General features: G+C 62.4%; 59 protein-coding genes and 1 tRNA gene (1 of these 60 running past the window's edge). 31 read left to right on the forward strand and 29 right to left on the reverse strand.

Going from position 1 to position 55,076, the window contains the following annotated elements; translation table 11 throughout:
• From BUA36_RS24835 to waaA, 8 genes are all read left to right on the forward strand, one after another.
• A partial coding sequence (locus BUA36_RS24835) for a sugar nucleotidyltransferase (protein WP_072787085.1) occupies positions 1-606 on the forward strand: 606 nt, incomplete at its 5' end.
• Positions 603-1,151, forward strand: a complete 549-nt coding sequence (gene rfbC, locus BUA36_RS24840; protein ID WP_072788565.1) for a dTDP-4-dehydrorhamnose 3,5-epimerase — start codon at positions 603-605, stop codon at positions 1,149-1,151. The genes BUA36_RS24835 and rfbC, both read left to right, overlap by 4 nt.
• Complete coding sequence (gene rfbD / locus BUA36_RS24845) at positions 1,148-2,005, forward strand: dTDP-4-dehydrorhamnose reductase (protein WP_072788567.1); 858 nt, start codon at positions 1,148-1,150, stop codon at positions 2,003-2,005. The genes rfbC and rfbD overlap by 4 nt, the downstream gene beginning before the upstream one ends.
• Positions 2,006-2,163: 158 nt before the next feature.
• Positions 2,164-3,258: a glycosyltransferase family 4 protein gene (locus tag BUA36_RS24850; protein WP_072788569.1), complete on the forward strand. Its 1,095-nt coding sequence runs from the start codon at positions 2,164-2,166 to the stop codon at positions 3,256-3,258.
• Positions 3,259-3,328: 70 nt separating this feature from the next.
• On the forward strand, positions 3,329-3,640 hold the full coding sequence (locus BUA36_RS24855) for an H-NS histone family protein (protein ID WP_072788571.1): 312 nt from the start codon (positions 3,329-3,331) through the stop codon (positions 3,638-3,640).
• A 24-nt stretch (positions 3,641-3,664) separates the two neighbouring features.
• Positions 3,665-5,047, forward strand: coding sequence for a phosphomannomutase/phosphoglucomutase (locus tag BUA36_RS24860; RefSeq protein ID WP_072788574.1), 1,383 nt, complete (start codon positions 3,665-3,667; stop codon positions 5,045-5,047).
• Positions 5,048-5,051: 4 nt separating this feature from the next.
• Positions 5,052-6,059 (forward strand): lipopolysaccharide heptosyltransferase I, encoded by a 1,008-nt coding sequence (gene waaC, locus BUA36_RS24865; RefSeq protein WP_072788576.1) that lies wholly within the window; start codon positions 5,052-5,054, stop codon positions 6,057-6,059.
• A 2-nt stretch (positions 6,060-6,061) separates the two neighbouring features.
• A complete protein-coding gene (gene waaA, locus BUA36_RS24870) occupies positions 6,062-7,363 on the forward strand; it encodes a lipid IV(A) 3-deoxy-D-manno-octulosonic acid transferase (RefSeq protein WP_072788578.1) in 1,302 nt (433 codons plus the stop codon).
• Here the strand turns inward: waaA and BUA36_RS24875 are convergent.
• The 9 genes from BUA36_RS24875 to BUA36_RS24915 all read right to left on the reverse strand — a co-directional run bounded on the left by BUA36_RS24875 (position 7,343) and on the right by BUA36_RS24915 (position 16,791).
• Positions 7,343-7,891, reverse strand: coding sequence for a cytochrome b (locus BUA36_RS24875; RefSeq protein ID WP_072788580.1), 549 nt, complete (start codon positions 7,889-7,891; stop codon positions 7,343-7,345). The genes waaA and BUA36_RS24875 overlap by 21 nt on opposite strands.
• Before the next feature lie 26 nt (positions 7,892-7,917).
• On the reverse strand, positions 7,918-8,862 hold the full coding sequence (locus BUA36_RS24880; protein WP_072788870.1) for a M48 family metallopeptidase: 945 nt from the start codon (positions 8,860-8,862) through the stop codon (positions 7,918-7,920).
• Between the two features lie 5 nt (positions 8,863-8,867).
• A complete protein-coding gene (locus BUA36_RS24885) occupies positions 8,868-9,560 on the reverse strand; it encodes a lysophospholipid acyltransferase family protein (RefSeq protein WP_371851500.1) in 693 nt (230 codons plus the stop codon).
• Positions 9,561-9,627: 67 nt separating this feature from the next.
• Positions 9,628-10,194, reverse strand: a complete 567-nt coding sequence (gmhB, locus tag BUA36_RS24890) for a D-glycero-beta-D-manno-heptose 1,7-bisphosphate 7-phosphatase (RefSeq protein WP_072788872.1) — start codon at positions 10,192-10,194, stop codon at positions 9,628-9,630.
• Between the two features lie 15 nt (positions 10,195-10,209).
• Positions 10,210-12,318, reverse strand: coding sequence for a glycine--tRNA ligase subunit beta (gene glyS, locus BUA36_RS24895; RefSeq protein WP_072788584.1), 2,109 nt, complete (start codon positions 12,316-12,318; stop codon positions 10,210-10,212).
• Between the two features lie 14 nt (positions 12,319-12,332).
• Positions 12,333-13,259 carry a glycine--tRNA ligase subunit alpha gene (gene glyQ / locus BUA36_RS24900; RefSeq protein ID WP_072788586.1) on the reverse strand — a complete coding sequence of 309 codons (927 nt, stop codon included), beginning with the start codon at positions 13,257-13,259 and terminating at the stop codon, positions 12,333-12,335.
• 81 nt (positions 13,260-13,340) lie between these two features.
• Entirely contained in the window at positions 13,341-14,909 is a 1,569-nt protein-coding gene (lnt, locus tag BUA36_RS24905; RefSeq protein ID WP_072788588.1) for an apolipoprotein N-acyltransferase, read from the reverse strand.
• Positions 14,909-15,793: a CorC family transporter gene (locus BUA36_RS24910; RefSeq protein WP_072788590.1), complete on the reverse strand. Its 885-nt coding sequence runs from the start codon at positions 15,791-15,793 to the stop codon at positions 14,909-14,911. The genes lnt and BUA36_RS24910 overlap by 1 nt, the downstream gene beginning before the upstream one ends.
• A gap of 83 nt (positions 15,794-15,876) precedes the next feature.
• Entirely contained in the window at positions 15,877-16,791 is a 915-nt protein-coding gene (locus tag BUA36_RS24915; protein WP_084560328.1) for a LysR family transcriptional regulator, read from the reverse strand.
• A 92-nt stretch (positions 16,792-16,883) separates the two neighbouring features.
• On the opposite strand from BUA36_RS24915, the gene BUA36_RS24920 reads away from it, so the two are divergent.
• Complete coding sequence (locus BUA36_RS24920; RefSeq protein ID WP_072788592.1) at positions 16,884-17,834, forward strand: MBL fold metallo-hydrolase; 951 nt, start codon at positions 16,884-16,886, stop codon at positions 17,832-17,834.
• A 13-nt stretch (positions 17,835-17,847) separates the two neighbouring features.
• On the opposite strand, the gene ybeY is transcribed toward BUA36_RS24920, so the two are convergent.
• Together ybeY and BUA36_RS24930 are read right to left on the reverse strand one after the other, a co-directional pair.
• Positions 17,848-18,324 carry an rRNA maturation RNase YbeY gene (gene ybeY, locus BUA36_RS24925; protein WP_072788594.1) on the reverse strand — a complete coding sequence of 159 codons (477 nt, stop codon included), beginning with the start codon at positions 18,322-18,324 and terminating at the stop codon, positions 17,848-17,850.
• A complete protein-coding gene (locus BUA36_RS24930; RefSeq protein ID WP_072788596.1) occupies positions 18,308-19,408 on the reverse strand; it encodes a PhoH family protein in 1,101 nt (366 codons plus the stop codon). Before BUA36_RS24930 ends, ybeY begins: the two co-directional genes overlap by 17 nt.
• 147 nt (positions 19,409-19,555) lie before the next feature.
• Here BUA36_RS24930 and BUA36_RS24935 point away from each other — a divergent pair, with 147 nt between their 5' ends.
• Entirely contained in the window at positions 19,556-19,879 is a 324-nt protein-coding gene (locus BUA36_RS24935; RefSeq protein WP_072788598.1) for a hypothetical protein, read from the forward strand.
• Between the two features lie 273 nt (positions 19,880-20,152).
• Positions 20,153-20,491, forward strand: a complete 339-nt coding sequence (locus BUA36_RS24940; RefSeq protein ID WP_072788600.1) for a hypothetical protein — start codon at positions 20,153-20,155, stop codon at positions 20,489-20,491.
• A 61-nt stretch (positions 20,492-20,552) separates the two neighbouring features.
• Here BUA36_RS24940 and BUA36_RS24945 read toward each other — a convergent pair whose 3' ends face one another.
• Positions 20,553-21,398 (reverse strand): HDOD domain-containing protein, encoded by an 846-nt coding sequence (locus tag BUA36_RS24945; protein ID WP_072788603.1) that lies wholly within the window; start codon positions 21,396-21,398, stop codon positions 20,553-20,555.
• Positions 21,391-21,738 (reverse strand): hypothetical protein, encoded by a 348-nt coding sequence (locus BUA36_RS24950; RefSeq protein ID WP_072788605.1) that lies wholly within the window; start codon positions 21,736-21,738, stop codon positions 21,391-21,393. Before BUA36_RS24950 ends, BUA36_RS24945 begins: the two co-directional genes overlap by 8 nt.
• A gap of 120 nt (positions 21,739-21,858) precedes the next feature.
• Between BUA36_RS24950 and BUA36_RS24955 the strand changes: the two genes are divergently transcribed.
• Positions 21,859-23,439, forward strand: a complete 1,581-nt coding sequence (locus tag BUA36_RS24955) for a sensor histidine kinase (RefSeq protein WP_072788606.1) — start codon at positions 21,859-21,861, stop codon at positions 23,437-23,439.
• Between the two features lie 14 nt (positions 23,440-23,453).
• Positions 23,454-23,843, forward strand: a complete 390-nt coding sequence (locus BUA36_RS24960; protein ID WP_072788607.1) for a DUF3224 domain-containing protein — start codon at positions 23,454-23,456, stop codon at positions 23,841-23,843.
• Positions 23,844-23,922: 79 nt separating this feature from the next.
• Here the strand turns inward: BUA36_RS24960 and BUA36_RS24965 are convergent, their stop codons facing one another.
• Positions 23,923-24,276 carry a PEP-CTERM sorting domain-containing protein gene (locus BUA36_RS24965; RefSeq protein WP_072788608.1) on the reverse strand — a complete coding sequence of 118 codons (354 nt, stop codon included), beginning with the start codon at positions 24,274-24,276 and terminating at the stop codon, positions 23,923-23,925.
• A gap of 255 nt (positions 24,277-24,531) precedes the next feature.
• Between BUA36_RS24965 and BUA36_RS24970 the strand changes: the two genes are divergently transcribed.
• The 6 genes from BUA36_RS24970 to BUA36_RS24995 all read left to right on the forward strand — a co-directional run bounded on the left by BUA36_RS24970 (position 24,532) and on the right by BUA36_RS24995 (position 30,732).
• Positions 24,532-25,380, forward strand: a complete 849-nt coding sequence (locus tag BUA36_RS24970; protein WP_072788610.1) for a ChaN family lipoprotein — start codon at positions 24,532-24,534, stop codon at positions 25,378-25,380.
• Positions 25,377-25,697 (forward strand): thioredoxin family protein, encoded by a 321-nt coding sequence (locus BUA36_RS24975; protein ID WP_072788612.1) that lies wholly within the window; start codon positions 25,377-25,379, stop codon positions 25,695-25,697. The genes BUA36_RS24970 and BUA36_RS24975 overlap by 4 nt, the downstream gene beginning before the upstream one ends.
• A gap of 68 nt (positions 25,698-25,765) precedes the next feature.
• A complete protein-coding gene (locus BUA36_RS24980) occupies positions 25,766-27,040 on the forward strand; it encodes an MFS transporter (protein ID WP_072788614.1) in 1,275 nt (424 codons plus the stop codon).
• A 135-nt stretch (positions 27,041-27,175) separates the two neighbouring features.
• Entirely contained in the window at positions 27,176-28,579 is a 1,404-nt protein-coding gene (locus tag BUA36_RS24985) for an MFS transporter (RefSeq protein ID WP_072788616.1), read from the forward strand.
• Positions 28,579-29,670, forward strand: a complete 1,092-nt coding sequence (locus BUA36_RS24990) for an aldose epimerase family protein (RefSeq protein ID WP_072788618.1) — start codon at positions 28,579-28,581, stop codon at positions 29,668-29,670. Before BUA36_RS24985 ends, BUA36_RS24990 begins: the two co-directional genes overlap by 1 nt.
• Before the next feature lie 69 nt (positions 29,671-29,739).
• The gene (locus tag BUA36_RS24995) at positions 29,740-30,732 is read left to right on the forward strand and encodes a LacI family DNA-binding transcriptional regulator (RefSeq protein ID WP_072788620.1); all 993 of its coding nucleotides are present in this window, start codon (positions 29,740-29,742) and stop codon (positions 30,730-30,732) included.
• Here the strand turns inward: BUA36_RS24995 and BUA36_RS25000 are convergent.
• From BUA36_RS25000 to BUA36_RS25020, 5 genes are read right to left on the reverse strand one after another with little or no spacing between them, the layout of a single operon-like run.
• Positions 30,729-31,640: a dihydrodipicolinate synthase family protein gene (locus tag BUA36_RS25000; protein ID WP_072788623.1), complete on the reverse strand. Its 912-nt coding sequence runs from the start codon at positions 31,638-31,640 to the stop codon at positions 30,729-30,731. The two genes, BUA36_RS24995 and BUA36_RS25000, sit on opposite strands and share 4 nt — an antisense overlap.
• 23 nt (positions 31,641-31,663) lie before the next feature.
• Complete coding sequence (locus tag BUA36_RS25005; protein WP_072788626.1) at positions 31,664-32,926, reverse strand: NAD(P)/FAD-dependent oxidoreductase; 1,263 nt, start codon at positions 32,924-32,926, stop codon at positions 31,664-31,666.
• Complete coding sequence (locus BUA36_RS25010) at positions 32,923-33,186, reverse strand: (2Fe-2S)-binding protein (RefSeq protein WP_072788628.1); 264 nt, start codon at positions 33,184-33,186, stop codon at positions 32,923-32,925. The genes BUA36_RS25005 and BUA36_RS25010 overlap by 4 nt, the downstream gene beginning before the upstream one ends.
• The gene (locus tag BUA36_RS25015; RefSeq protein ID WP_084560329.1) at positions 33,179-34,285 is read right to left on the reverse strand and encodes an NAD(P)/FAD-dependent oxidoreductase; all 1,107 of its coding nucleotides are present in this window, start codon (positions 34,283-34,285) and stop codon (positions 33,179-33,181) included. Before BUA36_RS25015 ends, BUA36_RS25010 begins: the two co-directional genes overlap by 8 nt.
• A complete protein-coding gene (locus tag BUA36_RS25020; RefSeq protein ID WP_072788631.1) occupies positions 34,282-35,214 on the reverse strand; it encodes a 4-hydroxyproline epimerase in 933 nt (310 codons plus the stop codon). The genes BUA36_RS25015 and BUA36_RS25020 overlap by 4 nt, the downstream gene beginning before the upstream one ends.
• Before the next feature lie 124 nt (positions 35,215-35,338).
• Between BUA36_RS25020 and BUA36_RS25025 the strand changes: the two genes are divergently transcribed.
• A complete protein-coding gene (locus BUA36_RS25025; RefSeq protein WP_072788880.1) occupies positions 35,339-36,091 on the forward strand; it encodes an AraC family transcriptional regulator in 753 nt (250 codons plus the stop codon).
• Between the two features lie 71 nt (positions 36,092-36,162).
• On the opposite strand, the gene BUA36_RS25030 is transcribed toward BUA36_RS25025, so the two are convergent.
• Positions 36,163-36,239: transfer RNA gene (locus BUA36_RS25030), tRNA-Met, on the reverse strand.
• A 153-nt stretch (positions 36,240-36,392) separates the two neighbouring features.
• Between BUA36_RS25030 and BUA36_RS25035 the strand changes: the two genes are divergently transcribed.
• Complete coding sequence (locus BUA36_RS25035; RefSeq protein WP_072788633.1) at positions 36,393-36,797, forward strand: VOC family protein; 405 nt, start codon at positions 36,393-36,395, stop codon at positions 36,795-36,797.
• A 15-nt stretch (positions 36,798-36,812) separates the two neighbouring features.
• A complete protein-coding gene (locus tag BUA36_RS25040) occupies positions 36,813-37,295 on the forward strand; it encodes a hypothetical protein (protein WP_229255803.1) in 483 nt (160 codons plus the stop codon).
• Between the two features lie 4 nt (positions 37,296-37,299).
• On the opposite strand, the gene miaA is transcribed toward BUA36_RS25040, so the two are convergent.
• The 3 genes from miaA to BUA36_RS25055 form a co-directional block, all read right to left on the reverse strand.
• Positions 37,300-38,247 carry a tRNA (adenosine(37)-N6)-dimethylallyltransferase MiaA gene (gene miaA, locus BUA36_RS25045; RefSeq protein WP_072788635.1) on the reverse strand — a complete coding sequence of 316 codons (948 nt, stop codon included), beginning with the start codon at positions 38,245-38,247 and terminating at the stop codon, positions 37,300-37,302.
• Between the two features lies 1 nt (position 38,248).
• The gene (mutL, locus tag BUA36_RS25050; protein WP_072788637.1) at positions 38,249-40,210 is read right to left on the reverse strand and encodes a DNA mismatch repair endonuclease MutL; all 1,962 of its coding nucleotides are present in this window, start codon (positions 40,208-40,210) and stop codon (positions 38,249-38,251) included.
• A gap of 92 nt (positions 40,211-40,302) precedes the next feature.
• Positions 40,303-41,214, reverse strand: coding sequence for a peptidylprolyl isomerase (locus tag BUA36_RS25055; RefSeq protein ID WP_072788639.1), 912 nt, complete (start codon positions 41,212-41,214; stop codon positions 40,303-40,305).
• A gap of 135 nt (positions 41,215-41,349) precedes the next feature.
• Here BUA36_RS25055 and BUA36_RS25060 point away from each other — a divergent pair, with 135 nt between their 5' ends.
• Both BUA36_RS25060 and BUA36_RS25065 read left to right on the forward strand, forming a co-directional pair.
• A complete protein-coding gene (locus tag BUA36_RS25060; RefSeq protein WP_072788641.1) occupies positions 41,350-41,994 on the forward strand; it encodes a VTT domain-containing protein in 645 nt (214 codons plus the stop codon).
• Between the two features lie 137 nt (positions 41,995-42,131).
• Positions 42,132-43,148, forward strand: coding sequence for a carbonic anhydrase (locus BUA36_RS25065; protein WP_072788644.1), 1,017 nt, complete (start codon positions 42,132-42,134; stop codon positions 43,146-43,148).
• Here BUA36_RS25065 and BUA36_RS25070 read toward each other — a convergent pair.
• From BUA36_RS25070 to tsaE, 3 genes are read right to left on the reverse strand one after another with little or no spacing between them, the layout of a single operon-like run.
• A complete protein-coding gene (locus BUA36_RS25070) occupies positions 43,145-43,984 on the reverse strand; it encodes a D-hexose-6-phosphate mutarotase (RefSeq protein ID WP_072788646.1) in 840 nt (279 codons plus the stop codon). The genes BUA36_RS25065 and BUA36_RS25070 overlap by 4 nt on opposite strands.
• A gap of 12 nt (positions 43,985-43,996) precedes the next feature.
• Complete coding sequence (locus tag BUA36_RS25075) at positions 43,997-45,367, reverse strand: N-acetylmuramoyl-L-alanine amidase (RefSeq protein ID WP_072788648.1); 1,371 nt, start codon at positions 45,365-45,367, stop codon at positions 43,997-43,999.
• The gene (gene tsaE / locus BUA36_RS25080) at positions 45,331-45,816 is read right to left on the reverse strand and encodes a tRNA (adenosine(37)-N6)-threonylcarbamoyltransferase complex ATPase subunit type 1 TsaE (RefSeq protein WP_072788651.1); all 486 of its coding nucleotides are present in this window, start codon (positions 45,814-45,816) and stop codon (positions 45,331-45,333) included. Before tsaE ends, BUA36_RS25075 begins: the two co-directional genes overlap by 37 nt.
• A 58-nt stretch (positions 45,817-45,874) precedes the next feature.
• Here tsaE and queG point away from each other — a divergent pair, with 58 nt between their 5' ends.
• Positions 45,875-46,984, forward strand: coding sequence for a tRNA epoxyqueuosine(34) reductase QueG (gene queG / locus BUA36_RS25085; RefSeq protein ID WP_072788653.1), 1,110 nt, complete (start codon positions 45,875-45,877; stop codon positions 46,982-46,984).
• Here the strand turns inward: queG and BUA36_RS25090 are convergent.
• Both BUA36_RS25090 and BUA36_RS25095 read right to left on the reverse strand, forming a co-directional pair.
• Positions 46,981-47,817: a CPBP family intramembrane glutamic endopeptidase gene (locus tag BUA36_RS25090; protein WP_072788655.1), complete on the reverse strand. Its 837-nt coding sequence runs from the start codon at positions 47,815-47,817 to the stop codon at positions 46,981-46,983. The two genes, queG and BUA36_RS25090, sit on opposite strands and share 4 nt — an antisense overlap.
• A complete protein-coding gene (locus tag BUA36_RS25095) occupies positions 47,814-48,296 on the reverse strand; it encodes a MarR family winged helix-turn-helix transcriptional regulator (RefSeq protein WP_072788657.1) in 483 nt (160 codons plus the stop codon). The genes BUA36_RS25090 and BUA36_RS25095 overlap by 4 nt, the downstream gene beginning before the upstream one ends.
• Positions 48,297-48,381: 85 nt before the next feature.
• Between BUA36_RS25095 and BUA36_RS25100 the strand changes: the two genes are divergently transcribed.
• Positions 48,382-49,824: a sensor domain-containing diguanylate cyclase gene (locus BUA36_RS25100; protein ID WP_229255804.1), complete on the forward strand. Its 1,443-nt coding sequence runs from the start codon at positions 48,382-48,384 to the stop codon at positions 49,822-49,824.
• A 43-nt stretch (positions 49,825-49,867) separates the two neighbouring features.
• Positions 49,868-51,625 carry a DUF885 domain-containing protein gene (locus tag BUA36_RS25105; protein ID WP_072788661.1) on the forward strand — a complete coding sequence of 586 codons (1,758 nt, stop codon included), beginning with the start codon at positions 49,868-49,870 and terminating at the stop codon, positions 51,623-51,625.
• Between the two features lie 102 nt (positions 51,626-51,727).
• Here BUA36_RS25105 and BUA36_RS25110 read toward each other — a convergent pair whose 3' ends face one another.
• Positions 51,728-52,615, reverse strand: coding sequence for an NmrA family NAD(P)-binding protein (locus tag BUA36_RS25110; RefSeq protein WP_072788664.1), 888 nt, complete (start codon positions 52,613-52,615; stop codon positions 51,728-51,730).
• A 62-nt stretch (positions 52,616-52,677) separates the two neighbouring features.
• Here BUA36_RS25110 and BUA36_RS25115 point away from each other — a divergent pair, with 62 nt between their 5' ends.
• The 4 genes in view from BUA36_RS25115 to BUA36_RS25130 are tightly spaced (at most 57 nt apart) and all read left to right on the forward strand, a layout consistent with a single transcriptional unit that may run on beyond the window.
• Positions 52,678-53,616 (forward strand): LysR family transcriptional regulator, encoded by a 939-nt coding sequence (locus BUA36_RS25115; protein WP_229255805.1) that lies wholly within the window; start codon positions 52,678-52,680, stop codon positions 53,614-53,616.
• Positions 53,617-53,625: 9 nt separating this feature from the next.
• On the forward strand, positions 53,626-54,123 hold the full coding sequence (locus BUA36_RS25120; RefSeq protein WP_139260688.1) for a hypothetical protein: 498 nt from the start codon (positions 53,626-53,628) through the stop codon (positions 54,121-54,123).
• A gap of 53 nt (positions 54,124-54,176) precedes the next feature.
• Positions 54,177-54,611 carry a GNAT family N-acetyltransferase gene (locus BUA36_RS25125; protein WP_084560331.1) on the forward strand — a complete coding sequence of 145 codons (435 nt, stop codon included), beginning with the start codon at positions 54,177-54,179 and terminating at the stop codon, positions 54,609-54,611.
• A 57-nt stretch (positions 54,612-54,668) separates the two neighbouring features.
• Positions 54,669-55,076, forward strand: the 5' portion of a protein-coding gene (locus BUA36_RS25130; RefSeq protein WP_072788669.1) for a hypothetical protein. 117 nt of this gene lie beyond the right edge of the window; the window shows 408 of its 525 coding nt (coding positions 1-408); its start codon is at positions 54,669-54,671; its stop codon lies off the right edge, out of view.

Below are 55,076 nucleotides of genomic sequence, written 5' to 3' on the forward strand. Positions count from 1 at the left end.
GGCAAGGAGTTTGTAGGCGACTCGCCATCGGCGCTGATCCTGGGTGACAACATCTATTACGGCAACGACCTCGACGCGCTGCTGCGCCACGCCACCGAACAGGCCGATGGCGCCACCGTGTTTGCCTACCATGTGCAAGACCCCGAGCGCTATGGCGTGGTGGAATTCAACGAGCAGCGCACCGCCGTGTCGATCGAGGAAAAGCCGCAGCAGCCTAAATCGAACTACGCGGTGACCGGTTTGTACTTCTACGACAACCAGGTGTGCGACATCGCCGCCAGCATCAAGCCATCCGCGCGCGGCGAGCTGGAAATCACCGACGTCAACAAGGTCTATCTTGAAAAGGGTCAGCTGAACGTGGAAGTCATGGGCCGCGGCATGGCCTGGCTCGATACCGGCACCCACGAATCGCTGCTGGAGGCGGGCCAGTTCATCGCCACCATCGAGAAGCGCCAGGGCCTGAAAGTGGCTTGTCCGGAAGAGATCGCCTACCGCAAGGGCTATATCAACGCCGAACAGCTGCGCAAGCTGGCCGAGCCGCTCAAGAAAAACCAGTATGGCCAGTATCTGTTGCAAATCCTCGAAGACAAGGTGGTTCCGCGATGAATGTGATTAAAACGCCACTGGAAGGCTTGCTGGTGCTGGAACCACGCGTGTTCGGCGACGACCGCGGTTTTTTCTTTGAAAGCTATAACGCGCGCCGCTTTGCCGAGCTGACCGGCGTGGCAGCGGACTTCGTTCAAGACAACCATTCGCGCTCGACCAAGGGCGTGCTGCGCGGTCTGCACTATCAAATCCAGCAGGCGCAGGGCAAGCTGGTGCGCGCAACTGCAGGCGCGGTGTTTGACGTGGCGGTCGACATCCGCAAGAGCTCGCCGACGTTCGGCCAATGGTTTGGCGCCGAGCTGTCGGCCGAGAACAAGCGCCAGATGTGGATACCGGCCGGCTTTGCGCATGGCTTTGTGGTGATCTCCGATTCCGCCGAGTTCCTGTACAAAACCACCGACTACTGGGCGCCTGAACACGAACGCGCGATCCTGTGGAACGACCCGGCCATCGGCATCGACTGGCCAGCGCTGGATGCCGCGCCGCTGCTGTCGGGCAAAGACCAGGCGGCGCTGCTGCTGGCCGACGCGGAGGTGTTCGCATGAAGGTGCTGTTGACGGGTAGTACCGGCCAGGTGGGCTATGAGCTGGTCCGCAGTTTGCAGGGCGTGGGCGAGGTGGTGGCGGTGGACCGTCAGGTCATGGACCTGTCCAACCTGGACCAGGTGCGCGAGGTGATCCGCAGCGTCAAACCCAAGCTCATCGTCAATCCTGCTGCCTACACGGCCGTGGACAAGGCTGAGAGCGAGCCGGAACTGGCGTACCGTATCAACGCGGAAGCGCCGGGCGTCATGGCAGAGGAGGCCAAGGCCCTGGGCGCGGCGCTGGTGCACTATTCCACCGACTATGTGTTTGACGGTGCGCAGCCATTGCCGCGCGTTGAAGACGATCCGGTGGGGCCATTGAATGTCTACGGCGCCAGCAAACTGGCAGGCGAGCAGGCGATTGCCGCAGCCGGTATTCCGCACCTGATTTTCCGCACCAGCTGGGTGTATGGCATGCGCGGCAAGAACTTCCTGCTGACCATGCTGCGCCTGGCCAAGGAGCGGGATGAGCTGCGCGTGGTGGCCGACCAGCACGGCGCGCCAACCTGGAGCCGCACGATTGCCGATGTCACGGCACAAGTGCTGTCGCAGGCGCATGCCGGCGGCCGTGAATGGTGGGTGCAGAATAGTGGCGTTTATCATCTGAGCGCACAGGGTCAGACCACCTGGCATGAATTCACCCAGGCCATCGTTGAGGAAGCGGGCTTGAACTGCAAGGTCTTGCCGATTACCACGGCCGACTATCCGACGCCAGCCCGGCGTCCGCAGTATTCCGTGATGTCGTCAGAGCGCCTGATGGCACGTTTCTGCCACTTGCCGGACTGGAAAGAAGCGCTGCAGCTCTGCATGCGATGAGTTGTATCGATTGGTAAGCATACTCAACCGGGTAAGTTGCTACTGGTATGATGCCGGCGGGCCGCAAAGCGCGGACCGCCGCACGCGATACGGTACAATGCCCTGTTGGTATGCAGACAATGCCTCGTGTTGCGATACAACGCAGAACTTAAAATAATATGTTTTCCTTCTTACTGAGCTTTATCGCTTCCGCGCTGCTTACCCTGTTGGTGATTAAAGAAGCGAGATTGCACGGTCCGGCGCTGGACTCCAATTTCGATGGCGTGCAAAAAGTGCATGTCCATAATGTGGCGCGGATTGGCGGTCTATCGATTTTCCTGGCGGTGGCGCTCAGTTCCGCTATTTCCATCTGGCGGGTGCCCGTCCTGAGCCAATGGCTGCTATCGCTGCTGGCCTGTTCGGCCGTGGCTTTTATCGGCGGTATTGTCGAAGATTACACGGGCCGCGTGAGCGCCTTGCGCCGCCTGTTATTGACCATGGCGGCCGCCACGCTTGGCTATTTTCTGCTGGACGCCCGGATTGACCGGCTGGACTGGGCATTTTCCGCCTGGACCCTGCCGTATATGTGGGTCACCTTGCCATTGACAGTGCTGGCGGTGGCCGGCATCGCCAATGCGGTGAATATTATCGATGGTTTTAACGGCCTGGCCAGCGTGGTGTGTATTTGCATGCTGCTGTCGCTGGGTTATGTGGCGCTGCAGGTCAATGATATGTTTGTGCTGATTGCGGCGCTGATGGTGGCCGGCGCCACGGCCGGCTTCCTGATCTGGAATTATCCGGTCGGCCTGATTTTCCTGGGCGATGGCGGCGCCTATTTCATAGGGTTTATGCTCGGCGAGCTGGCCTTGTTGCTGGTCATGCGCAATCCGCAGGTATCGACCTGGTATGCCGCCTTGCTGCTGATTTATCCCGCTTTTGAGACGCTGTTTTCGGTCTATCGCCGGATGTTTGTGCGGGGTAAATCGCCTGCCATGCCAGACGGTATTCATTTGCACAGCCTGATTTTCCGCCGCGTGGTGCAATGGGCTGTCGGCCGCAAGGAAGCGCGGGCGCTGATCCGCCGTAATTCGCTGACCTCGCCCTATCTGTGGCTGTTTTCGCTGATGGCCGTAATCCCGGCGACGGTATTCTGGCGCCATACCTGGGTATTAATGGTGTCCTGCATCCTGTTCATCGGCAGTTATATCTGGATTTACGTGCGTATCGTCCGATTTAAAGCGCCGCGCTGGATGATACGTCACAAGAAACACTGAATCATTTAACAATGATGTAAACTATTCCCGCTGTGGTTTTAACTCTCATCACATAAAAAGGGAAATAAAAATGGATCTGTCGAATCTGTCGTCGGGCGAATTGCGCAAACTGCAGGAGCAATTGCAGCAGGAATTGAAAAAGCGCGAAAGCCAGGACCTGGCCCGCGCGCGTGAAGAAATTCTGGCCATCGCCAAAAGCGTTGGCGTGTCGGTGCAGGACCTGGTTGGCGGCGCCGCACCACGCGTCAAAACCGGCAAGGTGGCGCCGCAATACCGCAATCCCGCCGATACCAGCCAGGAATGGACCGGCCGTGGCCGCCAGCCCAAGTGGGTCAAGGATTGGGTCGACGCCGGCAATGATGTTGCCGCTCTCAAGCTTTAATACTTTTAACGGGTCTGATTAATAATGGTCTCTCTTTCCAAAACCATCTTCAAAGCCTACGATATTCGCGGCATCATCGATAACACGCTGGATGCGGGCGTCGCCCACCAGATCGGCGCTGCTTTCGGCCGTGCCGCACTGGCCAAAGGCGAGAAAAAAGTCGTAATCGGCCGCGATGGCCGCTTGTCCGGCCCATCGCTGGCCAAGGCCCTGGCGGAAGGCTTGCAGTCCGCCGGCGTGGATGTGATCGACCTGGGCGTGGTGGCCACGCCGATGGTCTATTTCGGCACCAATGTGCTGGGCGCCGCGTCCGGCATCATGGTGACCGGCAGCCACAATCCGCCGGACTACAATGGCTTCAAGATGGTGTTGGCTGGCGAGGCCATTCACGGTGAGGCCATCACCGGCCTGTACGACAGCATCCTGCAACACGACGGTTCGTCGGCGGCGGTAACGGGCGCCTACAGCACCTACGACATCCGCACGCAGTACCTGCAGCGCATCATTGGCGATGTGAAGATCGCCCGTCCGATCAAGATCGCAGTCGATTGCGGCAATGGCGTGGCGGGTGCGTTTGCCGGCGACCTGTACCGCGGCATGGGCTGCGAAGTGATTGAGCTGTTCTGCGAAGTGGACGGCACCTTCCCTAACCACCATCCAGATCCGGCGCACCCGGAAAACCTGCAAGATTTGATCCGCTGCCTGCAAGAGACCGATGCGGAAATCGGCCTGGCGTTTGACGGCGACGGCGACCGTCTGGGCCTGGTGACCAAGGATGGCCAGATCATCTATCCAGACCGGCAGATGATGCTGTTTGCCGGCGATGTCCTGTCGCGTAATCCAGGCGCGGAAATCCTGTACGACGTGAAGTGCACCCGCCACCTGGCGCCGTACATCGAGCAAGCCGGCGGCAAGCCGCTGATGTACAAGACCGGCCACTCGCTGGTGAAAGCCAAACTCAAGGAGACCGGCTCGCCGCTAGGCGGCGAAATGAGCGGTCACATCTTCTTCAAGGACCGCTGGTATGGTTTCGACGATGGCCTGTACGCCGGCGCGCGCATGCTGGAAATCCTGACCAAGGAACAAGATCCGTCGGCGTTGCTGAATGCACTGCCACAGTCCGACAGCACGCCCGAGCTGCACCTGCATCTGAAAGAGGGCGAGAACTTCGCACTGATGGACAAGCTGCGCGCGGATGCTGAATTCCCGGGCCATGAACGCATCATCACCATCGACGGCCTGCGTGTGGAATATGCGGACGGCTTCGGCCTGGCGCGTTCGTCCAACACCACGCCGGTGATTGTGATGCGCTTTGAAGCGGAAACGCCGGCGGCGCTGGAGCGCATCCAGGGCCAGTTCAAGAGCGTGATCCTGGCGGCCAAGCCAGACGCAGAACTGCCGTTCTAAACCCATGGCGACGACGCAAGCGCGCGGCGGCAGGCCGCTGAACATTCTGCTGGTGCGCGTGTCGTCGCTGGGCGATGTGCTGCATAACATGCCCATGGTGGCCGACATCGCCCGCCACTTCCCGGACGCGCATATCGACTGGGTGGTGGAGGAGGGCTTTGTCAGCCTGGTACGCATGAATGCGCGCGTGCGTAAGGTGATTCCGTTTGCGCTGCGCCGCTGGCGCAAGAGCCTTGGCAAGGCGGAGACGCGCGCCGAGATCAAGGATTTCTTCCGTACCCTGCGCCAGCAGGAGTACGACTATGTATTCGATACGCAGGGCCTGCTCAAGACCGGCATCATCATGGGCGCGGCGCGGGTGGCAAAGGGCGGCCGCAAGGTCGGCCTGGCCAACGGCAGCGAAGGCTCGGGCTATGAGGGCATCTCGCGTATCTTCCATCATCTGAGTGTGCCGACCGATCCGCGTACGCACGCGGTGGCGCGCGGCCGCATCGTGGCTGGCGCAGCGCTGGGCTATGCGGTGGATACGCCGGCCGATTTCGGCTTGCCGGCAGTGCCGGACGATACCCCGCGTCCGGAATGGATGCCGGCATCGTATGTGGTGTTGTTCCACGGGACGGCGCGCGACGCCAAGAAGTGGGCGCCGGAAAACTGGATCGCGCTGGGCCGCGAACTGGCGCCAATGCCGGTGCTGCTGCCGTGGGGTTCGCCGAAAGAAAAAGCGGAAGCCGAACATCTGGCGGCCAGCCTGCCGAATGCGCGCGTGCTGCCCAAGCTGTCGATGGCCGATGCCATCATGGTCGCGCGCCGCGCTGACCTGGTGGTGGGCGTGGACACGGGCCTGGTGCACATCGCTGCCGCGTTCGTGCGGCCGACGGTGGAAATCTACGCCGATTCGCCGCGCTGGAAGACCGAAGGCAACTGGTCGCCGCGCATTATCAATCTGGGCGACCAGGGCACGCCGCCATCAGTGGCGGACGTGCTGGCTGCGGCTCGGAGTTTGCTGGGCTAAACATGCGACTGTTTTATTCCGTGATGTGGTGGCTGGCCTTGCCGCTGGTGCTCGCGCGCCTGTGGCTGCGCGGCCGCAAGGAACCTGGCTATCGCCAGCATTGGGGCGAACGCCTCGGCTTGTATCGCCGCATCGACGCATCCGGCCGCGCTGCTGCGCCGGTGCTCTGGGTTCACGCCGTCTCCGTCGGCGAGACGCGTGCGGCGGAGCCGCTGGTGGACGCTTTGCTGGCCGACTATCCGCAAAGCCGCATCATCCTCACCCACATGACGCCAACCGGCCGCGCTACTGGCAAAGCCTTGTTTGCCAAGCATGGCGACCGCCTGCTGCAATCCTATCTGCCGTACGACACCGGCAGCATGGTCTCGCGTTTCATCCGCCACTTCCGGCCGCAGGTCTGCATCCTGATGGAGACCGAAGTCTGGCCCAACCTGATTGCAGTGTGCGGCGCGAAAGGCGTGCCGGTGGTGCTGGCCAACGCCCGGCTGTCGGAACGCTCACTGCGCAAGGCCACGCGCCTTGGCTCGCTGATGCAGAACGCTGCGCGTGGCATTTCGCTGGTCGCCGCGCAGACCGAAGCGGACGCCCAGCGCATCCGTTCGCTGGGCGTGCCGCGCGTGGAAGTCACGGGCAGCATCAAGTTTGATGTGGTGGTGCCGGACACCGCACTGGCCATTGGCGCCGCGCTACGTGCCGCGATCGGCGAACGTCCGGTCCTGCTGTGCGCTTCCACGCGTGAAGGCGAAGAAGAACTGATCCTGCAAGCGTATGTGAGCGCCCGCTCCGCGCTGCCTGCTGCAACGCTGCTGCTGATTGTGCCGCGCCACCCGCAGCGTTTTGACGAAGTAGAAAAAATGATCGCCGCGCGTGGCCTGACCGTCGCGCGCCGCAGCCAGCTGGTGCTGGACGGCAGCGCCATGCCGCACAGCGTCGAGGTGCTGCTGGGCGATTCGATGGGCGAAATGTTCGCTTACTACTCGGCCTGCGAGGTTGCCTTCGTCGGCGGCAGCCTGATGCCGCTGGGTGGCCAGAACCTGATCGAGCCGGCGGCACTGGGCAAGCCTGTGCTGATCGGCCAGCACACCTTCAACTTTGAACTGGTCACGGAAGACGCGCTGGCCGCAGGCGGCGCCCAACGCATCACCGACGCCGCCGACCTGATGTCTACCGCCGCCCGCCTGCTAAGCAACAGCACCCAACGTGCCACGATGGGCGACAATGCCCTGGCCTTCGCCAACCAGCACCGCGGCGCCACGCGCCGTACGCTGGCCTTGCTGCCTACTTTAATCAACCCGACGGCCTAACATCCGCAGCAGGGTGCCGTCCTTGTCGAGCAGGTGGTGTTTGAGTGCGGCTGCGGCGTGCAGGGCGATGAGGATAAGCAGCAGGTAGCCAAGCAGGCCGTGGGCTGCCTGGCCCAGATCAGACCACTGCTGGCTGAACGGGATCGCCTGGCCGTTGGCGTAGCGGCTGGGGAAAATCTCGAACGAGAAGATGCCAAAGCCGTTGCCGCTGGCGCCGGAGTAGATCATGCCGGTAATCGGCAGCACCACGGTCAGGATCAGCAGCACGAGATGCGCTGCCACGGCGGTGTGGTGCTCCACTTTGGACATCGCGCGCACCGGCTGCGGCAGGCCGTTGCGCCAGCGCCAGGTGAGGCGCACCAGAATCACGGCAAACACCAGCAGGCCAAACGATTTGTGGATGTGGTACAGGTGGAAGGATTCGGTCTCCACCATATAGATGCCAACTGCGATCAGGCCGAGTATGCCGAGCGCCACCAGCCAATGCAGCGCTACCGTAACCGCGCTGAATTTTTTGACTGTGTCCATGCCGTCTCCGTTATAAAAATCAGGAATTATGCGAACAGCACCGGCAGCTCCTGCGAACGTTTGCGCAGGAGGTTTTTGGCTTCTTCGTATTCGGGGTAGATCAGGCCGACGGTGTCCCAGAATTGCTGGCTGTGGTTCATCTCGAGGATGTGCGACAGTTCATGCGCCACCACGTAGTCGATCAGCGGCAGCGAGAAGTGGATCAGTTTCCAGTTCAGGCGGATCTTGCGGTCGGCGGTGCAGGAACCCCAGCGCGTGCCTGCCGACGACAGGCCAAACGAGTGGTACTGCACGCCCAGTCGCCCGGCATACAAGTCCAGCCGCTGTTCGAACAGTTCCTTGGCCTGCTGCTGGTACCACGCTTTCACGCGTTCCTTGAGCAGGTTTTCGCTGGCGCCGGGGACGAGTGTCATCCACAGCTCGTGTGTATTCGGATTGTAGATGCTGCGATTGCGGCCACCGACCAGCAGGCGCAAGCTGATGTCCATGCCCAGATACGGCAGCTGGGCGCCGTCGATCCACTCGACAGGCGGTTTCTCCAGACGCGCGGCGCGGCGTTCGCGGCGCTCTTTGAGCTTACTTAAAATCCAGTGCTGCTTGGTGCGGATGGCTTCATCGATCTCCGCGATGTTGACGCGCTTGGGCGCGGTCACGCGCAGGCCTTCGTCGTCGATCATGAAACCGATCGAGCGGCGCGTCGAACGGCGCAATTCGTATTCGAGGATGAATCCACCCACCATCAGCTGACGGCGCGGTGCCTGATCGACTGGTGGGGCAACGAGAGGGCGCCGCTTGACCGTTGCAGGCGCTTCTGGCGGTGCGACGTAAGGTGAGACGGGAAGTGTTTTCTGTGAAGGTGGAACGGACCATACCGGCGTGGTGTAAACCGGCCTGGGAGGCGGCGAGGCCTCCCTTCCGAACAAGTCCGGCTGGTTGGGATCGGGCGACGCCGGTTTGACCAGCGTGGCCAGATCATCTAACCAGCGTTGTAAGCGTGGGGCGAAATGACGCGCATTTCTGATTCGATCCAATTTTCCACCTGTTGCATCATGCCGTCCGGCGTCTGGCCTTCTGGCGAAATCGGCTTACCTATCGATACTGTAACAAGACCAGGGCGTTTGATGAAAGAGTTTTTTGGCCAGCATTCACCAGAATTATGCGCGACCGGCACCACCACCGAGCCGGTTTCAATGGCGAGGCGCGTGCCGCCGCTCTTGTACTTGCCCGCTTTGCCGACCGGGATGCGCGTCCCCTCCGGGAACATGATAATCCACAGGCCTTGCGCCAGGCGGCGCTTGCCGTGGCGGACCACTTCCTGGAAGGCGTTCTTGCCCTGCTTGCGGTCAATCGGGATCATGCGCAGCAGCGCCATCGCCCAGCCGAAGAAGGGAATGTACAGGATCTCTTTCTTGAACACGAACACCAGTGGACGCGGCATGTTCGGCAGCAGGAAGATGGTCTCCCACGCCGACTGGTGCTTGGACAGCACGATGGCCTGTGCATCCGGCAGGTTTTCGCGGCCGCGCACTTCGTAGCGGATGCCGCAGATCACCCGCAGGCACCAGATGATGAACACGTTCCAGCGCGAGGTGATGAAGAAGCGCTGGCGGTAAGGCAGCGGTGCGGCCAGGAAGCAGACGAGGGACCAGAGAACGGTCGACAACACCATGACGATGGTGAAGATCAGGGAACGCAGAAACAGAACGGGATGACCCAATGCAGACTCCAAAAACGGTTTAGCTGACGACGTGCAGTGCCGGCGGGGTGCTGGTTTTCAGCAGATGGGTGACCATCGCTGCCAGATCCGGGAACACCATGGTGCCCGGCGGGAGGCCGCCGGTGACCTGGGTTTTCTCGCCCTTGCCGGTGAGGACCAGATACGGCACGCAGCCGCTCACATAGCCCGCCTGCAGGTCGCGCAGCGAATCGCCGACCACCGGCACGCCTTTCAGGCTGATTTTATAGCGCTGCGAGATTTCTGTGAACATGCCCGGCTTGGGCTTGCGGCAGTCGCAGTTGTCCGCTGCCGCGTGCGGGCAGAAGAACACAGCGTCAATGTCCGCGCCCACTTGCTGCGCCAGATTGTGCATCTTCTGGTGGATCGCATTCAGCACGGTCATGTCGAAGAATTCACGGGCGATGCCCGACTGGTTCGACGCCACGACGACCCGGTAGCCCGCCTGGTTCAGGCGGGCGATGGCTTCCAGCGAGCCGGGAACGGGGATCCACTCCGCAGGCGACTTGATGAAATCCGGCGAGTCGTGGTTGATGACGCCGTCGCGATCAAGAATGATCAGTTTCATGGACGGCGCACCCATTTATGCCGCCAGCTTGGAGATGTCGGCCACGCGGTTCATCATCCCGTGCAGGGACGACAGCAGCGCCAGACGGTTGTTGCGCAGGGCGACATCTTCCGCCATGACCATCACGTCATTGAAGAAGGCGTCGACTTCTTCCTTCAGCTGGGCCAGGGTTTTCAGTGTGCCCGCGAAGTCGCCCTGGTTGAAGGCGGCGTCGATTTCCGGCAGCACGCGCACCACGGCGGCGTTCAGGTTGATCTCGGCGCTGTCCTGCAGCAGCGAGACGTTGACGCCGGTGTTGCCGGCGGCAGCCAGGGCTTCTTCGTTCTTCTTCAGGATGTTGGTGATGCGTTTGTTGGCTGCGGCCAGCGAGGCCGATTCCGGCAGCGCAGCGAAGGCTTGCACGGCTTCCAGGCGCTGCACGATGTCGTCCAGGCGGTCCGGGTTCTGTGCAGCCACGGCTTCGATCTCGTTGACCGAGAAGCCGCGCTCGCGCAGGATGCCGCGCAGGCGGTCCAGCATGAAGGCTGCAACGTCGGCCGATGGGTCTTTGAAGCCGGCGACAGCGGAGAACTGTTTTGCAGCGTCAGCCAGCAGGCCGGAGATCGACAGCGACAGACGCTTTTCGATCAGCATGCGCAGCACGCCCAGCGCGTGGCGGCGCAGTGCGAACGGGTCTTTGTCGCCGGTTGGCTGCAGGCCGATGGCCCAGATGCCGACCAGGGTTTCCAGCTTGTCGGCCAGTGCGACGGCGGTGCCGGTTACGGTCGATGGCAGGGCATCGCCAGCGAAGCGTGGCTGGTAGTGTTCCGATGCGGCCAGCGCGACGTCTTCTGGTTCGCCGTCGTTGCGGGCGTAGTAGGTGCCCATGATGCCTTGCAGCTCAGGGAACTCGCCCACCATGTCGGTCAGCAGGTCGGCTTTCGACAGGCGCGCGGCGCGTTCGGTCAGGGCCACGTCGGTATTCAGCTTGGCGGCGATGGCGCCGGCCAGTGCGGTGACGCGGTCGCTGCGTTCTGCCTGGGTGCCCAGCTTGTTGTGGTAGACCACGTTCTTGAGCAGCGGCAGGCGCGATTCCAGGGTTTTCTTCTTGTCCTGCTCGAAGAAGAATTTGGCGTCGGACAGGCGCGGACGCACCACGCGCTCGTTGCCGCCAACGATGGCGTCTGGCGTGTCGGTGGCGATGTTGGAGACGATCAGGAAGCGCGAACGCAGCTTGCCGCTGGTGTCGGTCAGCGCGAAGTATTTCTGGTTGGTCTGCATGGTCAGGATCAGGCATTCCTGCGGCACGGCCAGGAATTCGTCTTCGAATTTGCATTCGTAGACGACTGGCCATTCAACCAGCGCGGCCACTTCGTCCAGCAGGGCTTCCGGCATCAGCACCTGGTCGGCGCCAGCTTTGGCCAGCAGTTCGGCGCGGATCTGTTCCTTGCGCTCTTCGACGGAGGCCAGCACTTTGCCGTCGGCTTTCAGCGTGGCGGCGTAGGCATCGGCGTTGGCGATGGTGACGGCGCGTTTGCCTGGTGCGGTCAGGAAGCGGTGGCCTTCGGTGACGTTGGAACCGGTCAGGCCCAGCAAGGTCAGTGGCAGTACGGTGTCGCCATGCAGGGCGATCAGCGCGTGGGCTGGACGCACGAACTGCACGGTGGCGCCGTCCGGACGCTGGTAGCTCATGACTTTTGGAATCGGCAGCTTGGCGACCGAGTCTTCCAGTGCGGCTTGCAGGCCACCTTGCAGGGCGCTGCCTGCGGCGGTGTAGGTGTAGAAGAAGCTTTCGGCCTTGCCGTCCTGCGCGCGTTCCAGGTCGGCCACGGTCAGGTCAGGGAAGCCCAGTGCGGCCAGTTTCTTGGCCAGCGGCGGCGTGCCGTTGCCGTTCGCGTCCAGCGCGACCGATACCGGCAGCACTTTTTCGCGGATCGATTTGTCCGGCGATACGGCGCGCACCTTGGTGATGGTGACGGCCAGGCGGCGTGGCGTGGCGTAGGCGGTGGCGACGCTGTCGGCTTCCAGGAAGTCGCGCGATTTCAGGCCGTTGACGATGCCGTCCGCGAAAGCCTTGCCCAGTTTGGCGAGCGCCTTCGGCGGCAGTTCTTCGGTCAGCAGTTCGATGAGCAGAGTTTGAGTCATATCGTTTATATCGTTTATTTTGCAGCTGCGTCGGCGATGGCGGCGGTTTTTGGCGCCATCGGGAAGCCCAGACGCTCACGCGAATCGTAGTAAGCCTGCGCGACCAGGCGCGACAGGGTGCGCACACGGCCGATGTAGGCAGCGCGCTCGGTCACGGAGATGGCGCCGCGCGCATCCAGCAGGTTGAAGCTGTGCGAAGCTTTCATGATCTGCTCATAGGCCGGCAGCGTCAGCTGCGCTTCGATCAGGCGCTTGGCTTCCGATTCGTGGTTGTTAAATTGTGCGAACAGCAGCTCGGTGTTGGAATGCTCGAAGTTGTAGGCCGATTGTTCCACTTCGTTCTGGTGGAACACGTCGCCGTATTTCAGCGTTTTCGTCTCGCCGTTTTCTTCCCAGGTGGTCCACACCAGGTCGTACATGTTTTCCACGCCCTGCAGGTACATGGCCAGGCGTTCGACGCCGTAGGTGATCTCACCCAGCACCGGTTTGCAATCGAGGCCGCCGACTTGCTGGAAGTAGGTGAACTGCGTCACTTCCATGCCATTCAGCCAGACTTCCCAACCCAGGCCCCAGGCGCCCAGCGTCGGCGATTCCCAGTCGTCTTCCACGAAGCGCACGTCATTCTGCTTCAGGTCCAGACCCAGCGCTTCCAGCGAACCCAGATACAGGTCGAGGATATTTTCCGGCGCCGGCTTCATCACCACCTGGTACTGGTAGTAGTGCTGGCCGCGGTTCGGATTCTCGCCATAGCGGCCATCTTTCGGACGGCGCGATGGCTGGACGTAGGCGGCGCGCCAAGGCTCTGGGCCGATCGCGCGCAGGAAGGTACCGGTGTGGAAGGTGCCGGCGCCGACTTCCATGTCGTATGGCTGGAGCAGGGCGCAGCCTTGCTTGTCCCAGTAGGTTTGCAAGGTCAGGATAATTTGTTGAAATGTCAGCATCTTGTAATCGTCGGTGGCATGCCCTGGCGATGGCCGGCGGGCAGGCGGTTGCAGTTTCGCTAAAGCGATGATTTTAGCGGGTTAAGCGGCTTTTGGCTGATTTTTCGAGCGTTTTGCCCAAAACCACGCGCCGCACAGGGACAGTGCCAGCAGGACCAGGAAAAGCTTATTGCCCCACAGGATATATGGGGTGCTGCCGGCCATGCCCTGCACCTTGGCGGCCAGCGTGCCGAAGGTATTCATCGGCAGCTGCTGTACCACCGTGCCTTCGCCATTGATGATGGCGGTGGCGCCGGTATTGGTCGCCCGCAACATGGGGCGGCCGGTTTCCAGCGAGCGCATCTGCGAGATCTGCAAATGCTGCGGAATGGCGATGGTCTCGCCAAACCAGGCCAGGTTGGAGACGTTGAGCAGCATGGTGGCCGGTTTCTGGTCCTGCGCCGGGTGGTTGAGCTGGTCGGCGATCTCTTCGCCAAACAAGTCTTCGTAGCAGATGTTGGGCAGCACGCGCTGGTCCTTGATCGGGAATGCCGGCTGGATTTCGCGGCCGCTGGTCTGGTCGCCGAGCGGAATCGACATCAGGTTGACAAACCAGCGGAAGCCGTAGGGGATGAATTCGCCATACGGCACCAGGTGGTGCTTGTCATAGCGGTAGTAGCGCGAGCCCGTGGACGGAATGCCGATCACGCTGTTGAAGTAGGCGGTCTGGCTGTCGGCCAATGGAATGCCCAGCACCAGGTTGCTGCCGGTGCGGTTCATGAATTGCGCCAGGCCCGCCAGATAGTCCGGCGGCAACTGCTGCGGCAGCATGACGATGGCGGTTTCCGGCGTGGCGATCAGGTCGGCCGGGGCTGCGGTGATGGCGTCCTGGTACAGTTTGATCGTTGACAGCACCTTGGCGCCGTTGAATTTCTCGTCCTGCGGAATATTCCCTTGCAGCAGGCGTACCGAGATCGGCTTGCCTTCCGGGTAGGTCCATTGCAGGAAGCTCAGGCCGACGCCGGCCACGCAGATGGCGATGATGAGGCCCGCCGCGCGCACGCGGGTGCGGTGCAGCAGCAACAGCAGCGCGCCGGCCAGCACCGCAGCCAGCCAGCCCAGGCCGTACATGCCGATGACCGGTGCGAAACCGGCCAGCGGGCTGTGGTTGTGGGCGTAGCCGGACGACAGCCACGGGAAGCCCGTGAACAGCCAGCCGCGCACCCATTCAAACAGCGCCCAGATGGCCGGGAACACCAGCAGATTGGCGGCTGGCAGCGGCAGCGTCCAGCGCTTGCGCAGCCAGGCGGCGGTGGCCATGGCGCCGGCGCCGTACAGGCCCATCGCGGCGCCCAGCAGCAGCACGGCCAGCGCGGCCAGCGGCGCCGGCATGGCGCCGTAGGTATGCATGGAAACGTACAGCCAGTGCACGCCCGCCACGGTCCAGCCGGTCACAAAGGCCCAGCCGATCAGCGCGGCAGCCTTGACGCTGCTGCTGCGCAGGACCTGGTAGAACAGCGTGGCGAGGCCAAGGATTTCCAGCGGCCACCAGCCGAATGGGGCAAAAGCAAACACGCACAGCGCGCCCGCCAGGCCGGTAATGATCATCCGGCCTTGGGTTGAGCGTTGCGGCTTGGGTGGATCGTTGGGATTGGCGCGGCGAAAGCGCATTATGCGTCGTCGCCGGTGGCGGGGGCAGGCGGCAGTTTTTCGACCGTCAACACGTGGATCTGGCGGGCGTCGGCGCGCAGCACTTCAAAGCGCAGGCCTTCGAAATCGAAGGTGTCGCCCTTGTGCGGCATGCGTCCCAGATGCTTGGCAACCAGGCCGCCGATGGTGTCGACGTCATCGTCCGGCAGGGCGGTGTCCAGCTCTTCGTTGAATTGCTCGATCTCGGTCAGCGCCTTGATGCGCCAGCGTGGACCGTGCTGGCCTTCGCGGATCGACAGGATGTTGTCTTCCTCTTCATCGAAATCGTATTCATCTTCGATGTCGCCGACGATCTGCTCCAGCACGTCTTCGATGGTGATGAGGCCGGCAACGCCGCTGTACTCGTCCACCACGATGGCCATGTGGTTGTGGTTGGCGCGGAAGTCGCGCAGCAGCACGTTCAGACGTTTGGATTCCGGGATGAAGATGGCGGGACGCAGCATGTCGCGCACGTCGAACGATTCTTCGGCGTAGTAGCGCAGCAGGTCCTTGGCCAGCAGGATGCCGATAACCTTGTCGCGCTCGCCTTCAATCGCAGGGAAGCGCGAGTGGGCCGTTTGCAGCACCAGCGGCAGCCATTCCTCGATCGGCTTGGAGATGTCGATGACGTCCATCTGCGAGCGTGGAATCATGATGTCGCGGGCGGACAGGTCGGATACCTGGAACACGCCTTCGATCATCGACAAGGCGTCGGCATCGATGAGGTTGCGTTCGTGGGCGTCGTGCAGAACTTCGAGCAGCTCCGATCGGTTTTCGGGCTCGGGGGAGATGAAGGCGGTCAGCCGTTCAAACAGTGACCTATGGGGTTTAGCGTCAGTCTTGACGCTACTAGAGTGCTCTTGCATAGCGGGCGTGAGCCGTTGTTTCGAAGAGGCATAGGATACACCAAATGGGCGACAGGGGCGGCTTTTGTCAAAAAAACACGGACTCAGGTAGACGTATTTTCTCCCAGTAACTGCGCGCGCAGCCAGCGGTGGGCCGGGTCGTTGTCGCTGCGCGGATGCCAGGCAATCGACAGGTCGAACTGGCCGGCATCGAGCGGCAGGTCGATGATGTCGAGCTGACCGGTGTGGCAGGCCAGGAACTCCTGCGGCAGCGAGCAGACCAGGTCGGTGGCCGCCAGGATGGCCGGCACCAGGCCGTACTGGGACACGGACACCGCCACGTCGCGCTGGTAGCCCTGGGCTTCGATCAGCGCGTCCATGAAGCCGCGGAAGCCCCCTTCGTTGGAAACGATCACGTGGCGCAACTGGCAGTAGCCGGCCAGGTCCAGCGGGCCGGTGCCGCGCGGATGGCCTTTGCGCTGGGCCATGCGGTAGCGCGTCTGGGTGATGCGGCGGATGCGCAAGGCGTCCGGCGCAAAGCGCGGGCCACCGGCCAGCAGGTCGATCTCGCCGCGCTCCATCTGGCCGACGATGCGGTTGAGGTCGTGCGGGACGAAGGCCAGCTTCAGGTCTGGACCGCCGGCCTGGTCGATCTGGCGCAGCAGCGACATCATGATCATGGTGATGCTGTTGTCGTTGCCGGCGATGCGGAAGGTGCGCTTGGCGCTGCGCGGGTCGAACGGCGCCGGCGTCTGCGCGACCGCCTGGTTGAGGGCGTCCAGGGCGGCGCGCAAGGGTTGCTGCAAGGTCAGCGCGTAGGGCGTGGCCACCATGCCACGGCCGTTTTCAGCCGGCATCAGCAGTGGATCGCCGAACAGCGTGCGCAGGCGCGCCAGCTGGGCCGACAGCGCGGGCTGGCTCAGGTGCAGGCGCTGGGCGGCACGGCTGACGTTTTTTTCTTCCAGCAGCCGGTCCAGTGACACCAGCAGCGGCAGGTCGGCGCCTCGTATATCCATCATGGTTATACCTTGAATATTAATTATCGATTTTACGTATACATGCTAGCGGGTTTTAATGGCGCTGTGTTCCACATTACTCAAGGACTTCCACCATGAAACGCCTCGTCTCCTTGCTGGCCAGCGCCATGATCTTCTCGGCCCACGCTGCCGCCCCCATGTCCACCACCACTGATAGCGGCGTGTACCGCATGCAGCTGGGCGACTTCCAGGTTTCGGCCTTGTCAGATGGCACGGTAACGCTGCCGATCGACAAGCTGCTGACCGATGTCGCACCAGCGGTGCTGCACAACGCGCTGCAGCACGACAACCTCAAGCCGATGATGGAAATTTCAATTAACGCCTATCTGGTGAACACCGGCGGCAAGCTGGTCCTGATCGATACGGGCGCCGGCGATTCCTTCAAGCCGCCCGTGGTGGCGCGTGCCGGACGGCTGCAGGAACGCCTGCGCAATGCCGGCTACACGCCGGAGCAGGTGGATGCGGTGCTGCTGACGCACATCCATGGCGACCATTCGGGCGGCCTGTCGCTGAACGGCAAGGCGCTGTTCCCGAATGCGCAGGTGTATGTCGATCAGCGGGATGCGGCGTTTTGGCTCGACCAGCGCAACCGCGCCACGGCGGCGACTGGCCAGCAGCACGGTTTCGATGAGGCGCAGGCGATGCTGGGGCCTTACGTCAAGGCAGGCCGCTTCAAGACGTTTGACGGCGCCACCGAGATCGTGCCGGGCGTGCGGGCGCGTCCCGCCTACGGCCACACGCCGGGACACAGCTTGTACGAGGTGGAAAGCCATGGCCAGAAATTGCTGCTGATCGGCGACCTGCTGCATGCGGCGTCAGTGCAATTGCCGCATCCGGATGTCACCATCAAGTTCGATGTGGACAGCAGTCAGGCCCGTGTACAGCGCCGCTCGGCGCTGGCCGATGCGGCCAGGGAAGGTTACTGGATTGGTGCGGCGCATATTTCCTACCCTGGCCTCGGCCACATACAGGCCAATGGCAAGGATAGCTACCGCTGGGTGCCGGCCAACTACAGCGGCTGGTAAATCAAGAGAACCGTCAGGAACGCTCGGAGGCGTAGGGATCGGCGTAGCCCAGTTCGGCGAGGATCTCGGTTTCTATGCCTTCCATCTCTTCCGCTTCCTCATCGTCCATGTGATCGTAGCCTTGTGCGTGCAGCACGCCATGGACGATCAGGTGGGCCGTGTGTTCTTCCACGGTTTTCTTTTGTTCGGCCGCTTCCTTCTCCAGCACATCGGTGCACAGGATGATGTCGGCCTGGGTTGGCGCGTCTTCCGGCAGTTCCTCTTCGCCTTCGTTGTAGGCAAAGGTCAGCACGTTGGTGGCGTAGTCCTTGCCGCGGTATTCGCGGTTCAGCGCCTGGCCTTCTTCGGCAGCGACAAAGCGGATCGTCAGTTCGGCCGGCGCGAACAGCGCGGCCTGTATCCACTTGCGGATTTTGGGACGGGTGATGGTTTCCTGCAGGCGCGGATCTGCGTACTGCACCGACAGCGTCAGTTTATTTTTTGCGGACATTTTTGAGAGCCGTGGCTTTGAGTAAGGGAGCGATTTCCGCTTCGTGGTTGTGGGCGGTTTCGTAGGCGTCAACGATGCGTGCGACCAGCGGGTGGCGCACCACGTCTTCGCTGTTGAAGTGGCTGAAGGCGATGCCGCGCACTTCTTTCAGCACCTGGATCGCGTCCACCAGGCCGCTCTTCTGGTTCTTGTGCAGGTCCACCTGGGTGACGTCGCCCGTGACCACAGCCTTGCTGCCAAAGCCGATACGGGTCAGGAACATCTTCATCTGCTCGACGGTGGTGTTCTGCGCCTCGTCCAGAATCACGAACGCGTGGTTCAGCGTGCGGCCGCGCATATAGGCCAGCGGGGCGATTTCAATTACCTGTTTTTCGAACATCTTCTGCGTGCGGTCGAAGCCCAGCAGGTCGTACAGCGCGTCGTACAGCGGGCGCAGGTACGGGTCCACCTTCTGTGACATATCGCCCGGCAGGAAGCCCAGGCGTTCGCCCGCTTCCACCGCAGGGCGGGTCAGGATGATGCGTTTGACGGCGTCGCGTTCCAGCGCGTCCACCGCGCAGGCGACCGCCAGATAGGTCTTGCCGGTACCCGCCGGTCCGACCCCAAAGCTGATGTCGTGTTCGAGGATGTTGCGCAGGTAGCGGATCTGGTGCGGCGTGCGGCCGCGCAGGTCGGCGCGGCGGGTTTTCAGTACCGGGCTGTTGATGTCGATTTCGACTGCCGGCACGGTTTCCACCTTGCGCGGCTTGGTGGGCAAGGGCGCTGCGCCATCGGCGGCAGGCGCTTCCACGGCGGCCAGGCCGGCGTGCATGCTGGCGCGCTGTTCCACCAGTGCCAGTTGCACTTCTTCGATCGGCACGATCTTGTTGGCGATGGCGTAGAAGTGCTCAAGGATTTCCACCGCGCGTTCGGCGTTGTGGCCGCTGACGATGAACTTCTCGCCGCGGCGGAAAATGGTGACGTCCAGCGCCGCAGAAATCTGGCGCAGGTTCTCGTCGAGCGGGCCGCACAAGTGGGCCAGGCGCGCGTTATCAAGCGGCTCCGGGACGAAGTAGTGCGGCTGGACTGGAGTTTTGGTTTTCAATGGGATATCTGGTGTGAGAAGGCCCGGTGAGGGCACAACTGTTAGTTTATCGTATTTGCCGCCGGCAGTGCCGTTAGGGCTTGATTTTGGCGCTGTTTGCTCTACAGTAGAGATGTAGCCTCTCGGCAATTTCTATGGAGTTGCATCATGGCAGTCAACGTTACTTCCGCAGCGCGTCCCGACCCGGTGCAACATAACCTGCGGGAAACCCGCGCGGCCCGCACCGAGCAGCGCAGCCAGCAGGCGACGGACGCACGCCGTACCGAACAGAATGACCGTGCCGAGAATGGCGATGCCCAGATCCGGCAGCGCGTAAAGCAGAATACCGAAGCCTCGCGCAATGAAGCGCGCGGCAATGACGACGCCGCTGCGGCCCAGCGCCGTGACGCCCAGCAAGCCGATAAAAAGGCCGATACGCAGCGTCGCCAGAACGAGAAAACGCTGGGCCGCCACATCGACACCACCGCCTGATTTTTCCCTCCTCCTCCGCTGTAAAGCTGAACTTGCTTTGTGTAACAGTTTCCTACAAGTTCTTGCGTGCGACACACTCCATCCCCATGTGTTGAAATAGCATTGTTGCTAAGGTTTCTAGCCACTGATTGATGTCGAACAATCTTAGCGCGGTGTGCGCTGGTATCTTGCATGAATGGCAATCAGCTGCAGCAAAACTTTGTTGAAAGAATCTAAGTTTTGCTTAAGTTCGAACCAGCACTATTTGTTCACCCCAACCCAACGAGGAAAATCATGGCACATCATGCTCTCGCTTCCCAGGAAAGCTACAACCCCAACCACCTGCTGGATATCTTGCTTGGCAAGATGCAGCTGAAAAATGATGCCGCACTGTCGCGTCTGCTGGAAGTCGCGCCACCGGTCATCAGCAAAATCCGTCACCACCGTTTGCCCGTCGGCGCTTCGCTGCTGATCCGCATGCATGAAGTGACCGGCATGAGCATCCGCGACCTGCGCGACCTGATGGGCGATCGCCGCACCAAGTACCGCCTGTCCGACGCCCAGGGCCGACCTAAGCCTGAAGACCGTCCAGGCGCAGACAAGGCTACGGCAGGAAGCGCGGCGCATCATTAATGCGCTCCGCGCGCAAGCACCTGCCGCATCGGGCATGACACCCGGTCCGGCAGGCAGCCACTCAGGTTAGCAGCACCATAGAAATTTCTTCATACTGCAACTCCGTTTCGCGGAACAATTGCAGATACACCTCTTCATCGAGGCCCAGTGCAGTCCACGCCACGGTGGACACCGGCGGCACCAGATCGTCCTGCACTTGCGCCAGATCGAGCGCGTGCACGATGGCATCGGCCACGTGAATAATCGCTGCCAGGAAACCAGCGCCCGGCGCTTCCGGGTCGTGATGGCCGCCGATGGCCAGCCGCATCGTATCGGAAAAATTCCAGTGCTCCGCTAACGCCAGGCCGGCGTCGACGTGATCGACGCCCAGCACGGTGCGCTCCGCTTCCAGCAGATAACAGTCATGCTGCTCGCGGTAGGCGATGGTTTCCGAATACTGGTTCGGGAAGCAGGACACCAGCACCAGGCGGCCGATGTCATGCAGCAGCCCGGCGGTAAAAGCGTAGTCCTGGTTGAAGCGCAACTGCCGCGCCAGCACCTTGGCGCAGGCGGCTGTGGCGATCGAGTGGCGCCAGAACGCCTTGTGGTCGAAACCGGGGCAATGGCCTTCGGCAAAGCAGCCGGTAATGGCCGCCGCGGTAATCAGGTTGCGCGTGGTCTGGAAACCCAGGAAGGTAATCGCCTGCTGGATGGTGGTCACCTTGACCTGCAAACCATACAGCGAGGAATTGGCCAGGCGCAGCGTCTTGGCCGTCAGCGCCTGGTCGTGCGAGACTTTTTTGGCCAGCACGGAGATATCCACATCATCCTGGTCGATGCTGTTGAGCAGTTCCATCACCACGACCGGCAACGAAGGCAGGTCGTCCAGCGTGCGGACCACGTCGTCGTAGCTCAGCGTATTACTCATGTTCCGGCGTCTCCTCTACACCCAGGCGATAGTCGGTGATAAAGCGGCGCAAGGTGGCGGTCGCCCAGTCGCTGCCGCTGTCGGCATCGTTCTTGCGGAACAGCTGGGCGATGCGCGCCTCGTGATGCTGCAGCGTCGCGGCGACAATTTCCGGCGTCACTTCGTCCTTGAGGATGGGCAGCACGGCGATGCCATGGCGCGGCATCAGCGCCAGCATGGCTTCGGTCAGCGCCGTGCCTTGCGGCAGCAGCACATTGCCCTGCACATCAAGCAGCACATCGGAAAGGACCATCCCCGGCCGCACCTCCGCCAGCGTGAGTTGATGATAATTGCCTGCCATGCTGCCTCCTGATTGTTTCTTGAACCATATTTCCTGATATTACCATTGTCTTGCCAAGACGCAGCCCATACCGTACATTGGGACGTTGCCGTCAAATCCATGTCGTCGGGAGATTGCTAGATGTTTGGTATTCAAGGCCGCTTGACGCTGCTTTTTGTGGTCATCGTTACGCTGGTGCTGGGGATCTCGGGTACCTACGCCCAATACAGCCTCGGCCATGAACTGGAGGTCAGCAGCCAGCGTTTGCGCCAGGGCGTGCTGACGCGTCTGCAAACCAGCCTGCCGTCCGCGCTGTGGGATCTGGATAAAGCCAAGGTGGATAACATTGTGGCGGCCGAAATGATGCCGCCGGAGCTGGTCTCGATTCGCGTCTACGATACCTCGGTCGGCCTGTTTTCCGGCAAGCTGCGCAATGAGAACGGCACCATTACCTCGATTGAAAACGATGCGGCCGTGGGCGGTTCGCCGGTGGTGGCTGACCTGGCGTATCGCGATTCCGGCGCGGCCGGCGCTGCGCTCAAGCCGGTGATCGTGGGCCGTGTGGTGGTCAATTTCAGCCGCGCCCAGATCGACGCCACCTTGGCGGCCGAGGTGCGCCGCAAGGTCACCGAGGTGCTGCTGCTGGACCTGATCCTGGTGGCGGCGCTGGCGCTGTCGCTGCGCATTGTGTTCGATCCGCTCAAGCGCCTGCGCGACGGTCTGTTCGACCTGGCCACGCGCGGCAGCGATGAAGTGGAAGAGCTGCCGGACAGCCGCCACGATGAGCTGGGCGAAGTGATCCGCGGCTTCAACGCCATCCAGCGCAAGGTGAAATCGAATATCCAGCGCATCCGTGAGGCCGAGGACGAGGCGCGCAAATCGGCGCAAGCCACGGCCAAGGCCATGGACGATCTGCGCCGCACGCAGGAATCGCTGTTGCAGGCCGAGCGCCTGGCGTCACTGGGCGGCCTGGTGGCCGGCGTGGCGCACGAGATCAACACGCCGGTCGGCATCGCGCTGACCAGCGCCTCGGTGCTGATGGAAGCCACCGAGAAGGTGCAGGCCTCGGTCCAGGATGGCAATATCAAAAAATCCGACATCACGCGCTACCTGGAGACGGCATCCGAAAGCACGCGCCTCATCATGAACAACGCCTACCGCGCGGCGCACCTGATCCACAGCTTCAAGCAGATCGCGGTGGACCAGGTCAGCGAGGCGCGCCGCCGCTTTGAGCTGCGCGACTATATCAATGAGGTGGTGTCCAGCCTGCAGCCCAAGCTCAAGAAGACGCGCATCACCGTCAGCATTGCCTGCCCGCCGGACATCATGCTGGACAGCTATCCGGGCGCGCTGGCCCAGGTCATCACCAACCTGACGCTGAACTGCGTCGAGCATGCGTTTGAGGTGGACGATGAGGGCCGCATCATGATTGGCGTCGCGCAGCAGGGCGACTGGATTGAAATGCAGGTGACCGACAACGGCAAGGGCATCCCGCCCGACATGCTGGACAAGGTATTCGATCCGTTTGTCACCACCCGGCGCGGACAGGGCGGTACCGGTCTGGGTCTGAACATCGTCTTCAACCTGATCGCCAAGCAGTTTGGCGGCAGCATCTCGGTGTCCAGCGTGCTGGGGCAGGGCGCCAGTTTCGTGCTGCGCATGCCATGCGTGACGCCGGTCGATGACACCGCGCTGCATGCCGACAGCCGCCTGCACGTTTAATCACAGGAGATCGTATGCCCTTTGTCACGGGAGAATTTGAGGTTGCCATGAAACCGGAATCGATGTCGGATGTGGCGGCGGCGAGCGGCATCGGCCGCATGTCGCTGGACAAGCATTACCGCGGCCCCTTGCAAGCCGAAGGCAAGGGCGAAATGCTGGCGTATATGGACCGTGCGCTGGGCTCCGGCGTGTATGTGGCGATCGAGCGGGTGACGGGGGCGCTGGATGGCCGCAGCGGCAGTTTTTTGCTGCACCACACGGGCGTCATGACGCGCGGCTCGCCGGGCCTGACGGTCGCGGTGGCGCCCGATTCCGGCAGCGAGCAGCTGGCAGGCCTGAGCGGCTCGCTGCACATCCGCATTGAAGGCGGCAAGCACTATTACGACTTCGAGTACGCGCTCTAGTCCATGGCGTGACATGCGGCCTGCCTGCAAATAAAAAATCCCGCAACCAGGCGGGATTTTTGATGCAGTCGAACCAAGCTTATTCGTCAGAGAACTTTTCGGAAGACTGATGGCGGCGCGATGCAAAGCCCAGTACAACCAGGCCCAGCATCAACATGATAAAGGTTTGTGGTTCCGGCACCGGCGTGGCGGGATCGTTTTGAGGTTGTTGTTTCGGGTCGGCCGGCGGTAAGGCATTTTGATCAGCCTCATTGGTCTTGGCGACAGGAGCGCTGATATCGCATGGCGCAGTGTCGTTGGCTTCGCAATGTGCGAGTACAATTGTTGCAGGTGCAACATTGTGATTAATGGCCGGTGCGGCAGGACTCGCCTGTACGGCGCCGGCAAGGCTTAAAGCAATTAAAGCTGTCGAGATCAAGGACAAAACTTTCACGATTTACACTCCTGGCGTTGTTTTGAACAGGATGTTAAGGTCAATCTAATACATAAACGATAAATTCGCGGCGCGGTGCTGACGCACTTGCTACCGTTCTGATATTAAATCACAGTTCATAACATATTGCCATCTGTTTTTCTTTTGTGATAACGTAATTTTGCGTCGCAACAACACCCGCCGGCAGCTTGCCAGTGGCGCAGAAAATTTATACCTCTTCAACCATTAAATTCTATGCACACTCGCGCGTTTCAGATGTTTTTCACATATACAGCACAAATTCGGTTGACTTCGGGCCTGCTGGCCGCCGTTCTGGCCACCGGCTGCGCCATTGGCAGCAAGACAGCAGCAACTTCTGCACCACTATTGCCAAATAGTAACACTTATCAGGTTTTACTGCTGGGAGAAGTACATGACAATGCCCAAGGCCATAAGCTCCGGTATGACCTGTTACGCAAGCGCGTGGAAGCGGGCTGGCAGCCGGCCATCGTCATGGAGCAGTTCGACCGTGAAAACCAGGACCTCCTGGACAAGGCACAAAAGAAATGCCTGGATGCACAGTGCGTAATCCAGGTGGCTGGCGGTGCGCGCTGGGATTGGCAATTGTATTATCCTGTGATTCAGCTGGCGCTGACGCACAATTTACCGTTGATCGCCGGCAACCTCTCGCGTGCCGATGCGTCGCGCGTGGTGCGTGATGGCGTGAAATCGAGCTTTGATGCGAAAAGCATCCAGGACTACAAGCTGGACCAGCCGCTGCCGGCGGCCATCCGCAGCGCCCAGCAGCAGGAGATCGTCACCGGCCACTGCAATATGCTGCCGGAGATGATGGTAGGCGGCATGGTCGACGCGCAGGTGGCGCGGGATATCTGGATGGCCAAACTCATCCGTGACCAGCGGCCGCGCGACGTCGTGCTCATCGCCGGCAATGGCCATGTGCGCAAGGATATCGGCGTCGGTTACTGGCTCAACCAGGTTGCGCCTGCGCTGACCGTGTACAGCGTCGGCTTTATCGAAGGCAGCGACAACGGTGGTCGCTACGACAGTATTCAGACACTGGCGGCGCAGCAGCGCGACGACCCGTGCAAACAGGTTAAAAAATGAAGACACGCTACCTCCCCGAGGCGCCGCAGCGCGCCGAGATCGACGCCATGCCGGGCGCGGTGATGCTGGAGTTCGGCGCCAACTGGTGCGGCCACTGCATGGCCGCGCAGGCGCCGCTGCAGCAGGCTTACGCCGGCCACGACAAGGTGAGCCACTACAAGGTCGAAGACGGTCCCGGCCGGCCGCTGGGACGCTCGTTCCGCGTCAAGCTGTGGCCGACCATGATCTTCCTGCGCGACGGCCAGGAAGTGGCGCGCCTGGTGCGGCCGTTGAACGCTGACGACATCTCTGCGGCATTTGCGCAAATAGACAGTTAGCCATACTTGGCAATCCTGCAAGGTGGTGTGTATGATGGCCCGCACACCAATAATCAGGAGCGCCAAGCATGAGCCAGCTTCATCCGGGATCGCCTAAAACCAATTCTGCGGCTACGGTGCTGTTTGCCAGCCTGATTGGCACCACGATTGAGTTCTTCGATTTCTACATCTACGCCACCGCTGCGGTGCTGGTGTTCCCCAAGCTGTTCTTTCCTGCCAGCGATCCCGCTGCGGCCACCCTGCAATCCCTCGCGACATTCGCCATTGCCTTCTTTGCCCGTCCGGTCGGTTCCGCCGTGTTCGGCCACTTCGGCGACCGCATCGGCCGCAAGGCGACGCTGGTGGCGGCGCTGCTGACCATGGGCATCTCGACCGTGGTGATCGGCATGCTGCCGACCTACGCCGCGATCGGCACGCTGGCGCCCGCGCTGCTGGCGCTGTGCCGCTTTGGCCAGGGTCTGGGCCTGGGCGGCGAGTGGGGCGGGGCCGTGCTGCTGGCCACCGAAAACGCGCCACCGGGCAAGCGCGCCTGGTACGGCATGTTCCCGCAGCTGGGCGCGCCGATTGGCTTCTTCCTGTCGGGCGGCATCTTCCTGCTGCTGAGCCAGACGCTCAGCGATAGCGAGTTCTTCAGCTACGGCTGGCGGATTCCCTTCCTGGCCAGCTCGCTGCTGGTGATCGTCGGCCTGTACATCCGTCTCAAAATTCACGAAACGCCAGACTTCCAGAAAGTGCTGGACAAGAACGAGCGCGTCAAAGTGCCGGTCCTCACGGTCTGGCACGACCATGGCCGCGCGCTGTTCCTCGGCACCCTGATTGCGCTGGCGACCTTTGTGCTGTTCTACCTGATGACCGTGTTTGCGCTGAGCTGGGGCACCAGCGCGCTGAAATTCTCGCGCAAGGATTTCCTGATCCTGCAGCTGTTTGCCGTGGTGTTCTTCGCGCTGACGATTCCGTTCTCGGCCATCTGGGCCGACCGCAAGGGCCGCCGCAGCACGCTGATCTGGGTATCGGCCGCAATTGCCGTGTTTGGCCTGGCCATGGCGCCCATGTTCGGTTCCGGCAATGTGGTACAGGTCACCATCTTCCTGTCGGTAGGCCTGGGCCTGATGGGGCTGACCTACGGCCCGCTGGGCACCATCCTGTCCGAACTGTTCCCGGCCGAGGTCCGCTACACGGGCGCGTCGCTGACCTTCAACCTGGCCGGCATCCTGGGCGCGTCGCTGGCGCCGTACGCGGCGACCTGGCTGGCGACCAACTATGGTTTGCAATACGTCGGCTACTATCTGTCCGGCGCCGCGCTGATTAGCCTGGCAGCATTGCTTTTAGTCAAAACCAAATAAGTCATCGTACAACTTAGGCCGCAAGCAGTGGATTCTGCTTGCTTCTGCCCATTTATGGTTGTACGATGACATACGACTAAGCATGATCTCGTGGAGACCGAGAGATCATCACATAAACAAAACATAAGTGATGCCATGAACCTGAGCGAGCCCGTCAATGCGCAAGCGGTGGCCCAGTCCGTCGGTAAATACCGCTGGACCATCTGTGCCCTGCTGTTTTTTGCTACCACCGTCAACTACCTGGACCGCCAGGTCCTGAGCCTGCTGGCGCCGGCCTTATCGGTCGAATTCGGCTGGAGTAACACCGACTACGCCAACATCGCTGCCGCCTTCCAGTTCGTCTACGCCATCTCGATGCTGTTTGCCGGCCGTGTGGTGGACAAGATCGGCACCAAGGCCGCCTACGTGGTGGCGATTACCATTTGGTCGCTGGGTGCGCTGATGCATGCGTTCTCGGTGCCGATGGGCCAGGCGGGCGTGGCGATCCTCGGCGTCTTTGGCGTCGCCGCCGTACCCTCCATCGTCGGCTTCATGATTTCGCGCGCAGTACTGGCGGTAGGCGAGGCCGGCAATTTCCCGGCCGCGATCAAGGCCACGGCCGAATACTTCCCGAAAAAAGAACGCTCCTTCGCCACCGGTATTTTCAACTCCGGCGCCAACGTGGGCGCCATCCTGGCGCCGATTGCGGTGCCGGTGCTGGCCGCCATCTGGGGCTGGCAAGCGGCGTTCATCATGATCGGCATGCTGGGCTTCATCTGGATGAGCGTGTGGCTGTGGCTGTACGACAAGCCGGAGCAGCAGAAGCGCCTGTCGTCCGCAGAGCTGGCCTATATCCGCAGCGACTCCATCGCACCGGCCGAGAGCAGCGAAGCCGCGTCGATTGCTGCCGCTAAGAAAGTCTCGTGGCTGCAGCTGCTGAAATACCGTCAGACCTGGGCCTTCGCGTTCGGCAAATTCATGACCGATGGCGTGTGGTGGTTCTTCCTGTTCTGGCTGCCGACCTATCTGGCCGCGCAGTACGGCATGAAAGGGGAGGCCATTGTGCTGCCACTGGCGGTGTTGTACAGCATGACCATGATCGGCTCGATTGGCGGCGGCTGGATGCCCAGCTACTTCATGTCGCGCGGCTATGCGCCCTATGATGGCCGCATGAAAGCCATGCTGGCGATTGCGTTCTTCCCGCTGGTGGTGCTGCTGGCGCAGCCACTGGGGGCGATCAGTTACTGGGTACCGGTGCTGCTGATCGGCGTCGGCGCCTCGGCGCACCAGGCCTGGTCGGCCAACATCTTCACTACCGTGTCCGACATGTTCCCGCAAAAATCGGTGGCGTCGGTGATCGGCATAGGTGGCATGGCGGGCGGCATCGGCGGCGTGCTGCTGACCAAGCTGGGTGGCTGGGTGTTCGACTACTACAAATCGGTCAACAACATCGGCACCGGCTACATGATCATGTTCACCATCTGCGCCCTGGCTTACCTGGCGGCCTGGCTGGTGATGAAGGCGCTGGTCCCGCGTCACAAGGAAATCACCGACCTGTGATGCGCTGCGTGCTCCTGACCGGGTTGCTGGCGGCATCCGCTGCCGCCACAGCCGGCATTCGCGTGGAAGCGTACGGTGTCACGGCGGCCGGCCAGCCGGTGGAAAAAGTCGTGCTTGAAAATGCGCGCGGCATGAAGCTGGCGTATATCGACTACGGCGCGACGCTGGTGCAGGCCGACGTCGCCGGCCGCAACGGCCAGCGCCGCAACATCATCCTCAGTCTGCCCGACCTTGCCGCGTTTGAGCGTACGCGTGGCCGCTATGGCGCCATCATCGGCCGCTACGCAGGGCGCATCGCCAACGGCCGTTACACGCTGGACGGCAAGACCGTACAGCTGCCGGTCAACAGCAAGGGCGTGGCAATTCACGGCGATCCTGCGCCGTGGGAAAAGCGCGTGTGGCAGCGCCAGGACTTTGCCGATAAAGACTCGCTAGGTTCGATCTACCGCCTGCACAGCGCAGACGGCGACCAGGGCTTCCCCGGCGCGATGGCGGTTAGCGTGACGTACCGGCTGCTGCGCAGGCGCGACGAGTTCCGCATCGAGTACCAGGCCACGACCAGTGCGCCGACGGTGCACAACTTCACCAATCACGTCTATTTCAACCTGGCCGGCGCCGCTGCCAATACGCTGGACAGCCACCGCTTCCAGATCGACGCCGACCGTTATCTGGAAACCGGCACGCTGCGCATTCCCACCGGCGCCATGCCGCAGGTGCAAGGAACGCCGTTTGATTTCCGCCGCGCGGCCGGCGTCAGCGAGCGGCTGGCGGCAGTGCAGGGCTACGACCATAGCCTGCTGTTCTCCAAGCCGGCGGGCGCCTATGCGCAGGTGGCGGTTATCCGCGACCGGGCCAGCGGCCGCCGCATGATCGTCAGCACCAGCGAACCCTCGGTGCAGTTTTATACTGTCAACGGCTTTGACGGCACGGAGGTGGGCAGCGAGGGCGTGGCTTATCAGCGCTATGGCGCCTTTGCGTTCGAAACCCAGCATTTGCCGGACAGCCCGAACCATGCCGTCTTCCCCAGTACAGCGTTGTATCCGGCGCAGGTATTCCGTTCCCGGACCAGTTTCAGCTTCGCCAGCGACTGACCGAACATGCCGTCATGATAAGATTGTCCCTTTGGCGCAGTAGCCCAAAGTATTACGACAGTCTGAAAAATGAAAAAAAACGTAGCAACCATCCGTGACGTGGCCGCCGCCGCCGGGGTATCGACTGCCACTGTCTCCAAGTTCGTCAACGGCGCGCAGCGCTTTTCGCCTGCGGTCGAAGCGACCATCACCGAAGTGATTGCAAGGCTGGGTTACCGTTCCAACCCGCTGGCCGCGTCCATGATTACCGGCCGCACCAAGAGCATCGGCCTGTCCGTGCTCGACGTCAGCAACCCCCATTTCACCAGCATCGTCAAGGGCGCCAACCGCGTGGCGCTGGCGCACGGCTATACGCTGCTGCTGGTCGATACGGAAGAAAATCCCGGCCGCGAGCGTCCATTGCTGGAAGCCCTGAGCCGCCGTGTGGACGGCATGATCGTGTTTTCGCGCATGCTGGAAACGGAAATGGACTGGATGACGGAGCTGGGCAAGCCGCTGGTGTTTTTCGGCCGCCTGAATCGCCTCGAAATCCCGTGGGTCATCAGTGACGACCACCGTGGCGCTTACATGCTCACGCGCCATCTGGTGTCGCTGGGCCACAAGCGCATCGCCTATCTGGGTTTTCCGCCGTCGCGCCGCGATGAGGAACGTCTGGGCGGCATCCGCGAATGCCTGGCCGCGCATGGGCTGGAACTGGAAAACCACCATGGCAGCGCGCCAACAGCGGCGGAAGGGGAGCGTATGTGCTCGTCCATCATGCTCGGCTCCCAGCATCCCGATGCGCTGATCTGCTACAACGACCTGATCGCGCTGGGCTTCATGAAAGCCGCGCAGTCGCTGGGCTTCAAGCTGCCGGAAGATATCTCGGTGGCCGGCTTCGATAATATTCAATACGGTTTATACACGTCGCCGGCACTGACCACGGTTGACCTGCAAAGTGAACGCATGGGCGCCGCAGCGATGGAAAAGCTGATTGCGACGATTGAAGGCAAGACACCGGCCACCACCACGGTGATCGAGCCGCAACTGATTTTGCGCGGCTCTACCATCAAGCGCAGTTAGAAGTACTGGTTGACGTCCGGACGCGTTGCCAATGCCTTCTCAACGATGGCGGTCACACGGGCACGGTCGGCGCCTTGCAGCGGCTGGCGTGGGCGGCGCACGTTTTCGTTGCCGACGCCGGCCAGCTGCTCGACCAGCTTCAGGTTCTGTACCAGCTTGGTCGACACGTCCAGGTGCATCAGCGGCATGAACCACTGGTACAGCTTGAGTGCTTCGTCCCAGCGTTTGGCTTTCATCAGTTTGTACAGGGCCACGGTCTCTTTCGGGAAGGCGACCACCAGGCCGGCCAGCAGGCCGTCCGCACCCACCGCCAGACCTTCGAACGACAGGTCATCCACGCCCATGAACAGCTGGTAGCGGTTGCCGACGGCGTTGCGCAGGTCGGTAATGCGGCGCACGTTGTCGGTCGATTCCTTGATGGCGACGATCCACTCGCAGTCGGCCAGTTCCTTGAAGTCTTCCGGCGTCAGGTCGACCTTGTACGACACAGGATTGTTGTAGACCATGATCGGCAGCTGCGCGGCCTTGGCGATCACGCGCAGATTGTCCATCGCTTCACGCGCATCGGCCGCGTACAGTACGGACGGCATCACCATCAGGCCTTGTACGCCCAGTTCGTGCGCTTTCTCGACGAAGCGGCAGGCGGTGGCGGTGCGGGTTTCGCTGACATTCACCAGCACCGGCACGCGGCCGTTGGCGACGTTCAGCGCGGTCTTGGTCACGTCCAGTTTCTCATCGAAGGACAGGGTGCTGGCTTCGCCCAGCGAGCCGCAGGTCAGCAGTGCGTGCACGCCGCTGTCGATCTGGAAGTTGAAGTGCTTCTCCATCGCGGCGTGGTCGAGATCCTCGTTCTCTTTGAATTTGGTGGTTACTGCGGGGAAGACGCCTTCCCATTTTGCTGCTGCCATGCTGTTCTCCTTTGTGTAAATAATTAGTCGATGATGCTGGAAATACGGGTGGGTGAAATCGGCATGCGTACCGCGTCCGGACGCCAGCCGTAAAGAATCTCTGTCGCGCCGCCGCAGATGCGGCCCTGGCATGGCCCCATGCCGCAGCGCGTTTGCAGCTTGGCGCTGCGCCAGTTGGTATGGGTGCGCAAGTCGCCATGGCAGACGTCTTCGCAGCGGCAGACGATGGTGTCGTCGCCGGCCAGCGTGCGCAGTTCGGGACGCAGCGCAAATGCACGCGCCAGGCGCGCGGCAAACTTCTGCCAGGAGGCGCGGCTGGCGAATGCTTCACTGGCCTGTTCCCGATGCCCGGCAGCCGCCAGGCCGGCAATGTGGCCTTCCGCCAGCGCCAGGTCGACACCGCCCACGCCCGTGCCTTCACCAGCGCAGTACACGTCCGCCAGCGTGGTGCGTTGCCATGCATCGACCTGCACCGCCATTTGACCGTGGTGCAGGGTGGTAGCGCAGCCTAGGGCCTGTGCCAGTTCCAGATTGGGCAGCAGGCCATAGCCGCAAGCCAGGTAATCGCATTGCAGGGTTTCCTGGTCGCGTTCCGTGCCGCGCTGGACCTGGATCGATTGCAGCGTGCCGTCGCCGTGCGCGGAATGCACATAGCTGTTGCGCAGATAGGGCACACCGCCCAGTTGCGTCATCAGTCGCAGCGCCTGCGCGATTTTCGATGGCGTGGCTATCAACCCGAGTGCGAACCGCGCCAGCGCCGGCGTGGCGGCCTGCTCGATGACGGCGACGACCTGCGCGCCCTTGTTTTGCAGTGTGGCCGCCGCCGCCAGCAGCAGCGGCCCGCTGCCCGCAACGACAACGCGTTTGCCTTCCAGCGGATAGCCGCCCTTGGACAAGGCTTGCAGGCCGCCTGCACCGGTGACGCCGGGCAGCGTCCAGCCAGGGAAGGGCAACAGGCGTTCGCGTGCGCCAATCGCCAGTATCAGTTTTTTGTAATGCAGCGTGATGGAAGCGTCAGGCGTTTGCAGCAGCAGGTGGCCGGGCAGCGGCGCATACATCACACGGGTCTGTGGCATGAATTCGACGTGCGCTGCGCTGCGCAGTGCTTGCCACAACTGCGGTGCGCGCTGGTCTGCCTGCAGATCGGGGCCGCCACGCCATATCTGGCCGCCAGCCAGCGGATTGTCGTCGATGATGGCCACGTGCGCGCCTTGCGCCGCCGCTGCATGGGCGGCAGCCAGGCCTGCCGGGCCAGCACCGACAACGACGATGTCGGCATACTTCATGGCTGCACCTCACCGGCAGTCACTACGTGCATGCCGTCGGCGCACAGCGTCTGGCACGACAGCTGATGCGGGCGGCCGTTGATCATCACGCGGCATTCCTGGCAGATGCCCATGCCGCACAAGGGCGCGCGCGTCGCACCGCTGACGGAGCGGCGGGTAACGCCGCTGCCTGCCATGGCGATCGCGGCGGCCACCGTGACGCCCGGTTCCACGCTGACGCTCTGTGCGTTGATGCACAGCGTGATCTTGCCGTCATCCATGGAAGCGTCCTGGCAAATAGGGCACATAGGGGATGCGGGTTTTTTCCTTCTGTATTTGTCCTGCCAGCAGCTGCGCCGTGGCCAGCGAGGTGGTGATGCCCAAGCCTTCGTGGCCGGTCGCCAGCCACAAACCGCGCCTTGCGCTGCTTGGTCCTATCAACGGCAAGCCGTCCGGCGTGGCAGCGCGGAAGCCGGTCCAGGTGCGAAGCACATTCAATTCCTTGAGCTGCGGCGTGAAGCTGGCAGCATGGCGCAGCATGCGTTGCAGCATGGCCGGCTCCACCGCCGGATCGATTGTGTCGAACTGACGGGAGGAGCCGATCAATATCTGTCCGGTAGGACGGGGCTGCAAATTGAAGGCCACCGAATCGCCGCTGGCGGCATGCGCGCTTTTGATGTAGCCCAGCTCCACCAGCTGATGCTTTACAAAACCGGGATAGCGGTCGGTGATGGCCAGGTGTCCTTTCTTGGCTTGTATCGGCAGCTCGGGCAGCAGCACACTGGAGCGCACGCCTGCCGCCAGCACGATGTGCTGCGCCTGATGGCGCGTGCCGTCGCCCAGTACCACGGCGTGGTCTTCAATCGCCGTGACCTGGGCGCGTTTGGTGATGGCGCCGCGCCGCATGGCACGGTCCAGCAGGATGCGCGTGGTCTTGGGCGGATAGACCAGACCGTCGCCGCGCACCAGCAGACCGCCGGCCAGGCCGGCACGTAGTTGCGGTTCGCGCGCATACAGCGCGGCGGGCGTCAGCACTTCGCACAGCAGGCCGTGGCCGCACAAGGTCTGCGCCTTGACCAGTGCCGCCTCCATTTCTTCTTCGTCGGCGGCGACCCAGATGGTGCCGCAGCCGCTGTACTCATGGCGTTGCGGACGGTCGCCTACCAGGTCCTTCCACAGCGACAGCGAGTAGGCCGACAGCGCCAGTTCTGCCGCATTGTCATCCATGACCACCAGGTGGCCCATGCCGGCGGCAGTCGCGCCACCGCCGGCAATGTCCTGCTCAATGACCGCCACGCGCAGCCCACGCTCACTGAGCGCGTCTGCACAGGCAGCACCGACGATGCCGGCGCCAATGACGATCACTTCGGCATTGTTCACCGTATGCCCCAGACGAATGGATCGCTCATGTCTAGGATCAGCTGCGCCTGCGCGTTGACCCACGCCTTGCCGCGGATGCTGGGCAGCAGCTGGCCGTCACGCACGCGGTACGACGCTTCAAACACGCTGCCGATCACACTCTCCTGTTTCCACAATGCGCCTTCGGCCAGCTTGCCATCCGCCGCCAGGCAGGCCAGCTTGGCGCTGGTGCCGGTGCCGCAAGGCGAGCGGTCATAGGCCTTGCCGGGACAGAGCACGAAGCTCTGGCTATCGGCGCCGGTGCGGGAATCGGCAAACAGTTCGATGTGGTCGATCACCGCGCCGTTGTCGCCGGTGATGCCCTGGTCTGCCAGTGCCTGCGCGACTGCCACGGTGTAATTGGTCAGCGCTTCCACATTGCGCACCTCCAGCGGCAAGCCATGGTCGGCAACCAGGAAGAACCAGTTGCCGCCGTAGGCGATGTCGCCGGTGACAGCGCCGATGCCTGGCACCTCGACCGTCACCGCAGCGCGGCTGCGGTAAGACGCCACATTGTCCACGGTGACGCTGCCGTCCGCATGCAGCTCGGCTTCCACCACGCCCACCGGCGTATCGATGCGGTGGCGTCCCGCTGCGATGCGGCCCATGAAGGCCAGCGATGCCACCAGGCCAATCGTGCCATGGCCGCACATGCCCAGATAGCCAACGTTGTTAAAGAAGATAACCCCGGCCGCGCAATCCGGCGCATGCGGTTCACACAGCAGGGCGCCGACCAGCACGTCCGAACCGCGCGGTTCGCACACCACCGCCGAGCGGAATTGATCGTGCGACTGGCGCAGCAGGGCCAAGCGTTCGCTGAGGCGACCGGCGCCCAGTTCCGGGCCGCCGTCGATGACCAGACGGGTAGGTTCACCGCCGGTGTGGGAGTCGATGATGGAGATGGTTTTCATGCCATAAATCTTAGGCTTCCCCGTGTGCGCTGTCTTGCACCGTCTGCGCACGTTGAATGACGAAATCTGCACAATCGTCAAAAAACAGCAGACGCCGGAAAAACCTGCTGGCACAATGTTTCACATGCATACACAACACCTCCATCATGACGACGCGCGCCGTGCAATGGCCGCAAACATCGCTAATGCCTTCTTTGCCGAGGGCTTGTTCGATGCGCTGCCGGACGTGGTCTTTTTCGTCAAGGATGTCGAGGGACGCTATGTCGTGGTCAATCAGACGCTGGTCCAGCGTTGCGGCCAGCGGCACAAGTCGGCGCTGATCGGCCGCACGCCGGCAGAGGTGTTCGCCCATCCGTTCGGCCAGACCTACCTGGCGCAGGACATGGCGGTGCTGGCCGGCGAGGCCGATATCGAAGACCAGCTGGAATTACACCTGTACCCGAACCGCGACCCCGGCTGGTGCCTGACGCGCAAATCGGCGCTGCGCGACGCGCATGGCCGCATCATTGGCCTGACCGGCATTTCGCGCGACCTGGCAATGGCGGATAAAAAGAACCCGGCCTACCGCAAGGTGGCGGCGGCGGTGCATGTGATCCATGAACAATACGGCCAGCCCTTGCAGCTGCCGGAACTGGCGCGCATTGCGAATATGTCGGTGGCGCAGATCGAGCGCTACTTCCTGCGTATCTTCCACCTGACGCCGCGCCAGATGATTATCCAGACCCGGGTCGATGCCGCCTCGCGCATGCTGAATGGCGACGCCAGCGTGGCCGAGATCGCGCAAGCCTGCGGCTATGGCGACCATTCCGCATTCACACGCCAGTTCAAGGCCACCACGGGTCTGACGCCCACGCAGTATCGCCAGCTGGCCAAATAATCGGCAGCAAACCGGCCTTGAAACGGAAAAAGCCGTAAATCATTTATCATGATTTACGGCTTCCAGAATCTTGGTGGTGATAGCTGGACTTGAACCAGCGACCCCAGCATTATGAATGCTGTGCTCTAACCAACTGAGCTATATCACCTGCAACGCCCAGCATTATGGGGGTTGAGGCCTTCAGTGTCAAGGAACGTTCCCCACTTTTTTAAAAAAGTGACCGCTATCGTGCCCTTGTCGTCAAAACGTTAGCATCTTGGTATTCTGTGGTGTAGATATTTTTTTAACGGGGGAGGGCGGTATGACGACCAACATCTTTATCAATCTGCCGGTGAAGGATCTGCAAAAATCCATCAAGTTCTTTGCGCATCTCGGCTATAGCTTCAACCAGCACTACACCGACGACAGCGCCACTTGCATGATCGTCAGTGAGAACATTTATGTGATGTTGCTGACCGAAGCCCGTTTCAAAGACTTTACGCCCAAGGCGATCAGCGACGCGCACCAGTCAACCGAGGTGCTGGTGTGCCTGCAGCTGGAGTCGCGCGAGGCGGTGAGCAAACTCGTCAGCAAGGCTATCGAGGCGGGCGGGCGCGCCTATAAAGATCCGCAGGACCACGGCTTCATGTATGGCCATGGCTTTGAAGACCCGGACGGCCATCTGTGGGAGCTGGTGCATATGAGCGGCGAGCCCCCTAAACATTAATCAGCGAGTGTGAAGATGAGATCCTTGTGCATGGCGGCGGTGCTGCTGGTGAGTCTGGCATCTGCCCACGCGGCAGAGCCAACCGCGTTGAAAGGCCTGGGCGATGCGGAACTACGCAACGTCAATGTGCCGGCCGCGCCTGTCGCGACAGCAGCGAGAACCCGTTACGTGCCGGCCAGGTTGCCATTCCTGCCGAACTGGCTGAGTGGCAGAGGTGCGGGCAGCGGGACGGTGGAAGATGGCCACAGTGTGCTGTTCCCATTGCTTGGCTTGATTACGGCCGATGTCTCGACCAAGGATGTCTACTTCGGCAGCAACCCGCAGTCGTTCAGCATGAATGCCGACGGCTCGATCTCCGTGCCGCTGCCGCAGACCGTGGGCGAACTGGATTTGCAAAATCTGCGTGTGAGTCCGGGCGACACGAATAACTTCGGCGGCGTGCAGATACGCGGCATTGATCTGAGCCGCACCGTCATCAACATCAGCCCGACGCGCTAGCGGCTTACCCCAGCTTGCTGGTGATCTGCGCCAGCATGGTGCCGGCAGGATCGGGCCCCAGGCAGTCGATGGCGACACGCTCCGGCATGGAGCGCAGCCAGGTAAGCTGGCGCTTGGCCAGCTGGCGCGTGGCGATGATGCCGGTTTCGCGCATGGCAGCGTAGTCGATGGTCCCGTCCAGATACTCCCAGGCCTGGCGGTAGCCCACGCAGCGTATCGACGGCAGGCCTAGATGCAGGTCGCCGCGCTTGCGCAGGGCTTCCACTTCCGTCATCAGATTGCCGTTCGGGCTATCGGCCAGCATGATGTCGAAGCGGCGTGCGATACGGTCGTGCAGCACGGCGCGGTCGGATGGTTCCAGCGCAAACGACAGCAGCTCAAATGGCAGCTCGGTTTTCTCGCGCAGTGCCAGCAGTTCGGACATTGGTTTGCCGCTCAGCGTGTAGATTTCCAGCGCGCGCTGGATGCGTTGCGAGTCGGCCGGCGCCAGGCGTGCGGCGGTTTCCGGATCGACGGCGGCCAGGCGCGCGTGCATGGCGGGCCAGCCCAGGCGTGCCGCTTCTTGATCGAGCGCGGCGCGTACTTCGGGATCGGCGCCGGGCAGGTCGTCGAGTCCATCCGCCAGACCTTTGAAATACAGCATGGTGCCGCCAACCAGCAGCGGCAGCTTGCCGCGTGCGCTGATCTCTTCCATCAGGCGCAACGTGTCCTTGCGAAACTGCGCGACCGAATAGGAGTCCAGCGGATCGATGATGTCGATGAGGTGATGCGGCACCGCGGCCAGTTCTTCGCGCGTCGGCTTGGCGGTGCCGATGTCCATGCCGCGATACACCAGTGCGGAATCGACCGAGATGATTTCGGACGGGATGCGTTCGGCGATCGCCAGTGCGGAAGCGGTCTTGCCCGATGCCGTCGGCCCCATGATGGCGACGGCCAGTGGTTTCGTGCTCATGTTATTGACCGCGCAGGAACAGCTTGTCGAGCGCGCCGATTTCCACTTGCACCCAGGTCGGACGGCCATGGTTGCACTGGTCGGCGCGTTCGGTGATTTCCATTTGGCGCAGCAGGGCATTCATCTCCTGCAGCGACAGGATGCGGTTGGCGCGCACCGCCGTATGGCAGGCGAGGGTGCCGAGCAGTTCGTTCTGACGCTCGATGAGCACCCGCGAGCCGCCGAATTCGCGTACGTCGCGCAGCACGTCGCGCGCCAGCGTTTGCGCATCGGCGTTCTTCAGCAGCACCGGCACGGAGCGGATCGCCAGCGTGGTGGGCGACAGGACGGCGATGTCGAAGCCCAGTGTCTGCAAGGTTTCCTTGTGTTCTTCGGCAGTACCCACTTCCACCGCATCGGCGTAGAAGGTGACGGGAATCAGCAGCGGCTGCACCTGCATTTCTTCGCCGGCCACGCGGCTGTCGAGTGCATTCTTGAGCTGTTCGTACAGGATGCGTTCGTGCGCCGCGTGCATATCCACCAGCACCAGGCCTTTGGCGTTTTGCGCCAGCACGTAAATGCCGTGCAGCTGCGCCAGCGCGAAGCCGAGCGGGAATTCTTCCTGCGCCATCGCGGCGCCGGAGATGGTGAAGGAGCTGGCCTGCGGCAGCGACATATCGGATTCGGCGCGTGCGGGAGCGGCAGGGCGGTCGCTGTCGCGGAACATGGCGCCGTAGTTTTCCAGGCTTTGCGCAACGCCGCCTTCGGCGGTGAAGCGCGGCGGCGTGTAGCTGCTGCTGGCGCTAAAGCCGCTGTCCGCGCTGCGCGAGCCGAATGGCGATGGCGAGAAGGTTGGTGCATAGTCCGGCGCCAGCAGCGGGCCAAACGAGGTCTGTTCGCCGCGCCATACCGGTGTAGTGGCCAGGCTGTCGGCCGCAGGCAGTGGCGACGGCACGCTGCCGTGTGCCGTGGCGGAGGTCTGCGCCAGCGCGCGCTGCACGGCGTGGAAGACGCACTGGTGCACGGCGCGGCCGTCGCGGAAGCGCACTTCAATTTTGGATGGGTGGACGTTGACGTCGACCAGCGCCGGGTCCATGTCCAGCGACAGCACGTATGACGGGAAACGGTCGCCGTGCAGCACGTCCTGGTAGGCCGCCTTGACGGCGTGGACCAGTACCTTATCGCGCACGAAGCGGCCGTTCACGTAGAAGAACTGGCCATCGGCGCGCGCCTTGGAGGCGGTCGGCAGGCCAACGAAGCCATGGATGCGCAGCGGGCCGACGGTTTCATCGACCGGCAGGCGCGCTTCGGCAAAGCCGTCGCCGAGGATCTGCGCGCTGCGGCGGGCGATTTCGCTGACGTTCCAGTGGTCGACGGTGCGGCCGTTGTGGCTCAGCGAGAACGACACATCCGGCCGCGCCAGCGCGATGCGGCGGACCACTTCGGCGCAGTGGCCAAATTCGGTTTGCTCGGACTTGAGGAATTTGCGGCGGGCCGGCGTGTTGTAGTAAAGGTCCTTGACGTCGATAGTGGTGCCCAAGGCGCCGGACGATGGCGTCGGCGTGGCGTTGTGCGAGCCTTCGATTTCCCAGGCGTGGGCGTCGTCGGCCGTGCGCGAGGTAATGGTGACCATGGCGACCGAGGCGATCGACGCCAGCGCCTCGCCACGGAAACCCAGCGTGCCGACGTTTTCCAGGTCGTGCAGCGACGAGATCTTGGACGTGGCGTGGCGGGCCAGGGCCAGCGGCATCTGCTCATGCGGGATGCCACGGCCGTTGTCGGTGATGCAGATGCGCTTGACGCCACCTTCCTCCAGCCGCACGTTGACCTGCGTACCGCCCGCGTCCAGTGCATTCTCCAGCAACTCCTTGACCACGGCCGACGGGCGTTCCACCACCTCGCCGGCGGCGATCTGGGAAATCAGCTGGTCAGGCAGGGCCTGGATGGGGCGTGGGGTGCGGGGAGAGGTATCTGGCGCGTTCATCACGAGATTATAACGTGTGCGGCACCACCGGACCCCGCAACCCGCAGGCAAGGGGTCTGACCCCGTACGGGTCAGACCCCAGCGGTTTTGGGTTACGGTTTTGGCTGCTCACGCACCGGGATGGTGGTGTTGCACAGTTCAACGTAGTTGGCCGCGTATTTATTCCACGGGCCGCCGCGGTTGCGCTGCGCTTCAATCACTTTCTGATAAATAGCCGCGTCGCTGCGCATCACTTCCAGATGGCTGCGTTCTGCTTCCGGCACGTCGGACGCCAGGCGCACCGAGATAATCGGCGCGCGCGTCTCTTTCGGGCCGTAGAAGCCCATGGTGTCGCCGCCGCGCGGCAGGGTCGCCAGCAGCGGCATGCCGGACACCACGCGGCCCACCACGGTGATGTTGCGGTCCAGGTGGCGCGGCGCATGGCCGTTCACGGCGTACAGCTCGGCGCCGCTGCCGCTGTCGGTTTCATTGTCGCGGCCGACGCCGACCATGCCGTAGCAGTGTGCCAGCCAGGTGGTCCTGGCTTTTGGGTCACGCCCCACCGGGAAGCCGTTGGAGTGGCCGATCTGCGGCGCGTAGCCGTCAAAGTCCTTCTGCAGCACGAAGTGCTTGTCGTTCGACATCGGCACGCTGAACTCGCCCGGCACCTTGGCCTTGGCCGAACCCAGCGATTTTGGATTGGTTTCACCATTCGGATCGCCCCACTGCGCCACATAGTTATCCTGCGAGCGGTTGACGGCCAGGCCGTCGTAGTAATGCTCTTTGGCCAGCGTCTTGATGTTGGCGACGGCTTGCGGCGCGAAGTCCGGCGCCAGCTCGATCACCACACGGCCGCCCGGCAGCTCCATGTACAGTGTGTTGTTCACATCCAGCGGACGCCAGTCCGACGGCTGGGACGTCTTGATGATCTCGCCGGCGCTGGGACGCACCGGCAAATCGGCTGCGGTGGCGGCACTGACGGCCAGGGCCAGGGATAAAACGGGGAACGTGCGGGATAAAGCCATCCAAAGTCTCCTAGGTAATCAAACCCGCTTGCTGCGGGCGCTGCGGGGATTGTAAACTGCTTATCAACGGCCGGAAACTGCCGCCGCCGGGTCGCAGGTAGTGTATGATTCCGGCGCACACTTTATGGGAAGAATATGGATTTTATGCAATTTTTTGACATGATCCTTCATGTCGATAGAACACTGGAAGTGCTGATCCAACAATACGGAACGCTGATTTACGTGGTGCTGTTTGCCATCATCTTCTGCGAAACCGGCCTGGTGGTCCTGTTTTTCTTCCCTGGCGACACCTTGCTGTTCATTGCCGGCGCCCTGTGCGCGGTGGGCGAAATGAATTTGCCGCTGCTGATGTTCCTGCTTAGTACGGCAGCGATTACCGGCAACACGGTCAACTACTGGATCGGCGAGAAGGTGGGGCAGAAAGTCTTCACGCATGATTACCGCTGGCTCAACAAGGAAGCGCTCAAGCGCACCCACGATTTCTTTGAAAAACACGGCGGCAAGACCATCGTGCTGGCGCGCTTCGTGCCGGTGGTGCGGACCTTCGCACCGTTCGTGGCCGGCGTGTCGGACATGACCCATGCCCGCTTCCAGCTGTATAACTTCACCGGCGCTATCCTGTGGGTGGTGCTGCTGACCACCGCTGGCTACTTCTTCGGCAACATCCCTATCGTGCGCGACCACCTGACCGAGATCGTGCTGGTCGGCGTTGGCGTGGCCGTGGTGCCGATGGCCCTGGGTGGTGTGTATAAACTGTCGCGCCGTCTGCAGCGCCGCTGAAACCCGCATGAATCCACGCTGCGCGGCCGCAGCAGCGTGTTTATTTTGAAATTTCTTGACCTCGCGCGGCCGTCTCCTCTCAAGTTTTTCCCAAAAGCATCCGTATACCAGACTGTAATTGTCAATTCTGGATACCCATGCGCTCTTTTGTCCTCCCTCTGATTGCCTGCTGCTGCGTGATTTCCGCAGCCAGTGGCGCAAACGATCCGTTGATTTCGCCATCGACGAAATCGGCGCCGGGTGGTTCGTCGGGCGCGTCGTCCTCGTCGTCCGGCAGCGCGTCCTCATCCTCGGGATCAAGCCGCAAGCTCAGTGAACGCGAACGTGAGGCGCAGGCCGAAGCCGACCTGTCGGCGCGGATTCAGGAGCGGCTGGCCATCATGCGCGCCAACCAGCAGGCCCGTGCGGCAGCGGCGGCCAAGGCCAAGAAGGATGCGGCAAGCAAAGCTGCGGTGGAAGCGGCCAAGCCCAAGGTGTACAGCAATGTCTGGTCGTACGAAGGTGAAACCGGCCCCGCCAACTGGGGCAAGATCAATCCGGCCTGGGCCAAGTGCGGCACCGGCAACCGCCAGTCGCCGATCGATATTCGCGACGGCATGAAGGTGGATCTGGAGCAGATTACGTTTGACTACCACCCATCCTCGTTCAATGTGACGGACAACGGCCGTACGGTGCAGGTGATGGTCGGCAGCGGCAACTTCATCACGGTGGGCAACCGCATGTATGAGCTGATCCAGTTCCACTTCCACCGGCCGTCGGAGGAGCGCGTCAACGGCAAGGGCTATGAAATGGTGATGCACCTGGTGCACAAGGATGGCGAAGGCCGTCTGGCGGTGCTGGCGCTGCTGCTGGAGCGCGGCAAGTCGCAGCCGGTGATCCAGACGGTGTGGAACAACCTGCCGCTGGAGAAGTACGACACGGCCGCGCCGTCGTCGCTGCTGGACCCGATGGAGCTGCTGCCGGCACGCCGCGACTACTTCACGTATATGGGGTCGCTGACCACGCCGCCGTGCACCGAAGGCGTACTGTGGCTGGTGATGAAGGAGCCGGTGCAGGCCTCGCCGGCGCAGATGGCGCTATTCAGCCGCCTGTATCCGCTCAACGCGCGTCCGACGCAGCCGGGCTCCGGCCGCATCATCAAAGAGTCGAATTAAAGCGCGATCTTGTGTTTGCCGGCCCAGGTGGCGCCGGCTGCCAGCGGCTGCTGGTCGATGCGCGCCGGCTCGATGCAAACGAAGCGCTGATATTCTTCATCCGCCAGGTCCACCAGCGCCGCCGCATCGGCCTGGCCCGGATTCCATACCACCCACTCACTGAAACCCTGCTGCTCCAGGCGCAGCGTGGCGTCGGCCGTATTGAGCGTGACGGCCGGCGTGGACTGGTACAGCCGGTCATGCTTCTCGGTGAAATGCAGCGCGGGATACTCCTGCGTGCGCGTGTTCAGGTGATGGTCGGTGTACTGCTGGTGCTGCAGGCCGCTGATGCTGGTCGCGTCCAGATGGCCGACGTCGTAGTAGGTGTGCAGCGCCACGCCAAACGGGAAAGCCTGTTCGCCCGTGTTGCGCACGGTGTAGTCGATCTCCAGCGCGTCGCCGTGCAGCGTAAAACGTAAGCTCAATGCAAACGCGTGCGGCCAGGCTTGCTGGTGCTCGGGCGACAGGTCGCCTGGCGCCAGTGCGAATTCCAGATAGGAGCTGCCGCCGTCGCCGCCGCTGCCGGCCAGGCGCCAGGTGCTGACGCGCGCGAAGCCGTGGCGCAGACCGGGACCACGGACATTAAACTGCGGGAAGATCACCGGCACACCGCCGCGTATGGCCTTGCTGCCGTCCAGCGGGGTTTGCGAACTGACGAACAGGCGCTCCTTGCCATCCCCGGTTTTCCAGGACAGCAGGTGTGCGCCAAACAGCGACACGGTGATCTGCGCGCCATCGGCGGCGATCAGGTGAACGGCTGGCAGGGCGCCGTATGCGGTGTTGGTGACTACAGCCATGTCTCTTCCATGTTAAGTGAGCCGGTTCTTTGCCAGCGGTGGATTCTTTGCGAAGTAGCGGCGGATGCCGGTGACAATGGCATCGGCCAGCTTGTTCTGGTAGCTCTCGTCGAGCAGCTTGGCTTCTTCTTCCGGATTGGAGATGAAGGCCGTCTCGATCAGGATCGACGGAATGTCCGGCGCCTTCAGCACCGCAAAGCCGGCCTGCTCGACCGAGCCTTTGTGCAGGCGGTTGATGCCGCCGATCTCGCCCAGCACCGAGCGTCCCAGCTTCATGCTGTCATTGATCTGCGCGGTGGTGGAGAGGTCGAACAGCACGCTGGCCAGCTGCTTGTCGTGGCTTTTGACGTTGACGCCGCCGATAGTGTCGGCCAGGTTTTCCTTGTCCGCCAGCCAGCGCGCGGCCGAGGAGGTCGCGCCTTTTTCCGACAGCACGAACACGGATGAACCGCGTGCGCTTGGCTGCACGAAGGCGTCCGCGTGAATGGAGACGAACAAATCCGCCTGCACCTTGCGGGCTTTTTCCACGCGCGTGCCGAGCGGGACGAAGTAGTCGCCATCACGCGTCAGCATCACGCGCATATTCGGAATGTCCTCCAGCCTGGCCTTGAGGCGCTTGGCGATGGACAGCACGATATCCTTCTCGCGGCTGCCGTTCTTGCCGGACGCGCCCGGGTCCTCGCCGCCATGGCCGGGGTCCAGCGCAATGGTAATCATGCGTACCAGCTTGCCGTTCTTGTCGACCTTTTCAGCGGCCCGGGTCTGGGCTTCGGCGGTTTTGAGTTCGCTCTTGAGCTCCTCGCGCGGTTCGGCCTTAAGGTCGGGCTTGAGCTGTTCCAGCTGTTCTTTCGGTGGCGGCGCTGGCGTGGCGGCTGCGGTCTTGTCGTCGCTGGACCAGTCGCCCTTTTCGATCATGGCGGCGATCGGATCGGCGGCCTTGACGGGATACAGGTCAAAGATCAGGCGGTGCTTGTAGTTGCCGGCCGGCGGCAACGTGAACACCTGCGGTTTGACCTCTTCCTTGAGGTCGAACACCAGCCGCACCACGTTCGGCCGGTTCTGGCCCACGCGCACCTGCTTGATGTACGGGTCGTTGGACTGGATCTTGGCGACCAGGCTTTTCAGCGTCGGGTTCAGTTCCAGGCCTTCGATGTCGACCACCATGCGCTCCGGGTCCTTGACGATGAAGTGCGTGGCTTTGAGGTCGGTATCGTTTTCCAGCGTGACGCGGGTGTAGTCCTCGGCCGGCCAGACGCGCACCGCCAGAATTTGCGCAGCGTAGGCGCGCAGCGGGGCAACGACGGAAAGCAGCAGGGTGGCGCCGGCCTTCAGGACGGTGCGGCGGCTCACATGTTGGGAGCGAATTTGAGGCGTTGAAGGCATGAGTTACCCAAGGCGGTAGACGCCTGCAATTCTACATCACGGCCGTGACCGGCCACAGTCAAAAACACGTTCAGATCAGGCGGCGGCAGCACACCTTCGGCCTTTTCAGGCCATTCGACGATACAGATGTTGTCGCCGTTGAAGTCCTCGCGGAAGCCCGCGTCGAGGAATTCTTCGGGACTGCCCATGCGGTACAGGTCGAAGTGGATCACGCCGACGGCACGGCCGTCGAGCTGGATGCTGTAGGGTTCCGACAGCGTGTAAGTCGGGCTTTTGACGGTGCCGTTATGGCCCGCCGCGTGCAGCAGCGCGCGTGTGAGGGCGGTTTTGCCGGCGCCCAGGTCGCCGTGCAGGTGAATCGCCAGGCCGGGCAGCATGGCGCGCGCCAGCGCGGCGCCAAGGGCGGCGGTACCTTCTTCGTCGTGGAGATGGGCTGTGAAGTGCTGCATCAATTAAAATGTCATGTTGGTTGGATCGCCAGCCATTTTAACCGCTAGCTACGCCGAGATGTCCCTGTCTGAAACCAATTTAGCCGAACTTGCCCTCAGCATCAAGCGCTGGGGTGTGGCGCTGGGCTTTGCCGAAATCCGCATCACCGACGTCGACCTGAGTCACGCCGAAGCTGGCCTGCAGGCCTGGCTGGACGCGGGCATGCACGGCGAAATGGACTATATGGCCAGCCACGGCATGCTGCGCGCCCGTCCTGCTGAGCTGGTGCCGGGCACCGTCCGCGTGGTCAGCGCCCGCATGAACTATCTGCCGAGGGACACGCAAACCAGCGGTGAACACGACTGGCGCGCGCGCGAGGCGGCCCGGCTGGCCGATCCGGATGCGGCCGTGATCTCCGTGTACGCACGCGGCCGCGACTATCACAAGGTGCTGCGCGCACGGCTGCAGCAGCTGGCCGACAAGGTAAAAGCGGAGATCGGCGAATTCGGCTACCGCGTGTTCACCGATTCGGCGCCGGTGATGGAACTGCCGCTGGCGGAAAAGGCGGGGCTGGGCTGGCGCGGCAAGCATACCTTGCTGCTGTCGCGGACTGCCGGGTCGATGTTTTTCATGGGCGAGTTCCTGGTCGATCTGCCGCTGCCGATCGATGAGCCGACCGGCGCCCACTGCGGCCAGTGCTCGTCGTGCATCATGGCTTGTCCGACGCAAGCCATCCTCGGGCCGGGCAGGCTGGATGCGCGGCGCTGCATTTCCTACCTGACCATCGAACTGAAAAACGCCATTCCGCTGGAGATGCGGCCGCTGATCGGCAACCGCGTGTACGGCTGTGACGACTGCCAGACCGCCTGCCCATGGAACAAGTTCGCCCAGCCGGCCGTGCTGCCGGACTTTGATGAGCGCCATGGCCTGGGCCAGGCGTCGATGGTGGAACTGTTTGCGTGGACTGACGAGGAATTCAACCGCAAGATGGAGGGCAGTCCGATACGCCGCATCGGCCATGAACGCTGGCTGCGCAATATTGCGGTGGGCCTGGGCAATGCAGCAGCGGCTGGCGCCAAAGGCGATGCGGCGATTGTTGCGGCGCTGGCAGCGCGCCGCGAACATCCGTCAGAACTGGTGCGCGAGCATGTGGAATGGGCGCTGGCCCAGCACCGTAGCGCTGCTTAACGGCTGGCCGTGCGGCGTAGCAGGAACACGGCAGCAGCGGCCCACAGCACCAGCGTCACCACCGAGCCCTCGACACCGTAGGCGCCGCCCGTCAGCCATTCCGGGCCGGGCAGCGACACTTGCAGCCAGCCGCGCGCCGCATGGCCTGAAACAGGCACGGAGAAAAAGCCGTCATACAGGAAGTTCCAGCCGAAGTGCACGCCGATGGACAGCCAGATGCGGCGCGTTTGCAGATAGCAGGCGCTCAGCGTCAGGCCAGCCACGCCGGTAATCAGGATCGCCAGCACGCTGACGTGCTCATTCTGCATATGCGCCAGCGCGAAGGCCAGGAAGGACACCACCAGTGCGGTGCGCGTGCCCCAGCGCTGTTCGACGATGCGGAACAGCACTGCGCGGAACAGCAGCTCTTCAAAGCAGGCCACCATGATTTGCTCGGGCAGGGATTTCAGCAGGAATACCCAGTCGGCGCTGCTGCCAGTCACGGTGAACGCACCAGCTGCGGCTAGTACGCCCGCCACGCCCAGACCCAGCGCCGCGCCGATTGCCACGCCGCGTGCCGCTTCACGCGTCGCGCCGGCGGATGCCAGCTCGGTCGCTGCGCGCTTTTCCAGACGCTGCGTGAACAGGCGGTAGCCGGCCATGCTCATGGTGGCCGCCAGCAGGAATGGCCACACCACGCGTTCAGGCTTGGGCACGATTTCGGACAGCATCAACGTCAGCATCATGGGCAGCATGACGGCAACCACGCCAAGCACGATACGCACCACCGGATGGCTGAACAGGCGGGCGCGGAAAGTCGGGACAGGTGACACGATCTGCTGGGCGATGCTCATGACGTCTCCTTGTTGCTGTTGGTTGCGGCGCGCGCAGTGCGGATGCGCTCACCAAAAGATTCAGTTTGCAGTGCGGCGATGGCCTGGGCCAGCGCCTCTGAGAGCGGGTAGGGCAGGTCCCGGTCCAGGCTATCCGCCGCTGCGCGTGTGGCTTGCCAGCACTGGCGCAGCTGCGGCAGCAGGTGTTCGCCGTGGGCGCTCAGGCGGACCAGCTTCTGGCGCGCATCGCGTACGCCGGGCGAGGCGTCCAGCAAGCCTTCCCTGAGCATCAGCGCGACGGTTTGCGTGGCGGCCGGCTGGGTGATGCCGGCCGCTTCGGCGATCTGGCCGATGGTGCGCGGCTCGCCGCTTTCCAGCGCCCGCATCACGGGCGTGTAGCGCGGACGATAGGCGAGGCCGGCGTCCTCGTAGGCCGCGCCGACGGCGCCGTCGAGCAGGTCGATCAGGTGGCGCAATTGGGTTCCCAGTCCTTGTCTCATGATTTAAATGTAACACGATGCATAAGTGCTTATGCAATTATTTTTGATTTCATTTGTATAATGGTCACAAATCGAGGGGAACATTTTGTCCAAAACTGACGCTCAAGGGCCGCCCGCCTATCGGGAATTGTCGCCCTGGCGCCTGTGGCGCGAAGGCAGCCGCCGCCAGAAAATCTGCCTGTTTGGCGGCTGGCTGGTCTTGCTCATGCTGTGCGCCGCGCTCGGTGTGGGCATGGTGATCTGGCGCTGGTCCGGCCTACCGATTGCTTTTGGCGGCGTCACCGTCTACCTCACGATTTATCCGCCGCTGCTGATTTGTCTGCTGCTCACGCTCACGCTGGGCTGGTGGTGGGGTGCGATTCCCGCTTACTGCGCCACTTTCTCGCTGGCCGTCTATGCCGGCATGCCGCTGCCGTGGGCACTGCTGTTTGCGCTGGCCAATCCGCTGGGCTTTGCGATCCTGGTGATCGGCTACCAGGCGATTGCCATGCGGCGCGATCTGCGTGCGCTGAACGCGCTGCTGTTTTATGTGCAGCAGTCGTTTGTCGCATGCGTGTTCAGCTCAAGCGGGGCGCTGATCTGGAGTTATACCAATCACTTTGAACGTGCGGCCTTGCTGCCGATCTGGCAGGGCTGGTGGCTGGGCGCCTTTTTGCAAAGCGTGTTGATCGTCGGGCCGTTGATGGCGCTGCTGTGGCCACGCGCCGAGCGCTGGCTGTCCGCGCATCCGCAACTCATGCGCGACACGCATACACGCTCGCGCCAGTCGCTGCTGGGACTCCTGGCGTCGGTGGCGCTGGGGGTGCTGTTCTATGGCTTCGTCACCATCGGCCTGGCCGAAGGACAGGTGGACAAGGAGGCGATGCGCCAGACCATGTGGATTTTCTACTGGGTGTTTGTGGCGATTGTGCTGTTCATGGCCTTCTTCGGCTACCAGCTGTTTGTACACTGGCAGAAAACCCAGGACCATCTGCTGGCCGAACTGCACCGCGCAAACGCAGAGTTGCAGACGCTGGCGACCACCGATGCGCTGACTGGTTTGCTCAATCGCCGCGCAGCCGACCGGCGTCTGTCGGCAGAGTGGCAGCGCACCCGCCGCACGCGCCGCCATGCGGCCATGGTGCTGCTGGATATCGACCACTTCAAACAGATCAACGACCAGTATGGCCATCCGGCCGGCGATGCCGCCTTGCGCCGGCTGTCAGCGGTGATTCAGTCCGTGATGCGGCAGGTGGATTTTGCCGCGCGCTATGGCGGCGAGGAATTCCTGATTGTGCTGCCCGACACGGACCAGCAGGGCGCGTTTGCGTTTGCCGAACGTCTGCGCGTGGAGGTGGCCGCATCGCCCGTGGTGCATGAAGAGGATAGCTTCAACATGCAGATCAGCCTGGGCGTGGCGATTGCGCGCGAGGACGAAGCCAGTCACGAACGCTGGGTCAGCCGCGCCGACCGTGCCTTGTACCGCGCCAAACAGGGAGGCCGCAATCGCACCGCAGTCGATGACGCCGGTGTTGAGAAGCAGGCTTGAGTGGGCTACACTCGTCGGGTCTTTTTATAGAGAGGCCCAAGCAATGCAAACTTCAATTAGATTCATGGCGCTGGTGATTAGCGCATCGTTTTCCCTGGCCGCGCAGGCGGTAAGCTTTGATGATTGGGCCGACAAGGTCGCCAACGCCAAGGTGCGCAGCGATCCTGAACAGGCCACGCAGAAGCAGTACTTCGACGCCAAAGAGCAGGATGCGCTGGACCGCAAGCTGACGCCGAACACGGTGGTGTTCCGCGCGGCGGAAGTGGCCAGCGCCAAAAAATCGCTGGTGGAGCTGGACAAAATCAATCAAGCCAAACTGACGCCGCAGCAGCGCGCCAGCGCTGCCACCATCGCCTGGAGTTTGCAGGGCACGGTCGATGCGTATGCCTACCGTGACTATAACTTTGTGTTCAACCAGTTCACCGGCCTGCATGTGCAGATCGTGAACTTCCTGTCGCAGCAGCATCCGATACGCAATCGCCGCGATATCGAAAACTACCTGGTGCGCCTGAAAGCCGTCGCCGGCAAGATGGATACCGGCATCGTGCAGGCGCGCGGCGCCGCAGGCAAGGGCATTCTGATGCCGACCTTTATCACGCAGGCCTCCATCGGCCAGCTGGACCGCTTCCTGGACGGCACGCCGGAAAACAATGTGTTTGTGGCCTCGCTGGTGCAGCGCATGGGCAGCGTGAAGGATGTGCCGGCGGAAGACCAGGCCAAATTTGCTGCCGAGGCGACGGCCATCGTCAAGCAATCCATCATTCCGGTGTTCCAGCGTACGCGCACGCTGTTGCAGGAGCAGCTGCCGCGCACGAATAACGATGCGGGCCTGTGGCGCCTGCCGAATGGCGACAAGGCGTATGCCGTGATGCTGCGCCAGATGACATCGACCGATTACACGCCGCAGCAGATCCACGAGATCGGCCAGCAGGAAGTGGCGCGCATCGAGAAGGAGATGCATGGCCTGCTGGTGTCCATCGGTTATACCGACGGCAGCATCAAGGACCGCATGGCCAAGCTGGAGCAGGACCAGCAGCCGAAGGAAGCGGACCCGCGCCCACAACTGCTGGCACGCTATGACGAGATTCTGCGCGATGCGGAGGCGCGCGCCAAAGACCTGTTCGACATCGTGCCGAAAGCGCCGGTGGTGGTGAAGCGCGAACCGCTGTTCACCGAGAAGACGGCGGCGGCCCACTACACGGGACCGGCCAAGGATGGCACACGTCCGGGCATCTTCTGGGCGCCGCTGCCGGGGCCGGATTTCCGCATCGTCGGCATGCGTACGCTGGTGTATCACGAAGGTGTGCCGGGCCACCACTTCCAGGTCGCGCTGCAGCAGGAAAATGCCGGCCTGCCGCGCTATCGCCGCGACCGCGTGTTTGGCGTCGGCTCCGCGTATGGCGAAGGGTGGGCGCTGTATGCCGAACAGCTGGCAGCGGAGAATGGCTGGTACGGCAATGACGTCGTCGGCCGTCTGGGCCAGCTGGATGCGGAACTGTTCCGCGCACGCCGCCTGGTGGTGGACACCGGCCTGCACGCGATGAAGTGGACGCGCCAGCAAGGCATCGATTACGGCATTCCACCGGCGGAAGTGGACCGTTATGTGGTGATGCCTGGCCAGGCCTGTGCCTACAAGATCGGCATGATGCGCATTCTGGAGCTGCGTGCCAAAGCGCAGAAAGCGCTGGGCGACAAGTTCAACATCAAGGCCTTCCACAACACCGTCCTGGAAACCGGCAACGTCCCGCTGTCCGTGCTGGAAAAAGTCGTGGACGAGTGGATCGCTACGCAGAAGGGCTGATACGGCAGCGTTGCCCCGTCTGGCGAAACTGTCAGGCGGGGCGTCGTTGGCCTTGCCTATGCCCTTGGCCGGGAATTCCCGGCTGAGAAAGTTTGACCTCTTTTAATGCCGGGCCAGTTCGGCGATGACATGTTTCAGCGGCGTTGTTCCTGCCCGCTCTACCGCGCGGGGATCGCTCTTGATGTCGATGTGCGCAGAGTTGAGGCTGCGGGTCATTTCGATGAAACCGGCCAGTGCGGCTGCTGAGAAACCGGCAGCGGCCAGCGCCTGCGGCCAGGCTGCTTCCGGTACAACTGCCACGTCTACCCGTTTCCCGAGCGTGGCGGCAATGATGGCGGCGACATCGCCCGGCGCATAGTCTTCCGGCCCCGAGAGCGTGACGATGCTGGTATTCGTGCTTTCTTCTTGCAGCAAGGCCGCCGCAATCCTGCCGACGTCCGCAGTTGCCACCATCGGCAACGGATGCTGTGGTGGTGACAAGAATGTCGGCAAGGTGCCGTTGTCCACGGCCGCGCCGACCAGCGGCGTCCAGTTCTCCATGAAATAAGCCGCGCGCAGGAAGACCGTGGGGATGCCCGTATCGCCCAAGCGCTGTTCGAACATCCGGTTCATCCCGATCCAGCCCGTTCCGCTTGCGCGGTCGGCGCCGATCGAGGATAGCGCGACCAGCCGGGGTATCTGCGCTGCCAGCGCGGCGCGTGCGGTGATATCGGCAATCACGCCGGCCAGCGCGAACAGGTCTTCACGCTGATAGTGCTGCGGGCTGACGACGTAAGCACCCCGGGCCTGGCTGAGCGCACTGGTCATCGCGGCCAGGTCCGTCAGGTCGGCCACGGCGACCTGGGCGCCGCGCTCAGCCCAAGGCTGGCCCTTGGCGGGATCGCGCACCACGACACGCACGGGCTGGCCGGCGCGTAACAGCGCATCGGCGGCAGCGGCGCCGGTGCGGCCGGTCACGCCGAAGACGACGTAGGGAAGGGAAACAGTCATATAAAAATCTCCTATTCAGATGAAACTGAATGGTGCATGATTGTCGGATATACACCAATGGCATGAAAGTCATAGTCAACATGCACCAAGTGGATTTATCTAACCTCGACCTCAATCTGTTGAAACTGTTTGAAGCCCTGGTTCGGGAACGCAGCGTCACCCAGGCGGGGTTGCGCCTGGGCCTGAGCCAGCCGGCCGCTAGCCGCGCATTGGGGCGGTTGCGCGCGATGCTGGGAGATCGCCTGCTGGTTCGCGGCAAGCTTGGTCTGGAACTGACGCCGCGCGGCGAGATGCTGGCCGGGCCGGTGGCCAGATTGCTGGAGGAGGTCCGCGGCATCGTTTCGCCGGCGGTGTTCGATCCCGCTGCGGCAAAGGGGCGTTTCACGATTGCCGCGCATGACCACCTTAGCCTGACGGTGCTTGCCGGTTTGATCGCCCGCTTCGAGCGCCAGGCGCCGGCGCTGAGCCTTCATATCGCGCAACCTGCCGGCGACAATGTGCGGCTGATCGAGCAGGGCGGCGCAGACCTGGCGCTGGGGATTTTCAACACCCTTCCCGGCAGCCTCCATCGCCGTGGCTTATACGACGATGACCTGGTCTGTGTGGTCAGGTCCGGTCATGCCTGTGTGGCGGGCGGGCTGGGTCTGGAGCGTTATGTGGGCTTGCGTCATGTCGCCGTGACCATTTCCGGCGTCGGCGAGAGTGCGGTCGATGTCGCGCTGTCGGCGCAGGGACGAACGCGCCATGTCGCTGTGCGCGTGCCGCACTTCCTTGCGGGGGCGATGCTGGTGGCCGATAGTGACATGATCCTGACCTTGCCAGGCCGCCTGGCGCGATTGCTCGCGCAGCAGCTTCCGCTTGCGATGCTGGAGGTGCCGCTACAGCTAGCGCCCCTGTCGCCGGCGATGATCTGGCACGAACGCGTCCACCGGGACCCGGCCCATGTCTGGGTACGGCAACAACTGGTTGACGTCGTCGCGCCGTTCAACCATGTCAGCTAGAGAGACACCATGAGATTACGAACCGCGTCACTGTTCTTCATTGCCATGCTGTGCTGGTATGCCGTGAACGCTACCGCTGGCAGTACCGAAGAAGCCAGGCTAGCGCAGCGCACCGGCAAGCCAGCAGGAAAGAACTGCGAACTGTTGATGCCGCCAGCTGGTGCTGGGGAGGAAAGCGGGCATGGCTATCTGGTGCAGGTCTGGCCACGGGCCAAAGACATCGACGCGCACTACTCCGGTTGCCAGGCCGTGTTCTGGACTACTGCCAGCCAGCCGCCACGGCTTGCCTGGCTGGTGGAGGTGCTCAACGGCGACCCGCTACGCCGCTGGTCTGCTGATCCGGCCCTGCGGGATATGTCTCAATGCGTCTATGCACGTGGCGTGTTGATGAAGGGCTCGCCCGATCTCTGTCCAGTTCCGCCGGAATTGCTCATGCCGTCACAAGCAGCTGGTTGCGTCACTGCTCCCAATCCGGCTGCACATTGCGATTATGATGTGGAATATTGAGCGGGCCTGGCGCGATTGCCGGCGTTTGCCAACAACGAACCTTGAAACGACACATGACCATGACAGAAATCGTGACGTATCGGCAGGCCCATGCTGACGACATCCCTGCAATGTCCACAATCCGGCTTGCCGTCCGTGAGAATGTGCTGTCCAACCCCGCCAGGATAACGCGGCAAATGTACGAGGATTATCTTGATGCTCTCGGCCGAGGCTGGGTTGCTGAAATTGGTGGTGAGATCGTCGGTTTTTCGTACGCGGATAAAACAGACTCGTCGATCTGGGCGCTGTTCATATCGCCCGAGTACGAAGGCAAAGGACTGGCAAAGCAATTGCTGCACCTGGCAACGCGCTGGCTCTTCGATCAGGGCAACAGCTGCGTCCGCCTGAGTACCGGAGCAGGAACCCGGGCTGACCAGTTCTACGCCTTGCAGGGATGGGCGAGGGAACGGGTTGAGGGTAACGATGCCTTTTACGTGCTGGTCGCCTGACGACCGGACCAGCGGCTGCATCGCCCTTCCAGACATGCTGATTGGATCTTACTTCCCATGCAAACATTGACGAATCGCCTCCGCTACCTGCGCAGCCGCGAGGCCTTGGCCGCAGTGGCTCTGCCAGCAGTTATTGTAGGGAAGTGGTGGGGCGAAGGTGGCGAGATTGCCTGGGGTATGCGCGTCGCAGCGCTGAGCTTGCTGGTGTATATCCTTGTACAAGGGACGCTGTATTGGCATCTCAAGCTGCGGTCGATTACGGGGCAGGCAGCGCTGCCTGCGTATTTCTCTCAAGTCTTCTGCAGTTTTAAATGGTCCAACCTCATGCTCGCCGGCGGTCTACTGGTGCTCCTGTTTTTGCCGGAGCGGATGCCGCTGTCGGACACTGATTTGCGATGGACCGTCGGTCTGTTGCTGGGCGCCTTGCTGGAACACATTAACTACTACCATTACCAACTGATGTAT

Origin of the sequence: Duganella sacchari (assembly GCF_900143065.1) — a bacterium.
Lineage (GTDB): Bacteria > Pseudomonadota > Gammaproteobacteria > Burkholderiales > Burkholderiaceae_D > Rugamonas > Rugamonas sacchari.

Bases quoted from the DNA above. Each gene is read 5' to 3' on its own strand.
- rfbC (WP_072788565.1), top strand. From the start codon at position 603: ATGAATGTGATTAAAACGCCACTGGAAGGCTTGCTGGTGCTGGAACCA.
- rfbD (WP_072788567.1), top strand. From the start codon at position 1,148: ATGAAGGTGCTGTTGACGGGTAGTACCGGCCAGGTGGGCTATGAGCTG.
- BUA36_RS24850 (WP_072788569.1), top strand. From the start codon at position 2,164: ATGTTTTCCTTCTTACTGAGCTTTATCGCTTCCGCGCTGCTTACCCTG.
- BUA36_RS24855 (WP_072788571.1), top strand. From the start codon at position 3,329: ATGGATCTGTCGAATCTGTCGTCGGGCGAATTGCGCAAACTGCAGGAG.
- BUA36_RS24860 (WP_072788574.1), top strand. From the start codon at position 3,665: ATGGTCTCTCTTTCCAAAACCATCTTCAAAGCCTACGATATTCGCGGC.
- waaC (WP_072788576.1), top strand. From the start codon at position 5,052: ATGGCGACGACGCAAGCGCGCGGCGGCAGGCCGCTGAACATTCTGCTG.
- waaA (WP_072788578.1), top strand. From the start codon at position 6,062: ATGCGACTGTTTTATTCCGTGATGTGGTGGCTGGCCTTGCCGCTGGTG.
- BUA36_RS24875 (WP_072788580.1), bottom strand. From the start codon at position 7,891: ATGGACACAGTCAAAAAATTCAGCGCGGTTACGGTAGCGCTGCATTGG.
- BUA36_RS24885 (WP_371851500.1), bottom strand. From the start codon at position 9,560: ATGGTGTTGTCGACCGTTCTCTGGTCCCTCGTCTGCTTCCTGGCCGCA.
- gmhB (WP_072788872.1), bottom strand. From the start codon at position 10,194: ATGAAACTGATCATTCTTGATCGCGACGGCGTCATCAACCACGACTCG.
- glyS (WP_072788584.1), bottom strand. From the start codon at position 12,318: ATGACTCAAACTCTGCTCATCGAACTGCTGACCGAAGAACTGCCGCCG.
- glyQ (WP_072788586.1), bottom strand. From the start codon at position 13,259: ATGCTGACATTTCAACAAATTATCCTGACCTTGCAAACCTACTGGGAC.
- lnt (WP_072788588.1), bottom strand. From the start codon at position 14,909: ATGCGCTTTCGCCGCGCCAATCCCAACGATCCACCCAAGCCGCAACGC.
- BUA36_RS24910 (WP_072788590.1), bottom strand. From the start codon at position 15,793: ATGCAAGAGCACTCTAGTAGCGTCAAGACTGACGCTAAACCCCATAGG.
- BUA36_RS24915 (WP_084560328.1), bottom strand. From the start codon at position 16,791: ATGATGGATATACGAGGCGCCGACCTGCCGCTGCTGGTGTCACTGGAC.
- BUA36_RS24920 (WP_072788592.1), top strand. From the start codon at position 16,884: ATGAAACGCCTCGTCTCCTTGCTGGCCAGCGCCATGATCTTCTCGGCC.
- ybeY (WP_072788594.1), bottom strand. From the start codon at position 18,324: ATGTCCGCAAAAAATAAACTGACGCTGTCGGTGCAGTACGCAGATCCG.
- BUA36_RS24935 (WP_072788598.1), top strand. From the start codon at position 19,556: ATGGCAGTCAACGTTACTTCCGCAGCGCGTCCCGACCCGGTGCAACAT.
- BUA36_RS24940 (WP_072788600.1), top strand. From the start codon at position 20,153: ATGGCACATCATGCTCTCGCTTCCCAGGAAAGCTACAACCCCAACCAC.
- BUA36_RS24945 (WP_072788603.1), bottom strand. From the start codon at position 21,398: ATGAGTAATACGCTGAGCTACGACGACGTGGTCCGCACGCTGGACGAC.
- BUA36_RS24950 (WP_072788605.1), bottom strand. From the start codon at position 21,738: ATGGCAGGCAATTATCATCAACTCACGCTGGCGGAGGTGCGGCCGGGG.
- BUA36_RS24955 (WP_072788606.1), top strand. From the start codon at position 21,859: ATGTTTGGTATTCAAGGCCGCTTGACGCTGCTTTTTGTGGTCATCGTT.
- BUA36_RS24960 (WP_072788607.1), top strand. From the start codon at position 23,454: ATGCCCTTTGTCACGGGAGAATTTGAGGTTGCCATGAAACCGGAATCG.
- BUA36_RS24970 (WP_072788610.1), top strand. From the start codon at position 24,532: ATGTTTTTCACATATACAGCACAAATTCGGTTGACTTCGGGCCTGCTG.
- BUA36_RS24975 (WP_072788612.1), top strand. From the start codon at position 25,377: ATGAAGACACGCTACCTCCCCGAGGCGCCGCAGCGCGCCGAGATCGAC.
- BUA36_RS24980 (WP_072788614.1), top strand. From the start codon at position 25,766: ATGAGCCAGCTTCATCCGGGATCGCCTAAAACCAATTCTGCGGCTACG.
- BUA36_RS24985 (WP_072788616.1), top strand. From the start codon at position 27,176: ATGAACCTGAGCGAGCCCGTCAATGCGCAAGCGGTGGCCCAGTCCGTC.
- BUA36_RS24990 (WP_072788618.1), top strand. From the start codon at position 28,579: ATGCGCTGCGTGCTCCTGACCGGGTTGCTGGCGGCATCCGCTGCCGCC.
- BUA36_RS24995 (WP_072788620.1), top strand. From the start codon at position 29,740: ATGAAAAAAAACGTAGCAACCATCCGTGACGTGGCCGCCGCCGCCGGG.
- BUA36_RS25000 (WP_072788623.1), bottom strand. From the start codon at position 31,640: ATGGCAGCAGCAAAATGGGAAGGCGTCTTCCCCGCAGTAACCACCAAA.
- BUA36_RS25005 (WP_072788626.1), bottom strand. From the start codon at position 32,926: ATGAAGTATGCCGACATCGTCGTTGTCGGTGCTGGCCCGGCAGGCCTG.
- BUA36_RS25010 (WP_072788628.1), bottom strand. From the start codon at position 33,186: ATGGATGACGGCAAGATCACGCTGTGCATCAACGCACAGAGCGTCAGC.
- BUA36_RS25020 (WP_072788631.1), bottom strand. From the start codon at position 35,214: ATGAAAACCATCTCCATCATCGACTCCCACACCGGCGGTGAACCTACC.
- BUA36_RS25025 (WP_072788880.1), top strand. From the start codon at position 35,339: ATGCATACACAACACCTCCATCATGACGACGCGCGCCGTGCAATGGCC.
- BUA36_RS25035 (WP_072788633.1), top strand. From the start codon at position 36,393: ATGACGACCAACATCTTTATCAATCTGCCGGTGAAGGATCTGCAAAAA.
- BUA36_RS25040 (WP_229255803.1), top strand. From the start codon at position 36,813: ATGAGATCCTTGTGCATGGCGGCGGTGCTGCTGGTGAGTCTGGCATCT.
- miaA (WP_072788635.1), bottom strand. From the start codon at position 38,247: ATGAGCACGAAACCACTGGCCGTCGCCATCATGGGGCCGACGGCATCG.
- mutL (WP_072788637.1), bottom strand. From the start codon at position 40,210: ATGAACGCGCCAGATACCTCTCCCCGCACCCCACGCCCCATCCAGGCC.
- BUA36_RS25055 (WP_072788639.1), bottom strand. From the start codon at position 41,214: ATGGCTTTATCCCGCACGTTCCCCGTTTTATCCCTGGCCCTGGCCGTC.
- BUA36_RS25060 (WP_072788641.1), top strand. From the start codon at position 41,350: ATGGATTTTATGCAATTTTTTGACATGATCCTTCATGTCGATAGAACA.
- BUA36_RS25065 (WP_072788644.1), top strand. From the start codon at position 42,132: ATGCGCTCTTTTGTCCTCCCTCTGATTGCCTGCTGCTGCGTGATTTCC.
- BUA36_RS25070 (WP_072788646.1), bottom strand. From the start codon at position 43,984: ATGGCTGTAGTCACCAACACCGCATACGGCGCCCTGCCAGCCGTTCAC.
- BUA36_RS25075 (WP_072788648.1), bottom strand. From the start codon at position 45,367: ATGCCTTCAACGCCTCAAATTCGCTCCCAACATGTGAGCCGCCGCACC.
- tsaE (WP_072788651.1), bottom strand. From the start codon at position 45,816: ATGCAGCACTTCACAGCCCATCTCCACGACGAAGAAGGTACCGCCGCC.
- queG (WP_072788653.1), top strand. From the start codon at position 45,875: ATGTCCCTGTCTGAAACCAATTTAGCCGAACTTGCCCTCAGCATCAAG.
- BUA36_RS25090 (WP_072788655.1), bottom strand. From the start codon at position 47,817: ATGAGCATCGCCCAGCAGATCGTGTCACCTGTCCCGACTTTCCGCGCC.
- BUA36_RS25095 (WP_072788657.1), bottom strand. From the start codon at position 48,296: ATGAGACAAGGACTGGGAACCCAATTGCGCCACCTGATCGACCTGCTC.
- BUA36_RS25105 (WP_072788661.1), top strand. From the start codon at position 49,868: ATGCAAACTTCAATTAGATTCATGGCGCTGGTGATTAGCGCATCGTTT.
- BUA36_RS25110 (WP_072788664.1), bottom strand. From the start codon at position 52,615: ATGACTGTTTCCCTTCCCTACGTCGTCTTCGGCGTGACCGGCCGCACC.
- BUA36_RS25115 (WP_229255805.1), top strand. From the start codon at position 52,678: ATGAAAGTCATAGTCAACATGCACCAAGTGGATTTATCTAACCTCGAC.
- BUA36_RS25120 (WP_139260688.1), top strand. From the start codon at position 53,626: ATGAGATTACGAACCGCGTCACTGTTCTTCATTGCCATGCTGTGCTGG.
- BUA36_RS25125 (WP_084560331.1), top strand. From the start codon at position 54,177: ATGACCATGACAGAAATCGTGACGTATCGGCAGGCCCATGCTGACGAC.